The 57,671-nt window shown below is 38.9% G+C and carries 48 protein-coding genes (1 of these 48 cut by a window edge); 26 read left to right on the top strand and 22 right to left on the bottom strand.

Annotated features, from left to right (window positions below; all coding sequences use genetic code 11):
- The 5 genes from pheS to ppsA form a co-directional block, all read right to left on the bottom strand.
- Nucleotides 1-987 carry the 5' portion of a phenylalanine--tRNA ligase subunit alpha gene (gene pheS, locus HRT55_RS03080; protein WP_291618753.1) on the bottom strand. The gene continues 9 nt to the left of window position 1, outside the view, so the window shows 987 of its 996 coding nt (coding positions 1-987); it begins with the start codon at nt 985-987; the stop codon falls past the left edge of the window.
- Between the two features lie 205 nt (nt 988-1,192).
- Nucleotides 1,193-1,447 carry a hypothetical protein gene (locus tag HRT55_RS03075; protein ID WP_291618751.1) on the bottom strand — a complete coding sequence of 85 codons (255 nt, stop codon included), beginning with the start codon at nt 1,445-1,447 and terminating at the stop codon, nt 1,193-1,195.
- A 46-nt stretch (nt 1,448-1,493) separates the two neighbouring features.
- Nucleotides 1,494-2,663, bottom strand: a complete 1,170-nt coding sequence (locus HRT55_RS03070; RefSeq protein ID WP_291618750.1) for a porin — start codon at nt 2,661-2,663, stop codon at nt 1,494-1,496.
- 159 nt (nt 2,664-2,822) lie between these two features.
- Entirely contained in the window at nt 2,823-6,005 is a 3,183-nt protein-coding gene (locus tag HRT55_RS03065; protein ID WP_291618747.1) for an FAD-binding and (Fe-S)-binding domain-containing protein, read from the bottom strand.
- Nucleotides 6,006-6,287: 282 nt separating this feature from the next.
- Nucleotides 6,288-8,681: a phosphoenolpyruvate synthase gene (ppsA, locus tag HRT55_RS03060; protein ID WP_291618745.1), complete on the bottom strand. Its 2,394-nt coding sequence runs from the start codon at nt 8,679-8,681 to the stop codon at nt 6,288-6,290.
- 360 nt (nt 8,682-9,041) lie between these two features.
- Here ppsA and HRT55_RS03055 point away from each other — a divergent pair, with 360 nt between their 5' ends.
- Complete coding sequence (locus HRT55_RS03055) at nt 9,042-9,851, top strand: pyruvate, water dikinase regulatory protein (protein WP_291618743.1); 810 nt, start codon at nt 9,042-9,044, stop codon at nt 9,849-9,851.
- Nucleotides 9,852-10,052: 201 nt separating this feature from the next.
- Entirely contained in the window at nt 10,053-11,105 is a 1,053-nt protein-coding gene (locus tag HRT55_RS03050) for a 3-deoxy-7-phosphoheptulonate synthase (RefSeq protein WP_291618741.1), read from the top strand.
- Nucleotides 11,106-11,226: 121 nt separating this feature from the next.
- Here HRT55_RS03050 and HRT55_RS03045 read toward each other — a convergent pair whose 3' ends face one another.
- From HRT55_RS03045 to HRT55_RS03030, 4 genes are all read right to left on the bottom strand, one after another.
- Entirely contained in the window at nt 11,227-11,712 is a 486-nt protein-coding gene (locus HRT55_RS03045) for a low molecular weight protein-tyrosine-phosphatase (RefSeq protein WP_291618740.1), read from the bottom strand.
- A 440-nt stretch (nt 11,713-12,152) separates the two neighbouring features.
- Nucleotides 12,153-13,262, bottom strand: a complete 1,110-nt coding sequence (locus HRT55_RS03040) for a hypothetical protein (protein WP_291618737.1) — start codon at nt 13,260-13,262, stop codon at nt 12,153-12,155.
- A gap of 435 nt (nt 13,263-13,697) precedes the next feature.
- Nucleotides 13,698-14,741 carry a hypothetical protein gene (locus HRT55_RS03035; RefSeq protein WP_287205964.1) on the bottom strand — a complete coding sequence of 348 codons (1,044 nt, stop codon included), beginning with the start codon at nt 14,739-14,741 and terminating at the stop codon, nt 13,698-13,700.
- Nucleotides 14,742-14,745: 4 nt separating this feature from the next.
- Nucleotides 14,746-17,064: a peptidase gene (locus HRT55_RS03030; protein ID WP_287205967.1), complete on the bottom strand. Its 2,319-nt coding sequence runs from the start codon at nt 17,062-17,064 to the stop codon at nt 14,746-14,748.
- A gap of 722 nt (nt 17,065-17,786) precedes the next feature.
- Between HRT55_RS03030 and HRT55_RS03025 the strand changes: the two genes are divergently transcribed.
- The gene (locus tag HRT55_RS03025) at nt 17,787-17,999 is read left to right on the top strand and encodes a hypothetical protein (protein WP_287205970.1); all 213 of its coding nucleotides are present in this window, start codon (nt 17,787-17,789) and stop codon (nt 17,997-17,999) included.
- Nucleotides 18,000-18,519: 520 nt separating this feature from the next.
- Nucleotides 18,520-18,987: a Cys-tRNA(Pro) deacylase gene (ybaK, locus tag HRT55_RS03020; RefSeq protein ID WP_291618733.1), complete on the top strand. Its 468-nt coding sequence runs from the start codon at nt 18,520-18,522 to the stop codon at nt 18,985-18,987.
- A 118-nt stretch (nt 18,988-19,105) separates the two neighbouring features.
- On the opposite strand, the gene HRT55_RS03015 is transcribed toward ybaK, so the two are convergent.
- Together HRT55_RS03015 and HRT55_RS03010 are read right to left on the bottom strand one after the other, a co-directional pair.
- Nucleotides 19,106-20,095 carry an HlyD family efflux transporter periplasmic adaptor subunit gene (locus HRT55_RS03015; RefSeq protein WP_291618731.1) on the bottom strand — a complete coding sequence of 330 codons (990 nt, stop codon included), beginning with the start codon at nt 20,093-20,095 and terminating at the stop codon, nt 19,106-19,108.
- The gene (locus HRT55_RS03010; RefSeq protein ID WP_291618728.1) at nt 20,092-20,613 is read right to left on the bottom strand and encodes a magnesium transporter; all 522 of its coding nucleotides are present in this window, start codon (nt 20,611-20,613) and stop codon (nt 20,092-20,094) included. The genes HRT55_RS03015 and HRT55_RS03010 overlap by 4 nt, the downstream gene beginning before the upstream one ends.
- Nucleotides 20,614-20,820: 207 nt before the next feature.
- Here HRT55_RS03010 and HRT55_RS03005 point away from each other — a divergent pair, with 207 nt between their 5' ends.
- Entirely contained in the window at nt 20,821-21,738 is a 918-nt protein-coding gene (locus tag HRT55_RS03005) for a LysR family transcriptional regulator (protein ID WP_291618726.1), read from the top strand.
- Between the two features lie 135 nt (nt 21,739-21,873).
- On the opposite strand, the gene HRT55_RS03000 is transcribed toward HRT55_RS03005, so the two are convergent.
- Entirely contained in the window at nt 21,874-23,517 is a 1,644-nt protein-coding gene (locus HRT55_RS03000; protein ID WP_291618724.1) for a M28 family metallopeptidase, read from the bottom strand.
- Nucleotides 23,518-23,760: 243 nt separating this feature from the next.
- Here HRT55_RS03000 and HRT55_RS02995 point away from each other — a divergent pair, with 243 nt between their 5' ends.
- The 10 genes from HRT55_RS02995 (at nt 23,761) to HRT55_RS02950 (ending at nt 29,337) form a co-directional block, all read left to right on the top strand.
- Nucleotides 23,761-24,084 (top strand): hypothetical protein, encoded by a 324-nt coding sequence (locus HRT55_RS02995; protein ID WP_291618722.1) that lies wholly within the window; start codon nt 23,761-23,763, stop codon nt 24,082-24,084.
- 154 nt (nt 24,085-24,238) lie between these two features.
- Entirely contained in the window at nt 24,239-24,454 is a 216-nt protein-coding gene (locus HRT55_RS02990; RefSeq protein WP_291618720.1) for a hypothetical protein, read from the top strand.
- Between the two features lie 73 nt (nt 24,455-24,527).
- Nucleotides 24,528-25,508, top strand: a complete 981-nt coding sequence (locus tag HRT55_RS02985; RefSeq protein WP_291618718.1) for an alpha/beta hydrolase — start codon at nt 24,528-24,530, stop codon at nt 25,506-25,508.
- A 91-nt stretch (nt 25,509-25,599) separates the two neighbouring features.
- Nucleotides 25,600-25,806, top strand: a complete 207-nt coding sequence (locus HRT55_RS02980) for a hypothetical protein (protein WP_291618716.1) — start codon at nt 25,600-25,602, stop codon at nt 25,804-25,806.
- A 292-nt stretch (nt 25,807-26,098) separates the two neighbouring features.
- Nucleotides 26,099-26,611, top strand: a complete 513-nt coding sequence (locus HRT55_RS02975) for a GNAT family N-acetyltransferase (RefSeq protein ID WP_291618714.1) — start codon at nt 26,099-26,101, stop codon at nt 26,609-26,611.
- Between the two features lie 110 nt (nt 26,612-26,721).
- Entirely contained in the window at nt 26,722-26,937 is a 216-nt protein-coding gene (locus tag HRT55_RS02970) for a hypothetical protein (RefSeq protein WP_291618712.1), read from the top strand.
- Between the two features lie 110 nt (nt 26,938-27,047).
- Entirely contained in the window at nt 27,048-27,593 is a 546-nt protein-coding gene (locus HRT55_RS02965; protein WP_291618710.1) for a manganese efflux pump MntP family protein, read from the top strand.
- A gap of 186 nt (nt 27,594-27,779) precedes the next feature.
- A complete protein-coding gene (locus tag HRT55_RS02960; protein WP_291618708.1) occupies nt 27,780-28,496 on the top strand; it encodes a hypothetical protein in 717 nt (238 codons plus the stop codon).
- Between the two features lie 37 nt (nt 28,497-28,533).
- Nucleotides 28,534-28,911, top strand: coding sequence for a hypothetical protein (locus tag HRT55_RS02955; protein WP_291618706.1), 378 nt, complete (start codon nt 28,534-28,536; stop codon nt 28,909-28,911).
- Between the two features lie 57 nt (nt 28,912-28,968).
- Complete coding sequence (locus HRT55_RS02950) at nt 28,969-29,337, top strand: VOC family protein (protein WP_291618704.1); 369 nt, start codon at nt 28,969-28,971, stop codon at nt 29,335-29,337.
- A gap of 87 nt (nt 29,338-29,424) precedes the next feature.
- On the opposite strand, the gene HRT55_RS02945 is transcribed toward HRT55_RS02950, so the two are convergent.
- From HRT55_RS02945 to prmB, 4 genes are all read right to left on the bottom strand, one after another.
- On the bottom strand, nt 29,425-29,826 hold the full coding sequence (locus HRT55_RS02945) for a rhodanese-like domain-containing protein (RefSeq protein ID WP_291618702.1): 402 nt from the start codon (nt 29,824-29,826) through the stop codon (nt 29,425-29,427).
- Nucleotides 29,827-29,907: 81 nt separating this feature from the next.
- Nucleotides 29,908-31,083 (bottom strand): MFS transporter, encoded by a 1,176-nt coding sequence (locus HRT55_RS02940; RefSeq protein WP_291618700.1) that lies wholly within the window; start codon nt 31,081-31,083, stop codon nt 29,908-29,910.
- 551 nt (nt 31,084-31,634) lie between these two features.
- Nucleotides 31,635-32,756, bottom strand: a complete 1,122-nt coding sequence (gene aroC / locus HRT55_RS02935; RefSeq protein WP_291618698.1) for a chorismate synthase — start codon at nt 32,754-32,756, stop codon at nt 31,635-31,637.
- A gap of 138 nt (nt 32,757-32,894) precedes the next feature.
- The gene (prmB, locus tag HRT55_RS02930; RefSeq protein WP_291618695.1) at nt 32,895-33,836 is read right to left on the bottom strand and encodes a 50S ribosomal protein L3 N(5)-glutamine methyltransferase; all 942 of its coding nucleotides are present in this window, start codon (nt 33,834-33,836) and stop codon (nt 32,895-32,897) included.
- A gap of 190 nt (nt 33,837-34,026) precedes the next feature.
- On the opposite strand from prmB, the gene smrB reads away from it, so the two are divergent.
- The gene (smrB, locus tag HRT55_RS02925) at nt 34,027-34,698 is read left to right on the top strand and encodes an endonuclease SmrB (protein ID WP_291618694.1); all 672 of its coding nucleotides are present in this window, start codon (nt 34,027-34,029) and stop codon (nt 34,696-34,698) included.
- Nucleotides 34,699-34,873: 175 nt separating this feature from the next.
- On the opposite strand, the gene sixA is transcribed toward smrB, so the two are convergent.
- Nucleotides 34,874-35,386, bottom strand: a complete 513-nt coding sequence (sixA, locus tag HRT55_RS02920) for a phosphohistidine phosphatase SixA (RefSeq protein WP_291618692.1) — start codon at nt 35,384-35,386, stop codon at nt 34,874-34,876.
- A gap of 285 nt (nt 35,387-35,671) precedes the next feature.
- Between sixA and HRT55_RS02915 the strand changes: the two genes are divergently transcribed.
- Nucleotides 35,672-38,482 (top strand): insulinase family protein, encoded by a 2,811-nt coding sequence (locus tag HRT55_RS02915; RefSeq protein ID WP_291618690.1) that lies wholly within the window; start codon nt 35,672-35,674, stop codon nt 38,480-38,482.
- Between the two features lie 151 nt (nt 38,483-38,633).
- Here HRT55_RS02915 and fadJ read toward each other — a convergent pair whose 3' ends face one another.
- Both fadJ and fadI read right to left on the bottom strand, forming a co-directional pair.
- Nucleotides 38,634-40,934 (bottom strand): fatty acid oxidation complex subunit alpha FadJ, encoded by a 2,301-nt coding sequence (gene fadJ, locus HRT55_RS02910; protein WP_291618688.1) that lies wholly within the window; start codon nt 40,932-40,934, stop codon nt 38,634-38,636.
- Nucleotides 40,934-42,241 (bottom strand): acetyl-CoA C-acyltransferase FadI, encoded by a 1,308-nt coding sequence (gene fadI / locus HRT55_RS02905; RefSeq protein ID WP_291618686.1) that lies wholly within the window; start codon nt 42,239-42,241, stop codon nt 40,934-40,936. The genes fadJ and fadI overlap by 1 nt, the downstream gene beginning before the upstream one ends.
- A 392-nt stretch (nt 42,242-42,633) precedes the next feature.
- On the opposite strand from fadI, the gene HRT55_RS02900 reads away from it, so the two are divergent.
- The 8 genes from HRT55_RS02900 (at nt 42,634) to HRT55_RS02865 (ending at nt 51,938) form a co-directional block, all read left to right on the top strand.
- A complete protein-coding gene (locus tag HRT55_RS02900) occupies nt 42,634-43,638 on the top strand; it encodes an AAA family ATPase (protein ID WP_367240930.1) in 1,005 nt (334 codons plus the stop codon).
- 203 nt (nt 43,639-43,841) lie between these two features.
- On the top strand, nt 43,842-44,972 hold the full coding sequence (locus HRT55_RS02895; protein ID WP_291618683.1) for a DUF58 domain-containing protein: 1,131 nt from the start codon (nt 43,842-43,844) through the stop codon (nt 44,970-44,972).
- Nucleotides 44,972-45,538, top strand: a complete 567-nt coding sequence (locus tag HRT55_RS02890) for a DUF4381 domain-containing protein (protein WP_291618681.1) — start codon at nt 44,972-44,974, stop codon at nt 45,536-45,538. The genes HRT55_RS02895 and HRT55_RS02890 overlap by 1 nt, the downstream gene beginning before the upstream one ends.
- Nucleotides 45,535-46,620: a VWA domain-containing protein gene (locus HRT55_RS02885; RefSeq protein ID WP_291618679.1), complete on the top strand. Its 1,086-nt coding sequence runs from the start codon at nt 45,535-45,537 to the stop codon at nt 46,618-46,620. The genes HRT55_RS02890 and HRT55_RS02885 overlap by 4 nt, the downstream gene beginning before the upstream one ends.
- A gap of 1 nt (nt 46,621) precedes the next feature.
- Complete coding sequence (locus tag HRT55_RS02880) at nt 46,622-48,721, top strand: VWA domain-containing protein (RefSeq protein WP_291618678.1); 2,100 nt, start codon at nt 46,622-46,624, stop codon at nt 48,719-48,721.
- Entirely contained in the window at nt 48,715-50,532 is a 1,818-nt protein-coding gene (locus HRT55_RS02875; RefSeq protein WP_291618676.1) for a BatD family protein, read from the top strand. Before HRT55_RS02880 ends, HRT55_RS02875 begins: the two co-directional genes overlap by 7 nt.
- A 184-nt stretch (nt 50,533-50,716) precedes the next feature.
- The gene (locus tag HRT55_RS02870) at nt 50,717-51,232 is read left to right on the top strand and encodes a sigma-70 family RNA polymerase sigma factor (RefSeq protein ID WP_291618674.1); all 516 of its coding nucleotides are present in this window, start codon (nt 50,717-50,719) and stop codon (nt 51,230-51,232) included.
- Nucleotides 51,225-51,938, top strand: coding sequence for a DUF3379 family protein (locus HRT55_RS02865; protein ID WP_291618672.1), 714 nt, complete (start codon nt 51,225-51,227; stop codon nt 51,936-51,938). Before HRT55_RS02870 ends, HRT55_RS02865 begins: the two co-directional genes overlap by 8 nt.
- 181 nt (nt 51,939-52,119) lie before the next feature.
- Here HRT55_RS02865 and HRT55_RS02860 read toward each other — a convergent pair whose 3' ends face one another.
- The gene (locus HRT55_RS02860; RefSeq protein WP_291618670.1) at nt 52,120-54,588 is read right to left on the bottom strand and encodes a prolyl oligopeptidase family serine peptidase; all 2,469 of its coding nucleotides are present in this window, start codon (nt 54,586-54,588) and stop codon (nt 52,120-52,122) included.
- A 271-nt stretch (nt 54,589-54,859) separates the two neighbouring features.
- Between HRT55_RS02860 and HRT55_RS02855 the strand changes: the two genes are divergently transcribed.
- Complete coding sequence (locus HRT55_RS02855; protein ID WP_291618668.1) at nt 54,860-55,339, top strand: YchJ family metal-binding protein; 480 nt, start codon at nt 54,860-54,862, stop codon at nt 55,337-55,339.
- A gap of 83 nt (nt 55,340-55,422) precedes the next feature.
- Here HRT55_RS02855 and HRT55_RS02850 read toward each other — a convergent pair whose 3' ends face one another.
- Together HRT55_RS02850 and HRT55_RS02845 are read right to left on the bottom strand one after the other, a co-directional pair.
- Nucleotides 55,423-56,073 (bottom strand): VC2046/SO_2500 family protein, encoded by a 651-nt coding sequence (locus HRT55_RS02850; RefSeq protein WP_291618666.1) that lies wholly within the window; start codon nt 56,071-56,073, stop codon nt 55,423-55,425.
- 195 nt (nt 56,074-56,268) lie between these two features.
- On the bottom strand, nt 56,269-57,558 hold the full coding sequence (locus HRT55_RS02845) for an ATP-binding protein (protein WP_291618664.1): 1,290 nt from the start codon (nt 57,556-57,558) through the stop codon (nt 56,269-56,271).
- Between the last annotated feature and the right edge of the window lie 113 nt (nt 57,559-57,671).

The raw sequence follows: 57,671 nt of genomic DNA, 5'->3' as shown, positions 1-57,671 counted from the left end.
CTGTTTTAAGAAGCGAAGATCATTTTCAAAGAATGCACGTAAATCATTTACGCCATAACGCAACATAGTTAAACGCTCAACACCCATACCAAAGGCAAAACCTGTGTAAACTTCTGGATCGATACCAACACTACGTAAAACATTTGGATGTACCATGCCGCAACCTAACACTTCTAACCATTTACCATTTTTACCCATGATATCTACTTCAGCAGAAGGTTCAGTGAAAGGGAAATATGAAGGACGGAAACGTATTTCTACTTCTTCTTCAAAGAAGTGATGCAAGAAGTCATGCAAAATGCCTTTAAGGTGAGTAAAGCTAACGTCTTTATCAACCATCAAGCCTTCGACTTGGTGAAACATTGGTGTATGTGTTTGGTCATAATCGTTACGGTACACTTTACCTGGCGAGATAATGCGTAGTGGCGGCTTTTCAACTTCCATAGTACGGATTTGCACGCCTGAGGTTTGTGTACGTAATACTAATTTTGGATTGAAATAGAAAGTATCATGATCTTGACGTGCTGGGTGATGCTCAGGAATATTTAAAGCATCAAAGTTGTGATAATCATCTTCAACTTCTGGTCCGGCTTTAACTTCAAAACCTAAATCACCAAAGAAACTTTCAATACGAGCAATGGTACGAGTTACTGGGTGTAAACCACCGATTTGTGTACCACGACCAGGCAAAGTAACATCAATAGACTCTGCCGCTAGTTTTTCTTTAATTTCTTGGGCACGTAATAGTTCACCACGGTCGTTCAGTAATTTCTGTACTGCTTGTTTAGCAATATTAATTACTTGTCCCATTTTAGGCTTTTCTTCTTTTGGTAATTTACTCAAGCCTTTCATTTGCTCGGTAAATAAACCTTTCTTCCCTAAAAAGTTAACGCGCACTTGATCAAGTGCAGTTGAATCTGACGCTTCTGCAATGGCAACTTCTGCCTGCGCAACAATAGCATCTATAGTGGTGGTGTCTAAGCTCATGATTTCCTCTAATAGGGGGTTAATAAACAAATTGACTCGACTGGGCCGATGAAAACAAGCGCCGATGAGTAAGTCATTTATTATTAGACTAAGTGAAATAGTAAAAATGGGACTGATTTTACACGAAAACTCATACTTAGGTAGCTTTCGGTAGCAGAAATAGTGGCTTTTTTATCAATAAATACGATATAAGGGTTGCCAGTAGTTAATCTTGAGGTTTTTTAGATTTTTTGGCTCGTTGCTCGGCTTCTCGTTTCATTAAAAGAAAGGTCAAATACAGTTTAGTGGGTAAAGAAAAAACCATACCAAAGGCAAAACACGTGGCGCTAATGAGAATGCCGGTGACACCTAGTGATGCCATATAATCACTGTGAAGATGAAAATAAATCCCTAGCAGTAATAGACATAGTCCAATACCGATAGAGATTTTAAGTAATAGCATTATGCGTTTATCAGACAAATCTACTTATCTTTTTAATACATAGTGCAGACAATTAGCAGCCATATTAGAACACAAACATCATGCCAACGCCGGTAGCATTTTCAGCTGCGCTGCTATTTTGGGCAACCAAGGTTGAATCATCAATCTTGCTTTCAATATAAAGGTAAAAGTCATCATCCCAATGATATTTAGCACTTAAAATAAAATACTTTAGGTGATAATCACTTGCTGAAGCAACTAAGGTATTTGAATTATCTTTTAACGAGTTATAACCGACGATCAAAGAAATATCATTATCAAAACGATAAGCACTAAATAGCTCGATTCCGCTTGATTTCGCCATCACTTTACCGATGTCATTGATTTCATGGTTTTTCATCTCGGTAAAAACGAGTGCAGCATGTAAGCCTTGGCTACCATAAGGACGATAAGTTATATGGGCGGTAATAATTTCATCGTCTATTTTAGGCGATTGAATAACACCTTTTGAATCATCAACATCTACAATTAAGCTTATTTTAGCTTTGTTATAAGCGATACCTAGGCCAATATCGTATGGCGCCTGGTAAACAACCGACATGCCATATGAATCATTAAATTTAACACCAAAATTTTGTTTATTATTTGGGGTTTCTGGTGCTATATCGGTGTGAATGAGATCATCAGATACTAAGTATTGCGCGCCAAAACTAAAGTTTTGATAATTAACCTTATACTGCAGTGCTTGCTCTGCTCGACCTGTGCCTGAGAAACCACCATCGGTACCGTAGTTATAAGTACCTTGGGCTTCAGCGCCAAACACTTCAAAATAATCAGTAACACCGGCAACATCATAGCTTACGCCCCACTGCTTACCCATGGTAAAGCGACCGTAAGTTTCGTGCTCAACCCCGACATAACCTAACCTCAACCAAGTGGTATCTTCTGCTGGCCCGGTACTGGTTAAGTTGTTATTACCAATATAAAGTTGATCACCCGTTTTAGATATTTGTATGCCCCATTCCAATAACGCTAGCGCTTGCCAATCATCTTTCATTTGATGTTTTACATCGAAGGTATAACGAGAAAAGCCATCATTTATTTCCGCGGTTTCACCACTCTTTAGATAATAAACCGACAAGTTGCCGTTAAAGTCAAAGCTGGTTTCGTCGTTATTATAAATCTCGACGCCTTGTGCTACGGGTAAATAGCAGCTTAATAAGCCAGCGGTGCTAATTGATAGCAATTTTTTCATCTTGGTATCCCTTTTTTACGTAATATCCAACTGCATGTAATTATATATAACTAGACATAACTACATGTAATTGAATGTTATTCCATTTGACTTTGTATTACTACTTTATCTGCCTTAGCACTTTTTGCTATAACTGGCTGCATTGCTATGGCGACTAGGTTAGCTCAACGACGCCAATAGCGCTGTTGCCGGATGCCTCGCTTTTAAATCACTAAAGCGCTTCACCTGCGATCGACAAGAAAAACCGGTGGCTAATATTTGTTCACTTGCTAAAACGTCTAACTTCGGTTGCCAGCTGAGTTCAAACAAACCTTTAGAGTTCTCTAGGTTGACTTTTTCATGACCGTAAGTCCCTGCCATACCACAACAACCAACAGTCACTTTTTCTAAGGGTAAACCAAAATGAGCAAATATTTTTTGCCATTCATTTTCACTGTGTACTAACGCCGTTTTCTCGGTGCAATGGGAAAAAAGTTTAAATGGCTTATCTTTGGAGAGCTCTGCTGTAACAGACTTAGCCTTAAAGCTAGAGTCTTGCTCAATAAAGCTTAATAACCATTCATGGGCAAGTAACACGGTGAAATCACCGCGTTTTTCTTGCAAGGTTTTAGCGTATTCATCGCGATAACACAGCACCATGGACGCATCCATGCCCAGCATAGGAATATCAAGGGCGGCCAGTTGATTTAAAAACTCACTGCTTGATTTAGCCGTTTTAGCGAAACGCGCTAAAAAGCCTTTAACATGTTGCGCTTTACCATTGGGTTTAAAGGGTAACAATATTGGCTCTAAACCCAACTTTTTAATTAAGCTCATCATGCTTTGTACGGTATTAGCATCGTAAAATGAAGTAAAAGGATCTTGTACTATCAGTACGTAGCCTTTACGTTGCTCTGTAGTTAGCCCCTGTAACTTGCTTAAATTAAAGCCGGAAAAACCCGATTTTTTCACTTGTTTTTTCAAGGTTGGCACTGATAATAAAGGCGTATTTACATAACCAATGGTTTTCGCTGATAACTTTTCATAGAGCTTAGTATTAAGTACTGCATTAACAATTTTTGGCGCTTTAGCCATTAATGGCGCCAGTATCTCAACGTTAGCCACCAGGTGATCTTTTAATGGTCTGGCATAACGAGAATAATAGATATTGATAAAACGCGATCTAAAATCTGGAACATCCACTTTGATAGGACATTGACTAGCACAGGCTTTACAGGCTAAACAGCCCTGCATCGCGTCCATGACTTCATGGGAAAAATCGCCATTACCATTGTCATCTTGCTGTGGTTTACTAATAAAGTTAATACGTAGTTTTTCTGCGGCACTGCTCAGTATTTCTTTTATCGACCAAAAACTTTTTGAGCTATTGATATTGTCTTCTAGTTTAAGAATATCAACACCCTGCTTTTCTAATAAGCGTAACCATTCACGCATCAAACCAGCACGGCCTTTAGGCGAATGGCGTCTGTCACCGGTAATTTTGCTTGATGGGCACATTGGGCTATCAGCATCGTAGTTAAAACATAAGCCGTTACCATTACAGTCCATGGCGGCGGTAAATGACTCTTTCACCGTCACTGGAATTTGTCTATCAAAGAAACCACGTTTGGTATCATCAACACTGACTAATTGTTCATTAGAATCAAACGGCGTACAAATTTTACCCGGGTTCATTCTATTAAGCGGATCAAAAGCTGCTTTAATTTTTCTCAGTTCAGTAAATAATTGTTCACCAAAAAAAGCTGGGCCATATTCAGAGCGATAGCCTTTACCGTGTTCACCCCACATCAAGCCACCATATTTGGCGGTTAGCTTAACCACTTCATCAGATAAAATTCGCAGTAACTTTTCTTGCTCAGGATCACACATATCCAGTGCTGGACGGACATGCAAAACCCCAGCATCGACATGACCAAACATGCCATAATTTAATTGATGACCATCAAGGAGCGCGCGAAATTCAACAATGTAATCGGCAAGGTTTTCTGGTGGTACCGCAGTATCTTCAGCAAAGGCAAGCGGTTTTTGACTGCCAGCTGTTTTACCTAGCAAGCCCACAGCCTTTTTACGCATGGCATAAATTTTGTTAATACTGCCAAGATCAGATGTCACTTGATAACCAATAACGCCACGACTCCCAGAGGAGCCATCCGAGTTATCTGTTCTATCTGAGTCTGAGCTGTCTTTACAAATCAACTCATCTAATATCGAGGTAAGCTCGCTGACCTGCTCAGCTAAATCGGCAATGCTATCGCCGTTATATTCAACGATATTAATGCCATCCATGATCTTTCCGGGCACGTCAGTGATTAAATCACTAACGCTATGCCAAACAATATCTTGCTTAGCAAGATTCAATACCCGTGAATCGATGGTCTCTACTGAAGTCGCTTTCGCTGCAACCAAAGCTGGCGAGTGACGTAGCGCTGAATCAAAGCTGTTGTATTTGATATTAATCAGTGTTTTAGCAACACGAATAGGATTAATGTTTAACTTGGCTTCACAAACAAAGGCTAATGAGCCTTCAGAGCCAGTGATCAAACGTGATAAATCAACGCCAGTAATCTCTCCTGCTTCGTTTGCCGTTAAGACGTTTTCTAAATCATAACCGGTTAAAAAACGATTTAAACGGGGAAACTTCTCTAATACCAAAGCACGATTGTTAATACAAGAATCAAGCACCTGCGCCATTATTTTACTATAAGTATGGCCATAAGTACTTTCTTGCTTAGCTAAGTCCTGTGCTTGCGCTAAATCCATCGGTTCAGTATTAAATACCTCGCCATTGGCAAGTACCGAGTCCAGAGCTAAGACATGGTTTGAGGTTTTACCGTAAACTAATGAGCCTTGTCCTGATGCATCGGTATTAATCATACCGCCAACAGTCGCGCGATTTGAAGTAGATAAGTCTGGCGCAAAGAAAAAACCATGCGGACGTAAATAATCATTGAGTTGATCTTTAATCACACCGGCTTCAACGCGGACCCACTTTTCCTCTACATTGATCTCTAATACCTTATTCATGTATTTAGATAAATCAACCACCACACCCGGCGTTAAACTCTGGCCGTTAGTACCGGTACCACCGCCACGCGCGCTGAACTTAATGCTTAGAAACTGCTCATTACTGGCTGTTTTAGCCAATAAAATAATATCGGTTTTAGTGCGCGGATGAATAACTAATTGCGGTAACTGTTGGTAAATACTGTTATCGGTGGCGACAGCCAACCTAGCGCTATAACTGGCGTTAATATCACCAGTGAAATGATTAACTTTTAATGAACTGATAAAATCGTCATATAAAGGCGGAAGGTGATTTTGATGACTAATATGGGGAAGCATAACGACTTAACTTTTTTGTGTTAAACAGGACAGTGGTTCGAGTATATCATGGAAGAAATTGAATTTTACGCAATTAGTGTCCCTATATTCAATATTATGGCAACTAAAATGAATAACTCTGTATATTTTATGCAATCAGGTTTTCTATGCTAATTTAGCTTATTGACAGAGATAACAGTTGCCAAAACAAGCATAAAAAAGCGACTTAGCCAGATAAACTGGGTAAGCCGCTTCGTTTTACTTATGTTAGCTATATTTTAGCTTGCTTTCACTGAGCGAATACTAGCTTTTAGCTTTCTTTGCTAGTTGTTCCGCAAGATATAACCAAGTTGGTAATACCGTATCAGGGTTTAACGAGACACTATCAATGCCCTGTTCTACTAACCAAGCAGCAAAGTCTTCATGATCTGAAGGTCCTTGACCACAAATACCGACGTATTTACCACGCTTTTTACAGGCTTTAATTGCCATTGCCAGTAATATTTTAATTGCAGGATCACGTTCATCAAATAAATGGGCGATTAAACCAGAATCTCTGTCTAAACCAAGCGTTAACTGAGTTAAATCGTTTGAACCAATAGAGAAGCCATCAAAGTAATCAAGGAATTGATCCGCTAATAAAGCATTTGACGGTAATTCACACATCATAATAATACGTAAACCATTCTCGCCACGTTTCAAACCATGCTCAGCTAAAATGTCAATAACCGCAGCCGCTTCTCCCAAAGTACGCACGAACGGGATCATCACTTCAACATTGGTTAAATCCATGTCGTTACGAACACGTTTTATCGCTTCACATTCTAAGGCAAAACAATCTCTGAAATCTTTAGAGATATAACGTGCAGCACCGCGATAACCTATCATAGGGTTTTCTTCGTGCGGCTCATACGCTTCACCACCAACCAGGTTAGCGTATTCATTTGATTTGAAATCAGACATACGAACAATGACTTTCTCTGGTGAGTATGCCGCTGCTAAGGTTGAGATACCTTCAGTTAGTTTGGCAATATAAAACTCAACCGGGCTTTCGTAACCGGCGATAATATCGTTAATTTCATCTTGTAATTCAGCTGACTGCTTATCAAAATTAAGTAACGCTTTTGGGTGAATACCAATCATTTTATTGATAATAAACTCTAAACGCGCCAAACCAATACCTGCATGTGGTAAACGAGCAAAAGCAAAAGCTCGGTCTGGATTACCAACATTCATCATGATTTTAAGCGGTAACTCTGGCATATCATTAATTTCAGAAGTCTTCACCTGATAATCTAGCTTGCCGCGGTAAATAAAACCGGTATCACCTTCAGCACAAGATACAGTTACCATATCGCCGGTTTTAATCAGCTCAGTGGCATTACCACAACCAACAACCGCTGGAATGCCCATTTCGCGAGCAATAATAGCGGCGTGACAAGTTCTGCCACCACGATTAGTAACAATCGCTGAGGCGCGCTTCATGATAGGTTCCCAATCTGGGTCGGTCATATCGGTAACTAAAACATCACCTGGTAGGATTTTATCCATTTCAGCGAGTGACGATAATACTTTCACTTCACCACTACCAATTTTATGACCAATTGAGCGTCCTTCACAAACAATCTCTAGCGTATCATCTGTTTGTAAGTGGAACTGTTCCATTACATTGGCATTTTCACGACTCTTAACCGTTTCAGGACGTGCTTGTACAATGTACAGCTTGCCATCTAAGCCATCTTTTGCCCATTCGATATCCATGGCTCGGCCGTAATGCTTTTCAATGATTACCGCTTGTTTAGCCAGCTCTTCAACTTCGCTATCGGTTAATGAAAAACGGTTAGAATCGACTGGATCGATATCAACAATTTCAACTTGTTTTGAATGCTCTTGGCTATCTGAGTACACCATCTTAATAGCTTTGCTACCAATATTACGACGTATTACCGCTGGTTTACCTTTAGCTAGGGTTGGTTTATGAACATAAAATTCATCAGGGTTTACTGCCCCTTGTACTACCATTTCACCTAAACCAAAGCTTGAAGTGATAAAGACTACTTGGTCAAAACCAGATTCAGTATCTATAGAGAACATTACACCCGAAGAAGAAATATCACTACGCACCATTTGCTGAATACCAGCAGATAGCGCAACGCCACGGTGGTCATAGCCTTGATGTACACGGTATGAAATAGCTCTATCATTAAACAAAGAAGCAAATACATGTTTAATGGCAATCATTACCGCATCAAAACCGCGAACATTTAAAAAGGTTTCTTGTTGACCAGCAAAAGAAGCATCTGGCATGTCTTCCGCTGTTGCCGAAGAACGTACCGCAAAAGAAGCATCGTCAGAGAAGTCACCGGCAAGTTGTGCATAAGCAGCTTCGATATCCTGCTGCATTTGTGGACGAAATGGTGTATCGATAACCCATTGGCGAATAGTTGCACCACATTTGGCTAGCGCATTAACATCGTCAACATCTAAACCATCAAGAAGTTGATAAATTTTTTCATTAATACCGCTTTGCTCTAAAAACTCATTAAAGGCAAATGAGGTAGTTGCAAAACCCGTAGGCACTTGCACACCAACATTAGCCAAGTTAGAAATCATTTCACCAAGTGATGCATTTTTACCGCCGACGCGATCTACATCATTCATGCCTAAGCTTTGATACCAAAGAACATTTTCTTGCACGACACTTCTCCAATTAAAAAATAAATTTGTTTAATCATACTAACTCTATTAAGTTAATGCTCAACTCAGCGCTTCATGAGTGAGTTTAAAAGCATTACAATACGGCGCTATTGATTTTGATAAAGGCGTAACCCTTATATTCAATCAATGCATTACCTCAAAGGCTTTTAATTATCACTGAGTGTGAAGCCACTTGATAGACTTAGTATTTTTTGTAGTTAAGTACATTCTACACTGCCAGTTATAGTAAATTAAAGACATAATAAAATATAACTTAAAAGTTTTCATACTAGCTTTCACGATAAATTCATTACAGATAAATAACTATTCAATTCACTTTTCAATTAAGACGATTCAATTATGCGTTCAGCTTTTTATATCTCTGATGGCACTGCCATCACTTCTGAAGTTTTTGGTCATGCACTGCTGTCGCTTTTCCCCACTGAATTTGAGCACCACACCATATCCTTTGTAGAAACCGTCGAAAAGGCTGAAGAGGCCAAAGAAAAAATAAACAGAGCGACCAACCGCAGCGGTGAATCAGCGTTGGTATTTCATACCTTCGTTAATAATGATATTCGTGAAATAATTGATAGTTGTGACGCGGTAATTTATAACTTTTTAGAGCCCTATGTTGCTCCCCTAGAAAAAGAACTGGCAGTAAAAGCCAAACCTATCGCCCATAGAACCCATAGTATTCATGAAAAAACTTACGATTACCGCATTGAAGCCGTGAATTATGCGCTAGCCAATGATGATGGCTCTAACGTAACCAACTATGAAGAAGCTGATGTTATTTTAGTTGGTGTATCACGCTCAGGTAAAACGCCAAGCGCGCTATATCTAGCACTGCAATATGGCATTAAAGCGGCCAATTACCCTTTTACCGATGATGATATGGAAGAGTTAAACATCCCCATTTTTTTAAAGCCCTTCAAAAAGAAACTCTTTGGCCTAACCATAGATGCAAAAAGGCTGATGGATATAAGAGAAGGCCGTATGTCTAATAGTAAGTATGCTTCAGCCAGACAGTGTCGCATGGAGGTTCGAGAAGTAGAAAAACTCTATAAAAATGAGAAGATACCTTTCATCAATACCACCAAGTTTTCAGTTGAAGAAATTACCGCTAAAATACTGTCTGAAACCGGCTTGCAGCGTTACAAATATTAATTTGTCATAATTAAGACCTTCTTGATATCAAATGATCGGCGTTTTATCGCTTTTTATTAGTAATAACAGTTCACATTAGCGGCTAATTTAGCTATGTTAGCGCCCATAAATTAGTTTATGTGCTGCGAAATATTTGTTGATGAAAAGGCAGAACTAAAAACAAACTAAATCAAATTAAAACCAAAAAAGTATTAGAATTTCATGACCATTAAAACTGATGAATTACGCACGACGCTAATTGAAAATTTAGCCTCTCCCGCTGAGCTTGCTGAGCTAATTCCCTTAAGTGCTGCCACCGCAGATTTTATAATGCAAAGCCGCAAAGAAATTGAAGCGGTTATTCGTGGTGACGATAAGCGTTTACTGGTAATTATCGGCCCTTGCTCTATTCACGATACAGCTGCAGCCATTGATTACGCGAAAAAGCTGACGGTATTGCGTGACAAGTATAAAAGTGAATTACTTATTGTTATGCGTGTTTACTTCGAAAAGCCACGTACCACCGTAGGTTGGAAGGGTTTAATTAGTGACCCTGACTTAGATAAATCATTTCACGTTGCTAAAGGTTTAAAATTAGCACGTAGCTTATTAGTCGAAATTAATGACCTAGGACTCGCTGCTGGTACTGAGTTTTTAGATATGGTTACCGGTCAGTACATTTCCGACCTGATCAGTTGGGGCGCTATCGGCGCACGTACTACTGAAAGCCAAGTTCACCGCGAATTAGCGTCTGCCTTGTCATGCCCTGTTGGCTTTAAAAATGGCACTGACGGCAATGTTAAAATTGCCCTTGATGCGATTCAGGCTTCAAGTGTACCTCATGTATTATATTCGCCCGATAAAAGTGGCCAAATGTGTATTTACCAAACTCATGGCAACCCGTTTGCCCATGTGATTTTACGTGGTGGCAAGGTTCCTAACTATCATGTTGCTGATATTAAAGAGACTCGCCAGAAACTTGAAAAAGCGTCACTATCACAAAGTATTATGATTGATTGCAGCCATGGTAATAGCTGTAAAGATCACAATAAACAAATAGATGTCGCTCGCTCAATCGCGGAGCAAATCAGCCAGGGTGAAGAGAGTATTTTTGGTGTAATGATTGAAAGCTTCATCGTCGAAGGCAATCAAGCGGTTAAAAAAGATACGCCATTAACTTATGGACAAAGTATTACCGATGCCTGTGTTGATTTAACGGTAAGTGATGACATATTAGCCTTACTGGCTGATTCAGTAAAAACGCGTTTCGCTTAAATAAAGCGATAAGGTTTTACTTATTTTGTTAAAAGAGCAAAAAGTATAACTATGCAAATAAAAAAACCTTAGCTTTGGCTAAGGTTTTTTTATTATCTTGAGATAAAGTAAATATGCCGATTTATATTTTATCTAATAAACCATCACTGGCCGCTTCAACTAAATCCAGTACATAATCAAAACCTTTAGCGCCGCCATAATACGGATCTGGCACCTGCTCTTCTTCATGGTCGACAGCAAAATCTAACAATAAATGTATTTTATCTAGCGCAGCTGCTGGTGCTACTTTCTTTAGCTCTTCAACATTGTCGTGGTCCATGGCTAGAATAAGGTCAAAGTCGGTAAAGTCTTGCACTGTCACCTTACGCGCTTTAATGCCATCAAAAGAATAACCACGGGCAACACCAGCTTTTTGCGCACGATGATCTGGCTTTTCTTTGGCATGAGCACCTAACGTACCCGCAGAATCAACTTTCAGAGTTAGGCCTTGAGCGTTCATTTTATGTCTAAACACCGCCTCGGCACTGGGCGAACGGCAAATATTGCCCATACAGACAAACAATACAGATTTCACGCCTTTTATGTCTTTCAAAACTTTTTCTTCCATTATAATCAATCACTTATATTAATCTGTATTGTCATTCAAGCATCAAACAACAACTTAATAGGTATCAATAGGTTACATTTTTTTTAGGGAAAAATATAGACTGTTTTAGGATATTCCTAGGATATTTTTTGGGAGGTTTAATAACTTATTTCCAAAAGAAGCTAAACGCTTTCATAGAATTATTTTTTCATTACTATGTCGCGTAGCGACATGCGATTTTGAACCCTTTACTAAAATATTCCACTCTCAAAGATATGCATATTAGCCATACTAACTATTTTAGGCTAATACCATTTTGCCTGTCTTATCTCATGTTTTTCTATCAATTTGCTAAAACTGCTAACTTATCTTGTCTTTTTATTTAACTTTTGAGCAGCATCATAGGCAGACTGTAAATGTCATGATTTGAAATGTTACTTGATTGTATCTGCCTTCTTGATTTAACTTGCTAACCAAGAGTAACTATATCCCTTCCCTAACAAGTCAATCCTTAGCTCTTTCTGGATCTGTTTACTACAGCGCATATAGACTGAACGAAGCTCGTTATCGTAGCTATCAGGTTTAAAACCTCGCTCCTTCGCTTTTTGATACCACTCATACCCTTCACTAACATTGCCAAGCAATATGTTAGATGCGCCAATCAAGGTACAGGGGCGAAAATCAGAGGGCGTTAGTGTGTTGGCTTCACTTCCTAGCTTCAAAGACTCAGCATATTGGTTTAGGTCACGATAGACACCACCAGAGGTTGTGAGTAAGGCTGAGTTCAACTTTTTATTCCCTCTAGAGAACTTAAAGGGGTAGTTTGATTTAACAACACCAAGCACTTCCTGAGATGACTTAGCCTTTCTGTAGTCAGCTATAGCATTAACCAAGTTCCAAGGTTTATTACTAATTTTCCATTGTGCTAAGTGGCTTTTAGCTCTATTTATATAAAATGCTTTAGTGACACTTTCATTATTAAAGCCCTTCTCATCCAGCCAGATAAAGTCTTGTTCATTAATAACACCACCTTGGAGGCGCTTTAAAATTTTGGCGGCGTGGGAGCCTATTTTTATTCTATTTATGCCAAATTCAGGGAAATCACAAAAGGTCTTTAAATACTTAGCTTCTTGCAGCCTAAAGTTTTCCTGAACTCTCTTAGCTAATTCAGCTCTCTCAACAGATTTTAGCCTTTCAGCTTCTTGTAGTAATGCTAGTTTCTCTTGCTCAAAAGCTACTGAATAAATTTCTATAGCTTCAGTTATCTTGGGTAACTCATCTGTTATAAGCTCCGCACCATTCGTCGCCTTGAGCTTTTTTGCATTAACTTTCATTTTTAAACAAAGACTAAAAAACTCATTAGAGTTATCATTTTCATCTAGGTGTTCAACAAGATATAGCAAGCATATAAACTCTTTACCCATTAACAGTGAAAGCTTTCCAATATCCGAAGAACTTACATCAGTCGTATCTGTAGAGTAATACCTAAACAACACTTCCATAAAAGTATGGTGAATTGGAAAGTTTGATTTAGGAAATAATATTTTGGATTTTTTAACTATTGGGTTCAATTTAATACCTTCCTTGTACTATTGTTTTATCGTTTAGGTTGAATAGGTAAAGCTAAAGGCTTTATTGGTTTTCTTCGTTTAATAAAGTTTACCTCTTTTAGCTTCTTTCATTCGAAATGTGATTCTCATTCAGTAAGGCCGCTCGCATCCTTTGGGAATAAACCTTCATCTCTAGTGTCTCATATACTATCTGGATTTTTATTGTTTAATATTCATCCAGATACATCTAATCAATGCTAAGTATCGGTAGATCCAAGTTTGAGTTTTACCGGAATCAAATAAATAAACAGCCTTTGTTGAGATAGGCTATAGAACGCTTTGATACTCCACACTGTATATATTTAAATAAGGTGACGGAGAGGGAATTATGGCTTTCTCTAGCAGCTTATTGGCTATAAAAAGACCAACAAGCCTAGACTCTTAAGTTTATAATGACTAATTTACCCCCTCATTAGACATCTTAATAATTAACTCTTTTACGTTTTCGTTAGCAAATTCTTGAGAGTTTATTTCTTTCTCAATTGCTCTCTTAGCTGACGGACTCCTACTTAAAGCAATATTAAATAGCTTTTCAACTTGCTTTATAGAACCTTTAGGTTGTTGTGAACTCCATGTTATTAATGCCGATGCAGCTTCATATTGCCCCATATTAGCCAATGAACTGAGCGCTGTACTTTGAACGGCTTCTGTTGAGCTATCGGAGATATAACTGGAGATATGTGGGACTAAAGACTCTTTATGAATGCTATTCATTGCTTGGGTTGCGGCTTTACCTTTATGTTCTAATGAGCTATCAACATAGCTAATTAGGTAATCTACTTGCTCCGCTTGAGCATTAAGAGCAATAGCTGTTGCTAACTCAGCTACAAAGGGGTTGTCATCCAAAGTTTGTGTAAATGTTTGTTGAAACAAATCAGTGTAGTCACTATTTCGTGCTAATTTTGAAATAGATTTATTGACGATGTAAATAGCATCCGAACCTTGCCACTTTTCTTTTCCAATAAAGTTAAAGAACAGCTCACTTGCTCTACGAGAATTAACAGCAGCTAGCAGACTTAAGCTATATTCAACTAATCTATCGTCGCTTTCATTACCCACATCAGCAGCTTGTAACTTTTTGACGATAAGCTGATAAACGCCTTCATCATTAGTTGCTTTGAGGTATTTTAAAAGGTCTTTTTCATCAGAGACATTTATTTTTTCATGATTATAAATATTGCTTAAAAGCGTATTAGCTATTTGCAATGCCTTAGTTGCATCTAGCATAGTATGAATAATATTACTTTTAACATCTTTTTCTTTGCCTTCCCGTTTAGATTCTAAAATTTTAGCTTTGTCATTTGCTAATACAGCAGGTTTGGCTGATTCGACTCTTTGCACTGACTCTGTTTCTGTTGAAGGGAAAGAAGACATACTTAGACACCCAATGGCTCCCGTGGCAACTACAACTACAAAAATAATAATAGTAAGTTTTTTCATAGTATTATTTCCAACCTAAGTTTGGGTATAACCTTTCAAAAATCCAGTTAATATCACTGACTTTAGAGGTTTCTTCTATGTGTAATATATTCACAGATTTTTGACTTCTTTGTACCGTAATTTCAATCCCTTCTTTATCAAGTAATAAACTCAGTTTTTGGCTATACGATGGTACGATTCCATCACCTTTCAGTGACGATCTTGTTTGACCATTTTCAATATACCTTAATGTATCAGGGTGAGGATGGTCACCAGAAAACCATGTTCCATATGCGTATAGATCATACGTATCTGATAATCCTGCATCCTTACCTAATATACCAAATGAAGTTCCTTCATAAGTTAACTGGCCCATGATTAAGCCATTAAGATCATATACACTTTCGTTTAGGCTTTTAATAGATGATGATTCAGGAGATAAGAAATCAATACTTGGCGCCTGTAAATCCATTTGGTATTTATTTGAATAATTGTAACCAAAAAACTTTCTAATACCTTGCAGCATTTCAATCACTTCCCAGTTATCTTCACACTTACTGTTATCTTGGCGATAAGTGCTTTTAGGAATACAATTGTTGTGCATATATTGATAAAAACGGCCAAGTGGAGACCCTTGATGTGGAGTACCTGTGGTGGCAAAACCTTTTACTAGTGATCGGTTTGTTAATTGGTCATTTTGTAAATAGGAGCGTGCAGCCAAACCTCCGCGACTATGCCCAAACATAAAGACTTCTATATCCTGTCCTAATGTTTCAATAATACGGCTAATTCCGGCATTGACCTCAGAACCTAAACCTTCAAAGGTAGTGTAATCCCCATTACAGCCTAAAGCGCTACCACAAGTTTTATTATCAAGACCTGTTGCCGAAAACTCAGAATCTCGATCAAAAGATCCAAATTCCAAATTAAAGCAACTAATACCATTATTATTAGTATCTACGTCTAATAAAGTATCATTATCTATAGTTAGAGTTTGGCAATTTCCATTAAAGAAACTGTCATCATTGACCATAGCATCCCATGTTCCTGGATCTGACGCTAACCCATGCAGTAATAACATCACTTTCTGATAAACAATAGCCTCAGACTCAACTATTAATTCAAAGTTAGCATTTTGTCTTGCCAAAATTCCAATATGGTAAGTAGTCACTTCTTTAGCGCGCATTACACATTTTTCTGCCTCACTATTGCTTAAGTTAGAGCGACAGTGGTAATCAAATTTAGTTGGTGACTCGCCTTGTTTAACATATAAATCTACATCGTCAGACAAATTTTCGAGTGAAAAATTAAGCATTACATCTTCAGGTGATTTAACGGTAAAGTATTGCCATTGACCTTGAGTAATATTACCCGTTATTAGCTCTGATACTTTAAGTTCACCAGGGTTTTTGATGGTATTGAATTCTGCCAATAGAGGATTATCATCCTCATCATTGAGAATACCGTCACCATCGATGTCCGTATCACTGTTGTTACCAATCCCATCATTATCAAGATCTTTCCACTCTTTATAATTATAAATAAAAGCATCATCTTCATTTAAAATACTATCACCATCAATATCTGGATCGTCGGTATCCGCTATATCATCAAGATCAGTATCTCTCGCTAATGCACCACCGAGATCTCTAATTACTCTTATTTTATTATCATCTCTAACACTCAGTGTTAGATACTCATTAATATTTTCAAACAGCACGTTAGAATCAGAAAGTAAATTTGTAAATTCGTCTTCCGATTCAGCCATTAAAGACAATCGAACAATATCAGCTGCAATAGTTTCCTGCTCGGTATCGCTTGAGGCAATAAAATCAGAAAACAGACGCTGAGGCGTCAAATTAAATTGCTCACCTATAAGTGATTTAGCACTTTCTATATTCCCTAGTTCTCTATTCTTTAAGTAAACGAGAGTAGTTAATGGGGTGATAATGCTTTCACCTTGGGGTGAAGCCAAAATAAAGTCTTTTTCAACTAGCTGATTTAAGCTTTCATCAAAAGTAATACCTGCTTGTGCAAGCACCATAACGCTGTAATTTTGAGGGTTAATATCAGAAGGTAAAGTAAGCGTCCCTTTACCACCACTTTGGGTGATTGTAGTGGGTTCATCCGTATCTTGAGAGCCATTGTTATTTAAATCTAACCAAACTGTTGCTGAGCGTAAATAACCATCAATGACTGTGACTGAGTATGATTGTGTTGTCGGCTGAGGTGGCTGTTGTAATTCTACTGTTGTTTCTGGCGATTCTTCTCCCCCCCCACAAGCAATCACTGTGCTTAATGAAAGTACGCAAAAAATAGAACGGAAAGTGTTTTTACCCGTCATCCCTGACTCCTGAATTAAATTAATTTGAGTATCTCTAAAGACACTTATGTAAGGTTTTTTATTATAGAAAAGTAGTTATGAACGTTTAACTATTTGAATATACTCTGATTGTCTGATAATCAATTAGAGTTATCAACTATAATTAAAGGTTATATGTGGTAAGTTTTACTTTTGATCAATAAATATTTATTGCCCACTATTATTAGTGGTTTAAATGACCTATTCGATCACATATCATTCGATTTTTATATTAACTAAGTCACAAGAAAACGGGAGCAGAAGCTCCCGTTAGTTTTTATGAAATCAAATCAGCCCAACTATCAAAAGTCGATTCTGCAAAATATGCAGTTTTGGGTAAACCAAATATATCTAAAAAATCATCTTCTGTAACCGACAAATCATCGAGAATGTAGTTCGTTATTTCACTAAGAAAAGCGATAAATAACAACCCTCTTTCTCCTGCCCCAAAATAACGCTTTTTAATCTCCTCAGGTAGTTGCTCACTTAGCCCTGCACTGATAGAAAAACCATTGAATCAGTTTCTAATAATCAATGTATGATTGCCGAGGGAGAAAACGCCATTTTCAGCAGAGAACAGTTCCTTTAAAACGTTAGTAACACAAGGTGAGAGAGCTTTTCCAAGTAAACATGGTTGTTTATTTGTAGACAATTTATCCGGCTCCATCGTTAATTAGAAACGTGAAAAAGTAGCAAAGCCAATTATGAAAAAGCAATTATTTGAACATCAGGGTAAAATTTTTCACTGGCATAGTGTTGATGATCAAACACATATTGTGGGTATAGAAACGGGTGAATTAATAGCTAAAACTAAGGATCGTGCATTATACAAAAGAATAATATCTTACGAGGATGATATTCTCTACCTTGGTCAGGCTGACGTTCATACCTCTATAGTTAAGCTGAAACATCAATAGAGCATAGTATTTTTCAACGGTAGCAGCAAGACAGTTGCAGCAGTATTAGGTTCAGTCAATGTGCCGCCTTTAAGTACTTCTTTATGAATAGAGTTTCTGTGCCGGAATACACTCGCTTGAAAATTGTTAAGTTGACGACAATTTCCTAGTCTGTCAATGTAAAATACAGCTAACATGTTAATTTAGATATAAGAAGTTCAAGTAATATCAGGTTTAGGGAAAAGGTAGAGTACAACTTAGGGACTGCTCTACAGCCCATTAAAAATAAAGGGGTTGCTTAATGGCTTCTTATACCCATGCAAACAAATAAAACTGAGTTAATTCCTTTTATATTTACGTTGTTAGACATTTTTCACACCACTTAGTTTGCTGAATCACCTTGCCCATTAACAGGATTAACAACTTGTATTTTCCTGCTAGGGAGTTTATTTTATGTTTTTTATTGTCTATTTTTTTTAACAATAAATAAAGATAAATTTCAAAGAAAATCACAAGTTTAATCAAAAGATAAGAGACTTCCATGACTCCCGCAATAAATACCGCCAAACAAAACAAAGTGATTTATAAAGTGCATGAATACCAACATGATGCTACCGCTGAGTCTTATGGTGATGAAGCTGCACAAAAGCTTGGCATTGCCACCGATAGAGTTTTTAAGACCTTAGTGGTAAGTATTGATAGGAAAGCCTTGGTTGTAGCTGTGCTGCCTGTGTCAGCAATGTTAAGTATGAAGTTAATTGCCAAAGCATGTAGTGCGAAAAAGGCCACTATGGCAGATAAAGCTGATGTTGAGCGCTCAACCGGCTATGTGCTTGGTGGTGTTAGCCCACTTGGACAAAAAAAGCGCCTAAAAACATTTATTGATGCATCGGCACAGCAATTCCCGACGATTTATATCAGCGCGGGTAAAAGAGGTTTAGAAATAGAGTTAAGTCCACAAGATCTACAGAAATTGACCCAAGCCAATATGGCAGGCATTTGTCAATAAGCCTACCCTGCTAAAACAGCAATAAAAAAGCAGTAGTGCTTACTACCACTTATCATAAAAAACACATTCTTTTCAAATCATTGAACTTAGCTTAACTTAACACCTGTGTATGACACTTTTACATCGCATTTAAGTATGACTTGTAAGAATTAAGTCGCACGGTAGCGGCACCAATCACATCAATAAAGCCAAAGAATGCATGAGGCTTTTTAGCAGAAATCCATGCCGAGCCCGTTGCGCCAATGGGAATGATTTTTCCTTCTGGCTCAATAATTTCGAGTATTACGGTACGGCCATGGCTACTGGTATTTGAACCGACATGCTGTCTAACACTCTGTGGTCCTTGCATTGGTGATATTGAAGCTTCCCCTGTACCCGTAGTAAAACTATGCACCTTAGCGCGAAATATTTCCCCCGGATAGGCATCAACATAAAACTCAGCAAATTGACCTGGTTTTACATACCGATACGTTTGATCAGGAATGCGCATTTCTAAAAACTTACGCGAGGTATCATAAATGTGCATGTTGCCCATACGGCTACCGTTGGCAACATTCACTACGGATATTTGGCCATCGAAAGGTGCTCGAATTGTTTTTCTTTCTTGTTCAAACTCAACTCTTTTGAAATCTGCATGCAGCGAAGTTAAGTTTGATTTTGCAATTCTTAACTGTGAATGGTAATTCTCAACATCACGTTCATTAAATATATCTGGAGAAATCTTCGCACGTTTTATATCACGTAACATCTGCGCAATAGACTCCTCTTGTGTGACAATTGAAGCACGAATATTTTCTAAGTCTGCACTTGAATTGGTGTCAACCAAGGTATAGATAACCTCACCTTTGTGAACAAACTGATTATGCTCAACATATATTTGCTTTATTTCTTCACCCAATAAAGGCGATAACACCGCATGTGGTGCCTTGATGGTAGATGAGGAAGTCAAATCAACAGGTGCCCATAAACGTGAGAGCACACCTAATACCACTAAAATAAAGACGCCGCCGGAAATCATCCAAAAAGCACTTTTTAGTGACCACCTAATTGCCCCTGTTGAGACTAAAATCCACATCAACAAAATATAAGGGATCATGACTTCTTTCATGATTTAATCTCCGTTTTAATGGGATTATTGCCCGTAGCTTCAACTTCCTTAGTTGGCTTCGTATTTGAGCGGCTATTCCGTAGAATATTACTTATCGAGGCACCTAGCTGTTCCCAGTTAGCAAAAGCAATAATTATCGCTAATACCCACCAAACTTTGTGTATGAAAAGACCACAAAGAGATAGTGCAAAGACTAATTGAATATGAGAACTCTTTTTCTCTTTCGCTTTATGCAGGGCAATTTCATGTAAGTCCCATAATATGTAAGCAATAAAGACAACCAGGGCGATGGTTACTGAGAATAAGTAGCCGCTGAAGTACTCTGAGTTAAACAGCAACATCATAGTGTCATTAGGCGTGTTGCTGAAGCTGCTTAAATCAATATTTTTAGAGTTAATGATACCCATAGGTGCAAATAAATATGCGCCAGCTAACATCACTGACATAAAGCAGCTAAATTTGAATAAAATTTTAGCTATAATCCCAATTACTCGAAACATAGCCTTTAATAAATTCATGTTATTTCCTCTGCCGATGTTGTGCCCGTATGAGGAGTTACCATCGATATCAATATCGATAAAGTCATGATAGATTTTTTTATAATTACCTCTGTTGGTATATCCAATATTCAAGATCGCCATGATAAATAAAAAAACCAGAAGTTAGCTGATATATGATATAAGTTAATTTATATCACTAGGTACTTACTGGGTTGGTTAGAAGAGATGAAGCATTCAGATTACAGTTTAATTCCCACATTTGTCGCTGTAGTTGAAGAAAAAAATTACACCAAAGCAGCAAAACGTTTAGGCATCAGTCAGTCAGCCGTCAGCCAAGGGGTGATTCGGCTAAAAGAAGTATTTAAAGATGCGTTGTTTATTCGTGGTAGTCATGGGGTTGAACCAACACAGTTCGCCTTAGATATTTATCCGACATTAGCAAGTGCGGTTGAAAACATCGCTTATATGACCCCTGAATTCAAAAAATTTGAGCCATTAAAATGTAATAAACAATTTGTAATTTCGGCGATCAATGTCCTTGGTTCCACCATATTATCTGAGTTGTCAGCAATTATGAGTCGTGAAGCGCCCTTGGCAAGTGTGAAGGTTGAACCGCTGAATAATCAAGATCAAACCGATATGCTTCGCTCTCAACATTACGATTTGATTATCGAGGCGTATTCGGATCAAACATCACACCTTAACTGCAAAATTATCATGGCAGATACTTTATGTGTAATGTGCCGCAAAGATCACCCAAGACTCATTGGTGATACTATTTCAGCTGATGAATTTTTACATGAACGCCATGTGACTCTCGCTCAACTTGATAAAAAAGTTGGCTACCTAGAAGGGATAAATCTTAAAGATAAAGAGTTACTGAGTAAACGGCAAGTGGCGTGGCAAGTCAGTAGTATTATGGAAATGTGGCCAGTGGTTGAACTAAACGATTACCTTGCGCTCTTGCCGAAAACATTAGTTGAACAATGTATTAATTCACATAAACTCAAACAGCTTAAAGCCAACTTTTTACAAGAGCCGGTAAAGGTTGCCATTTATTGGCACCCTTCACGCAGCAATGATCCTAGCCATAAATGGTTTAGAGAGCTCTTTAATCAAATAGCAAAAAAGTACAGTGAATAATAACCTTAGTCTGTTAATAGAATGACAAGCATAAAAAAGCCTTTGATAAACAAAGGCTTTATATCTAGCTCTAGTTATCTATAGATAGACAACTAGCAAATAACATCGCTTTTAACGAGACTACTTTCGCTATTATTAACGTGAAAATTCAGAGGTTTTGCTCCACTGTGGCCAAACGTTAGCCTCAGATAACTCAACACCAATTTCAAAGAATAATTGCATATCTTCAACAGCGCCTGTTAAGTCCCAATCGTCACTGTATTGGTCACAAAGACCGTGGTAACACTTGGCTAGAATTGGATCTAATTTAGCACGTAAATCAGCTGTCGCTTGGTCGGCTGGCACAGCACCACCTTTTGCGTATAACGCTGGAATACCTACGTTAGCAAAAGCAAAGTGATCAGAGCGGTAGTAAATACCTGCTGCAGGTCTAGGATCACCAGAAATTACGCGATTTTGCTTTGCTGCTGCTTTTGTCAAAAAGTTATCAAGCTCTGATTGGCCTAAACCATAAACAGCAACATCTGCACTTCTACCATTTACGTTCAATGCATCCATATTAATATTAGCAACAGTTTTAGCTGCTGGGATAATAGGGTTTGCGGCATAGAATTTTGAGCCAAGTAAACCCTGCTCTTCTGCCGTTACCGCTAAAAAGGTAACAGAGCGGTCAAGAGGATTCGGTAACTTAGCAAATGCTTCAGCAACTTCAATTAACGCAGCAGTACCCGTAGCATTGTCACGAGCGCCATTATAAATTTGGTCGCCTTCTTTAGTTAAATCAGTACCTAAGTGATCCCAATGAGCAGAATATAAAATATGTTCATCCGCTTTTATAGTACCTGGTAAGGTAGCGATAAAGTTATATGATATTGAATTTTTGATGGTGTTTTTAACCGTAATAGAGGCATCTAAGTCACCCATATCAACATTGAAACTACCTTGTGCAGCAAGTTCTTTCATTTCAGCAAAGTCTAAACCCGCTTTAGCAAATAACTCAGTAGCAACATCGCTGTTAATCCAACCTTCAACGGCAACACGACCTTTATTTAAGTCTTCACGTTGAAAGCTAAATTGTGGCCCTGTCCAAGAGTTTTTAACTACTGACCAACCGTAAGATGCGGGTGCAGTTTCATGAATGATAATTGCCCCTTCAGCGCCTTGACGACTTGCTTCTTCATACTTGTATGTCCAACGACCATAATAGGTCATGGCATTACCAGTAAATAATTCAGGATCTTGCGTAGCAAAACCAGGGTCGTTCACTAAGATAACAACCGTTTTACCCTTAACATCAAGATCTTTATAATCATTCCAGTTATATTCCGGTGCATTAATACCATAACCAACAAAAACAAGCTCAGAATTTTTAAGTTGTTCTAATTCACTGATGCGAGCACTGCCCATAACCATGTCAGTGCCTTGTTGGTAGCTTTTACCACCAATGACTAAGCTCATATCAGTTGAGGCTTCAATTGACACTAATGGTACTTCTTGTAAGAAGCTATCACCATTGCCAGGTTGAAAGCCTAAAGCTTTAAACTGCTCAGTTAAATAGGCAAGAGTAAGCTTTTCACCTTCACTAGATGGCGCACGACCACCAAATTCATCTGAAGATAACACTTTTACATGTTCAATTAATTGCGCGGTATTAATACTGTCGTAGCTTGCGCTAATGTCTTGTGAGGAGCTAACTGGTGAAGAGTCGTCAGAGGTAGTTGCCACACAACCTACCAGCACTGCGGCTGAAAGAAGTGATAATGCAATTTTTTTTATCATAATAATTATACTTATACAGTGAAAAAGATGGCCGAAGTATAAATGTTCTCAAAACAACTAACCAGCTTCGATATGTAAATCAACGTACAGCAAGGTACAGCAAGGTACAGCAAGGTAAATGAACTGTCATGCTCAGTTGCCACCAAGGTCAATGACACATAACTTGTAGATAGATTTTACCTGTACTCTAGTTTACAGTAGCCAAATTACTGCCCGTTCAACCACCCTACTAATAAGAATAAAATGAAAGAATCCTTAAAAAAACTCGCTGATATAGTAGCCCAAGCCAATGATTTATTTTATGACCGTAACAAACATGTAGATACCTTGATGGGCATAATGGATAAAACATTACGTAAACAAGGCATGAACGCCGATGCGATAACGATTGATTGCATCACAATGGATAAGAAAATGGTATTGGTGCTGCATGATAGTAAGCCTGATACGGTTGACATTGCCTTAGGTGATAAAGCAGGTGTAGTCCACTCTTCAACCGAACATGCCTTAAAAGACATTAGCATCAACCAAATAGTCGATATGATGGAAGTGAATTTCCTCGCTTAATTAGTAATTAATTACCTCTTAATGACCTAGAATAAGGTCATTAAATAACTTACAGGCAACAGTTGCCACGTTAGCAATAATCATTATGTTTAGTGCCTTGCAAATTTTTAGGTTAATATCAAGGTAAGTGTTTATCTACCATTAAAGGAATATTATGAATAACGATATTAAAGGGATGTGTCTTTTCTTAGGTTTAATTGGCGTAAGCTATGCAGCTTTATTAATACTCTTCGCTTTATTCACCGGCGCTAAAATTATCAAAAGTATTATATTTATCTCGGTATTTTCATCTGGCCTGATAAGTTTAGGTTTAACATCTCGAGTTAAAAATCGCTTAGTTAGTCACGCTAAATCTTTTATATCAAAATAGTTAGTGCTCGGTATTGCTTACAAGCAAATGCAGCAATTATATACGGTGATGATTTCAACCAAAAGGACACTTTGTGCGTATAGTAATTATTTGCTTAGTGGTGTCAGCTTTAATCTATTTGTTAATGGCCTTTACTTTTGTCTTTCTTCCGATAAAACGTGTACAGCCTGAGGGAGGATTGGACTTTGATGCTATCGCACAAAACGATTTTTCGGTTACGTCAATAAACGAACAGTACTATAAGGCAAGAGACAATAGCAAGTTGTTTTACCGGTATATTCGAGGTAGCTCTGCTGAAACTATTGTTTTACTACATGGCTCAGGGACAGAGGGAAGATATTTAATCCCCTTAGCTAAAAAACTAAATACTGAATTAAATATTACCGTTATCATCCCCGATCTACGTGGCCATGGTTATTCACGAGGCTCTACCCCGGGCGATATTAATTACCTTGGCCAGCTTGAACATGATCTCGAAGATTTAATTAGCCATATAAAGTCATCCTATGCCAACGCGAAAGTCATATTAGCTGGGCATTCTTCTGGCGGTGGGCTTGCGGTTAAGTATGGCGGTAATAATCTAAATCAATTTGATGGCGCTATTCTTTTAGCCCCTTATTTAGGTTATCAAGCACCCACTGTTAGGAAAAACTCAGGCGGCTGGGTACAAGTGGCCAAGCTTCGTTACGCTGGATTAGCCATGCTTAATAACATAGGCATCACTTTTTTAAATCACTATCAGGTACTCTTCTTTAACCGTCCAACGAAAGTCGCAGGTGAACTGCAATTAGAAAGTTATAGTTATCAGTTAAATGAGTCTTTTTCGCCACAATCATATGCTACTGATTTATCAAACTACAAAAGTCCAATGCTGCTGCTAGTGGGTGAATTAGATGAGGCCTTTTATCCAAATGAGTTTAAAAAAGTACTAGAAATTAATGCCCCGCATGCTGACTTTCACCTTGTGAAAAACACTAAACATCTAAATTTGCCATTGAGTGAAGAAGCGGCCAAATTAATGCAACTATGGATTATAAAGTCCTATGACAATTAAAATAAATTAAATTAAGCGGCACCATTTATTCAAGAAAAATTTTACCAATTTAACACTAACTTACTGAACACTCTTTTAATAAGGCCATATTATGGAAGTTAAAATATTTACTAAAATTTTGCGGGCAAAGATAGGTTTTCTGCCTAAATCCGATGTCGCAACCGATCAAGGTTTAGAAGGCGAAATTAATCTTTGGCTAGCCACACAACCAAATATCAAAATTCATAATATCACCCAATCTCAAAGTGCTGGTTCCTTTCAACCATCAACAATTGTGGTAAGTATTTGGTATAAATAATGCTCTTGGGGTTATGGAAACAGATGCACAGGGCAAGATTGTAATGACGAAGTCACCCTAAGGCCCCAGGCTATTTTTAGTCGTGATAAAGAACCAAGTGTGACGCAACTTGAAAAATGCACCATCAAGCGCATGAACAGTGCTTTTCGCCAATTCAGTAAAAACCCAAATTGTTACAGAGTTCATTTGCTGATCTGGCAATATAGTCAGTAAAATCTTAATTACTTGTATAAACGAGCTAATAGCTAAGTTATGTTTTTGTGTTTGTTCTAAATTTTTATGGTATTTATCAATGATAGTATGTGAAAGTGAACGGTTGATTATCAGGCAATTCACCCTAGCGGATGCTGCATTTATGCTGCGACTTCTGAACGAAGAAAGCTTTATCCTTAATATTACCGATAAGAATGTTCGTAATATTACTCAAGCCGAAAAACACCTACAAGAAGGACCTATGGCAAGCTATGAAAAGCTCGGCTTTGGGCTGTGCTTGGTTGAGCTGAAAACAACAAAATGTCCTATTGGTATATGTGGCTTACTTAAACGTGAAGAGTTAGCTCATCCGGATTTAGGTTATGCTTTTTTACCCGAATATTGTGGTAAAGGTTATGCCTTAGAAGCTGCAAATAATATGCTAAAACAACAATTACCTAAACACTCTTTAACGACTGTTTTAGCTATAACCAGCCCAGATAATCACTCTTCAAATAGGTTATTACAAAAAGTGGGCTTCAAGCAAACCGGTATGATGGAATTATATAACAGCCAAAACAACCTCTATGAATACATAAGTAACATTAGATAACATCTATTTTGTTATTATAAAGCGATAATATCGGAGTCAAAGCCGATTAGCTCTGATTAACTCGCATTAAAAATTATTATCCTAGGGATTTCAATCATTCCGATATTCCCTTGTTACTTACTTATTTAAATGACCAACAACAAACACAATACGTTAACACCGCTATTCATCAGCCTTACAATATTGATGATGCCAAGTGGTGGGTAAACCGTGCTAGCCAAGCTGACACGATCAAAGCTAGTAAACTTGATGGTTTTCTAGTTGGTTGTATTTCAGCTACTAAAGGTTACTTTGAATATAGCCGAAGTGCCGAGCTAGGTTATTGACTTGATCAGGGGTATTTGAATCAAGGTATAGCCACACAAGCAGTAGTCAAAGATAAGTCCGTCGCTGAATTAATTGACGGCTTGCAGTTTTTTGAATTAAGGTATTTTCAATGATAGAAGTATTTATTTTAGCAATCGCATTAAGTATGGACGCTTTTGCCGTTGCCATTGGCTTAGGTGCAACCAAACAGCGCGGTAAAGTCGCTCATTTAGGCATCATAGTTGCCCTTTATTTTGGCCTGTTTCAAGGCGTCATGCCGATAATTGGCTATCTGGGCGGTAAAGGCCTGTTAAGTTGGGCTGAGTCCTATACCCCCTGGATTGCCTTTTTATTGCTCTTCCTAATCGGGGCGAAAATGATTTATGAATCTTTCGCAGAAGGCATAGAAGAAGATATCAGCAAAATTACCCATAGAGTTTTATTAATCCTTGCGATTGCTACCAGTATTGATGCTATGGCAGCAGGTTTTAGCTTAACTCTTCTCCCGGTAAACCCTTTCATTGCTTGTCTTATTATTGGTTCGATCACCTTTTGTTTTAGTTGGCTTGGGGTGTTAGTGGGTACTAAAGGAGGTACTTGGCTAGAGAGTAAAGCCGAACTCCTTGGCGGTATCACCTTGATTTTAATGTCAATAAAAATCCTGATAACAGCATAAGTCAGTAAAACTCAATACATCAGTAACCTGAGCTCTGGATAAGCAATATCGCCATGGCGAATTGTTAATTGGCTCGTTTTTCATCCTGAGATAAATAACTTTTAACTCAGCTTGAAAAAGGCTACCTTGATACTTAGAAGAACAATCTTTAATAGTATAAGTTTGAGCCATAAATAGGGATATATTGTGCTAGAAAATATTTCAGAAAATTCCAAAGCTTTATTTTTACGTGATTTAATGCAAAGTTATGTCGGTCAACAAGGTTTAGGCTCTATGCCAAAGGCTGACCTTGATGCACTCATTATTCATTTATACCTTAAATATTCGGGCACAAAAAAAGTCGATGTTTTTGCGCTATCGGAAACCTTTAAAATTAAAGAAAGTCGAGTAAAGTCTTTAGTGGAAACCGGCTGGATTAAGTTCTCAGGTAAAGATGAAGTAGAGGTTTGGTTAGATATTATTGCCTCTTTATCACGAGTGTCTATCGAGCTTGAGAGCTTAGAAAAGGGTCAAGTTCGCTTTAAGTTAGAAAACCCCGCACATTTTCGCTATTTTCAAAAACAAGTACGTTTACTTGAAAGTACTGCCAGTTACTCCCCTTCTTCTGAACAAGTTGTCACCCAGTTTGATGTCTTTAATAAGGTGATCAATCGTGTCTATCTATCTGTGCTTACAGATTCACAAGCGCAAGCCAATGATGCCATCAAGGCTATTTATAAAAGAATCCGTAATGATATTATTGGTCCCGAACGATTCGAAGCTTATCGCACTGGCGATAAACAAAAGTCCCCGCTAGGACAATCCATAAGTAAAGCCGCAGAATTAGCCGGCATAGCTTCGTTAGTGATCAGTGTCTTTGGTAGTAATCCCGTTAGTGCTGCGGCGATAAAAGCAATTAAATAGTTTAAAGTAATGCTAAAGGTATGAGTGAGTAACGACTATGCAAAAGAAATTTAGAGAAAATAAATACCTGAATGAGTCTGGCTCTAAAACCGGCTCTTGGTATATCAATCGTATCGATTATTTTCAATTTCATGCTTACCCTAAAACGAAGCAGCATAAGGTATTATCATTTATTGTCGGTATTGGTGCTTTTATGCTGTCTTTCAAATTTCTCACCTCAAGCCTAATCATATCGGCTGTGCTTTTATATGTTACTTACGCAGCCTTATTAACCTTTATTTTATTAAGAACTAAAATTTGCCGCTATAAGGGCTACTTTCTCTATCCAAAACGGATAATTAAGTACTTTAGAGCATTAGAAGTCATGGTTGATATAAATGACTTCGACTCTATTGCCACTATCAATAAAAAGTAAGGCCTGCGCTTTTCATATAAGCACTGGTCTATAGTAATAGAAGTTAGGAGGTATGTTATGACACAGCGAGAAATGATTAACTACGTAGAGTTGCCCGCAAAAAACATCCCCGCTACAAAAGCGTTCTTTGAACAGGCCTTCGCTTGGTCTTTTATTGATTATGGCGACGAGTATACTGCCTTTAGCAATTCCGGCATTGAAGGTGGCTTCTTTTTATCTGAATTAGTATCAAGCACTGCAAATGGGGCTTGTTTATTGGTGATACTTAGTGATGATTTAGAAATCACCGAGCAACGCGTTAAAAAAGCTGGAGGCATTATCAGCCAGGGTATTTTTTCTTTCCCTGGCGGGCGACGTTTTCATTTTACTGAGCCTAGTGGTAACGAATTAGCTGTTTGGTCACCCGTTAAAGCATATATTGCTTAGCTTCATTTAAAATCTGAAAAGCCACTTAGCTTCTTACCTAGAAGTAGATAAAGTGGCTCTTAAGTTATCTAGTTTTTCTGTAAACGTTTAGTTTCCAGTACTGATAGGTAAGCCACTACTGGTCCATTCATTGAAATCACCAGTTAAATGATCTAGCTGAGCAAAGCCATTTATTACTAATACTTGCTTAGCCACTTCGGCTCTTCTGCCTGAACGACAATAAATAACTATTTGGCTATTTTTAGCCCCTGAGAGCTCGGCTAAGCGTGCTGCAAGTTCTTTATGAGGAATGTTTACTGCATTGGGTATATGTCCTGCTACAAATTCATCTACCGTTCTAACATCAAGTAATATCACTTGCTGCTCACTTTGCATAATTTGCTGTAATTGCGCTTGGCTAATATCTTTTGCTGTTACTTGTGCAGGAACTATTAATGCCAGAGCCAGTAACATCACAGCAACCGTTTTGCTCACAAATGAATTTTTCATATAATTTCCTTCTCTTATTATTAGCTATGTCTTTAGTTATGTTTAAAATAATATGATAACAACACTATACTGAAAATATACTTAGCTAAAGATCGAACTCGATTTTTTCTTACTGAATATCATAATGATAGCACCCAACAAAGCACTAAGCCCAGCCATAACAAAAGTATTACTCGTCCCTAAGCCATCTAACCATAATATCCCGGTAACATAAGCGCCCACTGCGCCGCCAATGCCATAAACACCACCTAAATAAAAGCCTTGCCCTCGGCTTTGTTGTGTTTTGCTAAAGTGCGTCGAAATAAATTGCATGCTGGCACTGTGGTATATCGCAAAACTCGCCGCGTGACTTAATTGAATGATGCATAGCCATAATACTGAGTCAGCAACTTCGGGTATCAATATCCAGCGTACGCCCGTTATCGCTAAACTAAAGACCAGTAAACTGTTTAGAGCAAAACGTTTGAACAGTGATCCCATATAGATAAAAGCAACAACTTCAGCAACGACGCCAAGAGCTATAATTAAACCTATGGTTAAACCTGAATAGTGTAAGTCACGTAGGAATAAGGCGAAAAAACCATAATAAGGAGCAAAACTTACTTGCAGCAATAACCCCGCAATGAAAAAGCTGATAAAACGCCGATCTGTTAGTCTGGATAAAATGGCATCGTTCTCATTAAGCTTTTTCTTGGTGGAGCTTGCTTCCTTACCCAACGTTAGCATCAAGGTAGAGCAGAATAAGCCCACTAATATAACCATACCAATATGGGTAAAGGTTTGATAACCAAACGCACTCATCACTTCACCAGCAATAATTGCTAAAGCAATAAAACCGAGGCTGCCCCATAATCGCACCCGAGCATATATTTTATTACTGTGGCGTATTGAGTTGAGCGTGTGTACTTCTAATTGCGGTAATATCGCCGTCCAAAATAAAGTAAATAGCGCTAAAGAAAAAATAATTGGCCAGTAATGATTTACCCAAAAAAGCACACTGAAACTCAATAATGCTAAAAAGGCCCCAAGGCGAATGATGAGTAGTGGTTTGCCCGTTTTATCGGCAAGGATTGCCCACACACTAGGTGCAATAATTTTAGTTGCGGTAATGATGGCAAGAATTTCACCTACTTGGCGTGAGTTAAAGCCTTTACCGTCGAGAAATATTGCTAAAAAAGGTGAAATTAAACCAAGTAGCGCGAAATAAAAAAAGTAACTTGATGATAATCGTACAAACACCATATTAAGATGTGCCAAAAGTGAGAGCCTTATGATGAGTGATAATTAGGTTTTCAATATTTTATCAATTAGCTATCGATAAATGCTAGTTAATTATCTCAATTAGTAATATATACCCGTTACCATTCAAGATGCATGTTTCAGAGTGCTTGAGCAATTTCAATTCAAGGCATGTCAATGTAGCCATGGTTATTCAGGAGAATATGCTCCTGCATTCTCTAATAGGCTACATCCATGTAGCGTCATTTCAAATTGATGTAACGATGAAGTGATGTTGCTCAAGCGCTTCTGCGATGGGTTTTAAATGACTTTATGCGGTGTTAAAGAACAAAAATATAGAATAACTATGTTTACCTTCTTCTCCTTGCCTAAAGTCATTTGAATTCCCACTGAAATCGAGAACTTTGAATGGTAACGGGTATAGGTATCCTGTCTTTCAGTGCCTTACTTTTTTCAACACTAATACAAATAAGGCAGAGTCAATGCTATTACATTGACTCTGCCTTAAAATTGCTACTGTCGTAAAGCTAACGCTTTTCAGTTAACTTTACCAATACACAGAATACGCTTTATGCTTCAATGTTAGGTGTACTACATTGCACATCAGCATTTTGTCCGCGATGACGTAAAAAATGATCCATTAGCGTTAGTGCTAACATTGCTTCAGCAATGGGCACTGCACGAATTCCGACACAAGGATCATGACGACCTTTAGTAATGATATCAGTCGCTTCGCCAGTTAAATCAACGGTCTTACCACTAACGCCAATACTTGACGTTGGTTTAAGTGCTAAATGCGCGATGATCTGCTGTCCTGAAGAAATCCCCCCAAGAATACCACCAGCATGATTGCTTGAAAAACCTTCTGGAGTAAGCTCATCTCTGTGCTCTGAGCCTTTTTGATTTACTACGGCAAAGCCATCACCTACTTCAACACCTTTTACCGCATTAATGCTCATTAAACCATGGGCAATCTCAGCATCTAATCGGTCAAAAATTGGCTCGCCAAGACCAACTGGAACATTAGTTGCAACAACCGTCACTTTAGCGCCAATAGAGTCTTTCGCTTTGATGATAGCCCTAAGGTGCTCATCAAGTTGCTCAAGTTTAGTGTTATCAGGGAAGAAAAATGGGTTTTCTTCAACGCTTTGCCAATCAACCGCATTAACATCAAACGGCGTGCCATTTGGACCACCAGCAACAATATCACCAATTTGGGTAACACAAGCTTGAATGGTCATACCAAATTTTTCGGCTAAATATTTTTTTGCCACTGCGCCAGCAGCAACACGCATAGCGGTTTCACGGGCAGAAGAGCGACCACCACCACGATAATCACGTAAACCGTACTTTTGCCAATAGGTATAGTCTGCATGACCTGGGCGGAAGCTTTGGGCAATATTGCCATAATCTTTTGAGCGTTGGTCGGTATTTTCAATCATTAAACCAATGGGCGTGCCGGTAGTTTTTCCTTCAAATACACCAGACAGAATTTTCACAACATCGGCTTCTCTTCGCGCCGTGGTGTAACGCGAGGTACCTGGACGACGTCTGTCTAAATCAATTTGTAAATCAGCTTCAGATAACTCAAGCCCAGGTGGGCAACCATCGATAATTGCGCCTAGACCTAAACCATGACTTTCGCCAAATGATGTCACTGTGAATAATTTTCCGAAGGTATTACCTGACATTTAACATTACCGCCTATTAATTTGTTGGAGAGATTTGACTATTTCTCTCTAGTTTATTCTTACTATTATATTATTTAATAAATAGTTTTCAGTTTGGCATAGGGCTGCTTCATCGCTGAATTTACTACTGCCATATTGCTAATTGATGACAGCGGCAATAAATAATTCCGCATGTTTTTCTAACTGCGCTTTGTTTAAAGTAAAGACACCGTGACCACCACGTTCAAAGCTTAACCACGTAAAATCTACTTCTGGATAAAGTGCTTCGACATGATATTGTGAGTTACCAACTTCGCAAATTAGTATGCCATCATCATTGAGATGCAGGGCACTCTCGGCCAATATTACTCGCACAATATCTAAACCATCTTCACCACAGCCTAAGCCCATTTCTGGTTCATGGGTAAACTCCGCCGGCAGGCTATCAATATCTTCCTGATCAACATAGGGCGGGTTCGTGACAATTAAATCATATTTTTGGCCAACAACCCCAGAGAAAACATCAGATTGAATTGGAATAACTTGTTCACTTAAACCATGATTTTCAATATTAAGTTGCGCTACATCTAAAGCATCAATGGATAAATCAACGGCATCGACTTCTGCTTCGGGAAAATAACTGGCGCAGGCAATAGCAATACAACCACTACCAGTACACAAATCGAGTATTCTTTGTGGTGACTTTTGCTCACTAAAATAGGGAGCAAAGTGATTTTCAATCAATTCACCAATAGGCGAACGTGGCACTAAAACACGTTCATCCACGTAAAAAGGTAATCGTGCAAAATAAGCAAGATTGGTGATGTAAGCTACCGGTTGTTGTGTGTCAACACGTTGCTGAAAGAGTGCCAGAATGTTTTGCTTCTCTTGCTTGAGTAAGCGGCAGTTCATCACCTCATCACTCATATCCTCAGACAAAGATAGTGCAAACATCACTAAGGTAAATGCTTCACTTAAAGCATTGTCACTGCCATGGCCATAAAACAGCTCGGCTTGATTAAATAAGCTTGCGCCATAACGACAATAGTCCGCAATGGTGTGTAGCTGCTCGGTGATATCTTCAAAATCGGTATTACTCACATTATTTTCCTTATCTGCTATCCCTCCAGAAGTATCTTCATGGAGGATTTATATTTGTGTCATACAGGGCTTTTTAGCTCTTGTTAAAACTTGCTTCATTACCTGCGTTTGAGCGATTATTTAATTTTGTATTGTTGGCTTATTACTTTGCTATTAGTGTCTTGATAACGCTATATCAAGATTAATTGATATGTATTACACTGCGCGGATGAAAAACAAAGCCTTAAAAACCAAACTCTCGACCATAAAAGCTAAGCTGCGTGCGAATAACGAAGCCAGTGCGAAAAGTGTCAATCAGCAAAAATCTGCTGAGCGAATTAAAGAGCCGCAATGCGATGATAAGCAACTTTTTGCTGATGTTGTCAGTCAAGTTAAGCCGTTAGTCAACGACACAGTTCGGTTAATACAAAGTGGCCACAAGTCTAACACTTCCCTAAAAAATGACCAAGGGGATAACAAGGCAAATCAAGCCATTGCGCAATTTCATTTTTCCGATGAATTCGAGCCTAACCTGAACAAACAAGGCCCAATGAAATATGTACGCGAGGGTGTTGATAGTTTTGAAGTGAAAAATTTGCGCCGTGGCCATTATAGGCCCGACTTAATTCTTGATTTACACGGCTTAGATCAGCACCAAGCGAAAAAAGAACTCGCTGCCCTGCTCTATGCTTGCCAAAAGGAACACGCCCAATGTATATGTATAGTTCATGGCATAGGCTCTCATATTTTAAAAAATAAAGTACCACATTGGTTGGTACAACACCCTGATGTTATGGCTTTTCACCAAGCCCCATTAGAATGGGGTGGCAATGGCGCTATATTGGCGTTAATCGAATTAAAAGATAAGTTTAATCGAGGCTAATACACTCTTCAAATAACTAGCTTTAGGGATTACCTTGCCATATTTCCTTTATTAACTTAGCTGCAACGCCAAGTTAATAAAGCAAGCCATCAAAGATAAGCCTGTAAAAGACTGCCTCGCGCGGTTCATTAACGTACGGCAAGGGGTATGGCTCTCATAACCTAATAGCTGACAGTTAACAAAGGTCTAGTGGCGACACCATAGAGAGCAACTGTCCTTGCATGGTATCAATATCATAATCTATATGGGCAATACCTGCGGTGGCAAAAATAGGCGCATGCTCAAATTGGGTTAATTGCGCCACTAAATAGCTCACTAAAGGCATATGAGCAATAATTAATAGGCTCTCTTGCTTTAGCTCTGATTGCTGCACAGTTAATGCTTGCTGCTCACTACACCAACCATCAATAAAGTCATGCACTTGTTTAGCGTCACCTGACGGGGTAATAAAATCCAGCGTAGTAATTGTCGTTTCCATCATTGAGCATGCTATGGCACAAGTTTGTTGGGCTCTAATATAAGGGCTAACAAAGACTTGTTTTGGCTTAATTTTCATTTTTTGCAACCAGTTCGCCATCATTTTCGCTTCTAGCTTACCTTGTGTGGTCAACGCTCTTTGACTGTCATCACGACTTCCCTGCTCAACAAAATTTTGAGCTTCACCATGACGCATTATAAAAAGTTGCATTAATTTTCTCGCCTTACTTCGTAGATTACTTGGCAAATAATGTTCGTGACTAAATTAAATTTTTAGCTTTTTTTACAAATTTTATCAGCTAAAGTATTGAGTCTGAGTTATTTTTGCGGCTATAGTAATAGAAATGAACTCGTTTTAGTAACAACAGTTAAGAATAAATAGGTTTTTTTTATTCCTTTAAGTGATTAAGGGATTGCTTTATCTCCCTGTTAAATTCATAAACTATCCATATTCCCGTCATACGCTTTGCTGTTTAAAGTGTTCTTAGGAGCCTTAGTGTTGAAGCAAAGTCCCAATGATTTAAAACAATATCAAGCAATTACTCTAAACAATGGTTTACGGGTCTTGCTTATCCATAATGATGAAACCGCTAAATCGGCTGCTGCCTTAGCGGTAAATGTTGGTCACTTTAATGATCCAAAAGATAGACAAGGTTTAGCGCATTTTTTAGAGCATATGCTTTTTTTAGGAACAAAGACTTTTCCTGATGGCAGTGAGTATCAAAAATTTATTAGCCAGCATGGTGGTAACCATAATGCGTGGACGGGCACTGAACATACCTGTTTTTTCTTCGATATCACCGCGATACACTTCACCGCGGCACTAGAGCGTTTTAGCGAGTTTTTTATCGCACCTTTATTAGCCGATGATTTTGTTGTTAAAGAGCGTGAAAATATTGATGCCGAATTTACCTTAAAATTAAAAGATGACATCAGACGTTTATACGATGTGCATAAAGATACCGTTAACCCTAGACACCCTTTTTCGCAGTTTTCGGTGGGTAACCTTGATACTTTAGCCGATCGAGACGGACAAAATATTAGCCACGAAGTACAAGCATTTTTCCAGCAATATTATCGTGCTCAGTACATGACTTTAGCGCTCGAAGGGCCGCAAGATTTGAGCGAGCTTAAAAATATTGCTGAGCAACTTTTTGGTGAAATAAAAGCTGCCGATGCGCCACTGGCTAAAATTGAACAGCCGTTATATTTACCTAAGCAGCAAAAGATTAAAATCAATGTTTGTCCCGTTAAAAACGATCATCAACTTATTATCAGTTTTGCCATGGAAAGTATTGACCAATATTATCAAGACAAACCCGAGTCGATACTTGCTTATCTGATAGGACATGAAGGTGAAGGCAGTGCTTTATCATTGCTTAAAAAACATCAGTGGGCACTAGCATTAACTGCCGGCTCAGGTATCAATGGCTCGAACTTTAAAGACTTTAATATCAGCATTGCCTTAACAGAATTAGGTGAAGTCCACCTTAATGAAGTGATCGACATAGTATTGGCTTATATTGCTTTGCTAAAAAATAATGAAATTGCTGAGTATTATTATCAAGAAAAACAAAAAATAACAAACTTAGCCTTTATCTACCATGAAAAAATGCGTCCGCTAGACAGTGTAAGTCAACTAGTCATCAACATGCAGCATTACCCTGAAGACGATTATATTTTTGGTGATTATGTCATGTCTGGTATGTCACAAGAAAACATCAAAAAATTACTGCGCTATTTAAATGTCGATAATATGCGACTGATGCATGTTAGCCAGAAAAATAATTTTTCACAGCATAGCTTTTGGTACCAAGTGCCTTACCATGTCAGCCCTATATCTAAACAACAATTATCAACTTGGCGAGATATTCAAGCGAGCAACGCCCCACATATTCAAGGTTTATACTTACCTAGTGCCAATCCTTACATTGTTGAAGCGCCAGCTATTTATCCCAGTGAGCAACATCTTGATACAGCGGCAGCAAAAGCAAATATTCCTGAGAAAGTAGTCAATAAAAATGGTTTCGTCGCTTGGTATAAACAAGATAGAACCTTCAAAGTACCCAAAGGTTATTTATATATTGGTATCGACTCGCCTTTCGTGGTTGCTAGTGTCGCCAATATTGCTATGACACGTTTATTTGTCGATTTATATACCGATACTGTCATTGAAGAAAATTATGACGCAGAGTTGGCCGGTATTCATTATCATCTGTACGCCCATCAAGGTGGCGTAACGCTGCAATTATCAGGCTATAGTGAAAATCAGCACTTGCTGTTAAGCAAATTATTACAACGATTAAAAAGCCATCAAGTGACGGAAGCACATTTTAATTTATTAAAACAACAGCTGGTAAAATATTGGCAAAACAGTGATAAAAGTAAATCAATTTCACAACTGTTTGCAACCTTAAGCTCAGTTATGCAACCCAATAACCCGGCAAGTAAAGCACTGGGCCAGGCGCTTAGTCAGGTGAGTTTCAGTCAATATCAAGACTTCAGTGCACAATTGTTTGAGCAAGTAACGATAGAGGTGCTTATTCATGGCAATTGGCTAAATTCCCATGCACAACAATTATGCACGACCATTGAACAGGCTTTTCAAGGCAATGTTAATAAAAAACATGCTATTGAATGCCCTGTAACTGATATTAAGGCCAAGCAAACACTGCTGTTACCCATAACCTTACCTGAACACGACCATGCGAGTGTCGTTTATACTGCCTTTGAGCATAAAGACGATAGCACTGTCGCACTGGCGATGATCACCAGCCATATTTTATCACCGTTGTTTTTTCAACAAATGCGCACCGAAAAACAATATGGCTATTTAGTCGGTGTCGGTTATGTGCCTATCAATCGCTACCCAGGTATCGCTTTTTATATCCAATCGCCCCATTGTGATGCATTTACCTTAGCAAAAGCCATGGATGAATTTATCAGTGACAGCATTAACGTGCTCGATGATATTAGCAGCGAGCAATGGCAACATTTGCTTCAAGGTTTATCGAGTCAATTACAAGAAAAAGATCACAATTTACGCATTAAAAGCCAACGCTTTTGGGCAGCAATTTGCAATAAAGATGAAGAGTTTCAACAAAAAGAAAATTTACTGCAGGCCGTATTGGACTTAACCCTAGCGCAAGTTAAAAGCTTTGTGAAAAATAGTTTAGTCAGTGCTTGTCAGCCCGATAGGTTTGTTCTGTATTCACAAAGCGACTTGCTGCAACAAGAAAATAAACCAAAAGGTGAGATAATAACGGATATTGCAGCCTTTATTAAAGCCTGTCCGATCAAGTTCTAAAGGGCAATTAGCTCCTGAGACCAAGGTAGTAACAGCCAAATAAAAAAGGCTGTTGAGCACGGTCGAACTCTTAGGTTCAACAATACTCTACAGCCTTTACTTTTTTCTTCAGTTATAAACCTAAAGCAAGCGAAGCTTATTTAGCTTAACCTTAGCCGTAGTAGCTTTGATCATTTTCAGCCATAGTCACTAACGCCTGACATGGGCTATAACGTTCGCCATGTTGCTCGGCCCACTGACTTAATTGTGCAACAACTGACTTAGCACCAATCTTATCAATATAGCGTAGCGGTCCACCTAAAAATGGTGGAAAGCCTATGCCGAAAATAGCGCCAATATCACCATCTCTAGCATTGCGCACTATGCCTTCATCAACACAGCGTGCTGCTTCATTTAGCATCATATAAGTACAACGTTTGCTAATTTCCGTCGCTGATAAACTTCCCGCCGGCTTAATGTTTAATAAGCCATAGATAGTTTCATCTACCTGCTTTTGTCCAGGCTTAATACCTTTAAGGGTATTTTGTAAGGTTTGTGCGAAGGTTTGCTTTTGATATAAATAAAAGCCTTTCTTCACTTTTTTACCTAAACGACCATCGGCAAGTAATTTATCAAAGGCCGCCGGTGCGGCAAAACGATCACCTAAGTCGGCCTGTAAAATTGGCCCTATTTTAGCGCCAACATCAATACCAACTTCATCAAGTAACTGCATAGGACCAACAGGGAAACCAAATTTTACTAAGGCTTTATCAATTTTATCAACCGGCTCACCATCAAGCAGTAAAATAGCGGCTTCATTCATATAAGGCGCTAAAATACGGTTAACATAAAACCCGGCTTTATCTTTAACAACAATAGGCGTTTTACCCTGTTTTTTGGCAAACGCTACCGTGTTTGAGATAGTTTGATCTGAGGTTTTATCATGAGGAATTATTTCCACCAACGGCATTTTATCAACCGGTGAAAAGTAATGCAGACCGATAACATTTTCAGGACGCTTGGCCTTAGCGGCAATATTGCCTATCGGTAAGCTAGAAGTGTTACTGGCAAAAATAGTTTTCTCATGACTGTGTTTTTCAACTTCAGCTACCATATCTTGCTTTAAGGTTAAGTCTTCAAAAACCGCTTCAACCACAATATCAAGGGCTTTAAAGCCAGTATAATCAACACTACCCGTGATCATAGCTAACTGTTTTTGCATTTCACTGTTAAGTAAAAAGCGACGTTTAACTTTTTTATTTAATAATTGATAGCTGTATTTTAATGCTTGGCTAATACCCTTGTGGTTAATATCTTTAACGCGTACAGGTACATTCGCTTTAGTCGCGGTGACAAAAGCAATACCACCACCCATTAAACCACCACCAAGCACACCCACTTTGTTCATTTTCTCTGACATAACATCAGCAACGCCCTGCTCTTTTTTCATTGCTGTGGTAGCAAAAAACAACTGACGTAGTTGCGCAGATTCATCGCTCATTACCAAATCGGCAAAATGCTCTGCTTCTAATTTATAACCACTTTCAGCGGAATTTTCGATACCGGTACGAATACAGTCAATAATTTTAATCGGTGCAGGATAATTCCCTTGGGTTTTGGCAAGTACCGTTTTTTGTGCTTGTTGATAAACAATATTACGGCCAACGCTATTATTCTCTAACAATTTCTCCATTAAGCCTTGTTTACGCTTAACGCTCTTTTTACCGCGTTGATGTATTGATATAGCCAGTTGCTCAGCAACATGCAGCAAAACACTACTTGGCACAACATCGTCAACTAAGCCCGATTTTAGCGCTTGTTTCGCACGTAATTGTTTACCGGTAAGCATCATATCTAAAGCTTTTTGTAAGCCAACTAACTTAGGTAAACGTTGCGTACCGCCGCTACCAGGTAACAAGCCTAATTGCACTTCAGGTAAACCCAAGGCTGTTTTGATATTATCGCTACAAACCCTAGCATGACACGCCATAGCAAGCTCTAAGCCGCCACCTAAACAGGTACCGTCAATAGCAGCAACAATAGGGATAGGAAATTGCTCTAGCAAAGCAAAGATACGTTGTCCTTGACGAGACAAGGCGACAACTTCTTCACGGCTTTGACAAGCGTCAAGCATATTAATATCAGCGCCGGCAACAAAAGAACCTTTTTTACCGCTACATAGCACGATACCGGTAATGGTTTTATCGGCTTTAATTTCAGCTAATACCGCATCAATTTGCTCTGCAAATTCTGTTTTCAGTGTATTAACACTTTCGCCGATAACATCAATCACCAAATGGGCGATACCATTATCGTGACGCACTAAAGTAAAGGCACTTACCGTTGATTCTGTAGAGGTAGCATTGCCATTACTGGTCGCTTCAGTGTTTACTTCGGTAATTTGTTCACTATTCTTTGCATCTGAACTTGAATCAGAGCTTGAATCTGAGTTTAAATTTGTCTTTTCAGTCATTAATCTGTCTCCACAATCATTGCTGCGCCTAAACCACCGGCTGCACAAGCTGTTGTCAAACCAACTCCACCACCACGGCGATTTAATTCATTAAGTGTTTGGGTAATTAGTCTAGCGCCCGTTGCTGCAAATGGATGACCATAAGCAAGCGAGCCGCCCATAACATTAAACTTATCCATATCAATATCACCAATGGCTTTATCACGGCCAAGGTGTTCTTTAGCAAATTTGGTACTGCCAAACATTTTCATATTCGCTAACGCTTGAGCGGCAAAGGCTTCATGCATTTCAATTAAATCTAGGTCAGCTAAATTCATACCTGCACGCGCCAAAGCGATTGGTGTAGCATAACTTGGTCCCATCAACATGTCTTGCCATACATCGATAGCTGAAAAACCAAAACTACGAATATAACCTAATGGTTTATAACCTAGTTCTTTAGCTCTTCCTTCACGCATTAATAAAATAGCGGCACCACCATCGGTTAACGGCGTACTTGTTGCTGCTGTCACTGTGCCATGTTTACGATCAAATACTGGCTTTAATTTAGCATAACTTTCTAGAACAGAGTTTTCTCGAATACAGTTATCTTTATCAATAAATTTTTTATAAGGCTCCACATGGGTAGCCATTACTTCACCGGCTAACTTACCTTCTTGCCAGCTTTTTGTCGCTAAGGTATGTGATCTATGTGCTAAAGCATCTTGATCTGCACGTGATATATTATAGGTTTTCGCCATTTGTTCTGCGGTTTGTCCCATTGAGATACCAGTAGAGTACTCTGCTACTGCAGGAGATACTGGTAATAAATCTTTTAGGCCAAGGCGGCTAAGCAATGAAAGTTTTTGTCCAAAACTTCTGGCTTTGGTCAAGTCCACTAATGTGCGGGCAAGTCTTTTAGAAACACCTATTGGCGCTACTGAAGAAGAATCGGCGCCGCCAGCAATACCAACATCGACATGGCCAGCCATAATAGACTCAGCAACATTAACCGTTGATTGAAAACTAGTCGCACAGGCGCGAGATACACTATAAGCATCGGTTCTTACGTTCATACCGGTACCCAAAACAATTTCGCGGGCAATGTTTGGCGCTTCCGGCATTTGTACTACTTGACCAAATACCAGTTGGTCAATGATGCCTGGGTCAATGTCGTGTTTTTGCAATAATTCGTTAACAACGATTTTCCCCAAGTCAACTGCTGGTACACCATGAAAAGCCGTTGCCTGTTTAGCAAACGGAGTACGCAAGCCAGCAACAATTGCTATGCGCTCACCGGTCGAGGTTGTTAGTTTTCTTATTGTCATTTATTACTCCACATACACTCTGTTGTAATGTTATTTATACCAATTGAACTAATTTATTGATAACTTAGTCCAATTGGTATTATTAAAACCCAAGAGGTCTGACCTCCTGAAACTCCCTTGATTTTAACTAACTAGCGAAAAAATTCAATCATTACCTGAAATCAACTAAGACAAATAAGCCTTTTTACACTTGGCTGATATTTATAGCCATTAAAATTTTGTTACTTATTACTTGTTTTCTTTCATAAAAACCTTATATAAAATACTAGCTTAATATATATTAATTTTTCCCTTAGTATAACGGCCAACTAAAAATGTACTCTTAAGGAGTTATAAAGCCAAGTTATTACTAAGTTTCTCTTTACCACAGCATATTAAAAGAATTTATCCGTATGGCAATTGAACATTTTTCTACGTTAAAACAACATTTATCTTCACAAATCATTGGTCAAGAAGCGTTAGTTGAAAATTTGCTGATTGCCCTTCTGGCTAATGGCCACTTAATTGTTGAAGGTCCGCCCGGTTTGGCAAAAACTCGCGCAGTAAATGCCTTAGCGCAAGGATTAGAAGCTGACTTTCATCGTATTCAGTTTACGCCTGATTTATTACCAGCAGATTTAACTGGTACCGATATTTATCGACCAGAAGATGGTACTTTTGTCTTTCAGCCCGGTCCTTTGTTTCAAAACTTAGTACTTGCCGATGAAATTAACCGTGCGCCAGCCAAAGTACAATCGGCTTTATTAGAAGCGATGGGCGAGGGACAAATCACCGTAGGTCGTAAAACATATAAATTACCTGATTTATTTTTAGTGATGGCAACACAAAACCCCATTGAGCAAGAAGGTACTTACCCGTTACCGGAAGCGCAATTAGATCGTTTCTTGATGCACATTGAAATTGGTTACCCTGACGCACAAGCCGAGCTAGAAATCCTTAAACTCAATCGTGGTGAAGCGTTAAAATCAAATGCTAATCACGGTAATGATTCATCAAGTGTTGAAGATAGAGCAGAAAAAGAAAAGAGCTTACGGGTATTAAGTCAAAGCGAAATATTTTCAGCGCGCGAACAAGTGCTAAATATACATATGGCGCCTGCTCTAGAGAACTATATCGTTGATTTAATTATCGCTACCCGCCAGCCTAAAAAATATGATGATAAGTTAAGTACTTGGTTAGCGTACGGCGCTAGCCCGCGTGCCACTATTGCCCTTGATCGTTGTTCACGCGCTCGTGCTTGGTTACATAATCGAGATTTTGTTAGCCCTGAAGATATTCAGGCGGTGCTGCACAATGTTCTAAGACATAGAATTATACTTAGCTATCAAGCTGAAGCAGAGGGAATTACCACCAATCAAGTACTTGACCATATTTTAACTTTAGTTGCAGTTGCTTAACTCCACTTTAAACTTGGGTTGCTGTTGCTTCGCAACCCAAATAATCGCAGTTAACGTTAATTGTTAAACTTTAGCTGTTAAACCTTAACGCTTAATCCTAAAAGTTAAATATTAACTGTTAAACCTTAACGCTTAATCCTAAAAGTTAAATATTAACTGTTAAGTCTTAACTTTTAAAAAATAGTATTAAATAGAGTTACCTTATGTGGTTCAATCGGCAAAAAAAATCTTCTGAAAATAACCTCAATCAGAATTCTGAGCAATCGTTACTGGCGAGTTTGTTTACTAACGGTATAGATTTATCTATGCAGGAGCTATTACAGTATCAAAGTAAAAGTCGCTTGATTGACTTGGTGGGTAAAAAGAATATTCACGGTAAACAAGCGGGTAATTACTTGTCGCGCAGTAAAGGCCGCGGCATGGAGTTTGACGAAGTACGTCATTACCAAATCGGTGATGACGTTCGTGCCATTGACTGGCGCGTGACGGCACGAACAGGCAAAACGCACACTAAACTTTTTCGTGAAGAAATTGAAAGACCAGTACTGGTGGCCACAGATTTAAGCCAAAATATGCATTTTGGTAGCAAACTGCTGTTTAAATCGGTACAAGCTGCCCATTTAGCGGCACTCGTTGCTTGGCATGCAAAAAGTCGTGGTGATCGTATAGGTGGCTTAGTGTTTCGTGATGAACAGCATATTGAATTAAAGCCCCGTAGTCGTAAAGCCGGTGTGCTGCATTATTTACATGCTTTAACGACGTTAAATAATCAAAAAAAAGCAACGGCTGTTGAAACTACGGCGAGTAAAGTAAGCGCTGCACAAGACCTGAGCCAAGGCCAAAGTGAAGTCCAGAGTGAAGTCCAGAATCAAGCCGAGAATAAAATAGAAGATAAAGCCGTTAATGACAACCAGAAAAATCATAACTTCGATCAGCACTGTGCTCGATTACGCCACCTTGCTAAACCCGGCTCACTGGTTTATTTGATCACCGATGGTTATGCGCTTAGAGATAAAAAAAATTGCCCACATGCTTTACGACACCTGAGTCAAATTAGTCAGCATTGTGAATTAGTGGTGTGTTTAATTAGTGATCCCCTAGAGCAAGCGCTACCAGAGAGTACTATGAAACTAGCGGTAACGCTGACTGATGGCATTAATCGCCAACAATTAACCTTAGGTGATAGCAACACAGCAGAGCAATACCAGCAGCAGGCCCTTAAACAGGTTGAAGAAATGCAGTTGCTATTACAATCAACAGGAGCCCGGGTAATTCACTTCAGCGCCGGCGCCTCCCTTGAACAGCAATTAAAACACAGTGGGGTTGCTTTATAATGGCTATTGCTAACGCTTCGACGCCAATAGGCCAATCTGCACCTGATCAAGCCGTACAATTACAGTTGCACGATATTCATGTGCCAGAGCAAGTCACTAATTTGCCAATCGCACCGGGTTGGTGGTTATTGCTCGCGCTTATCCTGATCGCGGCCTTTTGGTCTTTTAAAAAATTTAAACAAAAGAAACGTTTAAATGCCAATAAAAATCAAGCACTCGCCGTTCTTGCCAGCAATCAAACACTGAGCTCAAAAGAATGTATTAGCTTATTAAAATGCACAGCTATGCAGTATTTCAGTCGCCAACAATTAGCGAAATTGTATGGTGATAATTTTCAAGGTTTTTTAATGCAGCAATTACCGCAAAAATACCAAGTAAACTTTATCGAGTTAAGCACGCCAGCTTTTCAAGGACAATATCAAGCGCAGCAAGAACCCAACGCAGATATTGACCTAGCTTGTCGACAAGCCACTAAATTATGGCTCACTTATGCACTGCCTATTGATAAAAATCAAGCGGCTAATAAAACTGAGCTGGTAAATAAAACCAAGGAGTTAAGCGCATGATAAGTTTTGCTTGGCCCTGGTTATTTGCCCTACTGCCTCTGCCACTAGTTATCTATTTTTTCCCCGCTAAAAAAAGTGCTAATCAACAAAGCGCACTGATCATGCCGACGCTCATTAATGTCTCAAGCAAAGCGGTGAGCGATCAGCAAAAAGGTAAAGCACCATTAATCGTTTTATCAATCTGCTGGATATTACTAATTATGGCGATTAGTCGCCCACAATGGCTTGGTGAAGCAATTGATATACCGAGCGAAGGCCGTGAAATGATGATTGCCGTTGATCTTTCCGGCAGTATGGAAATAGAGGACATGAATCTTAATGGCCGTAATGTCAATCGTTTACAAATGCTTAAAGTCGTTCTGGGCGATTTTATCGAGCGCCGCGTTAGTGATCGCCTTGGTTTAATCTTATTTGCCGATGATGCCTATATGCAGACGCCGATGACCTTTGATAGAAAAACGGTCAAACAAATGCTCGATGAAAGTGAACTTAACCTCGTTGGCAGAAAAACAGCCATTGGTGACGCCATCGCGCTTGCCGTTAAACGCTTTGATACCAAACAAGAGTCTAACAAAGTTTTATTATTATTAACCGATGGTCAAAATACCGCAGGAAAAATAACTCCAGAGCAAGCATTAGAATTAGCCATTGCTAAAGGCATCACTATTTACACTGTCGGTATTGGCGCCGATAGCATGTTGCAGCAATCACTTTGGGGTACCCAACGTATTAATCCTTCAAGTGATTTAGACGAGCAAAGCTTAGCCAATATCGCTAAAGAAACCGGCGGGCAATATTTTCGTGCCCGTGATAGTCAAGGCATGAGTGAAATATATAGTTTGTTAGATAAGCTAGAGCCTGTTGAGCAAGATCAGCAACAAATGCGGCCCTTAAGCGCTTTATACTATTGGCCGCTCGCCTTAGCAGCACTCGTGTGTTTTGTTTATTTACTCAGCTTACATTTTAGTTTTTTAATACCCCATTCTTTATTTTCTAGCTTTTTATTTACAGGTAAGCGCACAAGTAAAAGCACAGGTGAAAATGATACTAAAGTAAATTCCTACGCTGGGGGAGGTAAATAATATGTCTGCACAAGCAACTAACTTATTAACAGATGTAAGCCAATTAACTAGCGACTTTACCTTAAATAGCCTTAGCTTCGAAGCGATGGTCAATAACTTTCACTTTATTCGACCTTGGTGGTTATTCGCTTTTTTAGCGTTATTTTTAGTGTTATTTCTGCTGAAAAAGATTCGTTATTACCAATCCCCTTGGCAGCACTTTTTACCTGCACATTTAGCTAATGCTTTATTGGAAAATTCACACAGCCAAGCAACTGCCGTGACCCCATCACAAAAACGTTATTGGCTAAAACCGGTAATTATCGGCAGCTGTATTATTTTCGCTTTAGCTGGGCCTGCTTGGCAAAAATTGCCCCAGCCGGTTTATCAACTAGAGCGTGGCGCTGTGCTTATCATGGATATGTCTTACTCTATGTACGCTACAGATGTGAAACCCAATAGACTAACCCGTGCTCGCTATAAAGCTTTCGATTTACTAAAAGAAATTAGCGAAGGGGATATTGGTTTAATCGCTTATGCCGGTGATGCCTTTATTATCAGTCCATTAACGCAAGATATTAAAAACATCGAGTTATTGTTACCCTCACTGTCACCTGACATTATGCCGGTACATGGCGCCAATGCTTTAGCAGCATTAATCTTAGCCGATCAAACCCTGAAAAATGCGGGTCATATTAGTGGTGATATTTATTGGTTCACCGATGATATTGATAATGAGGAAATGTCAGATATTTATGATTGGGCCAATGACAACAACCATAAAGTGAATATTTTAGGTGTCGGTAGTAAAAATGGCGCGCCAATAAAACTGAGCAGTGGTAAGTTACTCAAAGATCATAAAGGCGCTATCGTAATTCCCAAATTACCCGAAGGCAGATTGGCGGCGATTTCTCAGCGTAGCCGAGGGGTTTATCATACGATGACCAATGATGACACGGATATTAAAGCACTGACGGCTCATTTAAGTACTAGCCTAGAAGATAATATTAACTCACAAAATTCAAGCGAACAGCAAAATTCTGACAAAAGTAAACAAGCATTGCTAGGTGACCAATACCAAGAACAAGGCCCTTGGTTACTCATCATCATACTGCCACTGCTATTAAGCTATTTTCGCCGCGGCAGCAGTATCCTAGCTATTAGCTGGCTTATGCCACTGACCTTAGTATTTAGCTTAACAAGCTTCAGCCCGACCAGTTATGCTGCTGAGGCCACACTAAACCAAGACCCTACAAGTTCAAGCTCTGAGACATCGACTAACGCCAAAGCAGCTACAGCTACCAGTGGAGCGGGTCAATTTTGGCGAGACTTATGGCAAACCTCAGACCAACAAGGTCAACAACATTACCAACAAAAAGACTATCAACAAGCCGCTGGACAATTTGAAGATAGTCAATGGCAAGGCAGTGCGCATTATAAAGCCGGTGACTATGAACAAGCACTACAAGCCTTTAAACAAAGTGATAACGCGCAAGCCTTTTATAACCAGGGGAATTCACTAGCACAGTTGCAAAAAATTGATGAGGCCATTGACGCTTATAAAAAGGCATTGGCAAAAGATCCTAACTTAACTGATGCCAAAGATAACTTAGCGCAACTCGAAGCGCTGAAAAAGCAGCAAGAACAGCAGTCTCAAGATGGTCAGGACTCTGAAGAGCAATCTGAGGGTGATCAGCAAGAGCAGAAAGATAATCAAGAAAACCAGCAAAGTCAGGATGGTCAAAAACAATCTCAAGATCAGTCCCAAAGTGATCAAAAACCAGATGAGCAACAACAAAACAATCAACAAGACAAAGAAGGCGAACAGCAAGATAAACAGTCTCAAGATGCCAAGCAGCAAGAGCAAAAAGAACAAGAAGCCCGAGAAGAGCAGGCTAAACAAGCTAAGGCCGAAGCCGATGAGCAGGACAAACCCGGCGATGAAAAATCGCTAGCGCAGCAAGCCAGCGATAACAAAGCACAAGAAACTGAACAAAAACATCAACAATTATTAAATAAGGTCACTGACGACCCTTATTTATTATTACGAAATAAAATGCGCCTAGAATATCAAAAGCGCCGACATGAGGGTTCGCCTCAAGGAGTAACTAAAAAGTGGTAAAAAATTATTCAAGGCATTTAACAGCTAAGCAGCCCTCTGCTATTTTACCGAGCCTAATGCTCGCGCTATTGTTTATGGCAACATTCTTGTTAAGTAATAATGCTTACGCATTATCAAAAGTTACCGCCACCATTGATAAAAATCCCGCGATGATCAATGAATCAATATTATTAACAGTTATTGCTGATGACGATGTCGGTCGTAATGCTTTAGATACCAGTCCCTTGCTTAACGACTTTATTGTCGGTCAAACATCAGTTAGTTCACAAACCAGTATGCTAAATTTTAAAACCAGCCGTATAACCAAGTGGCAAATAATTTTGATTGCTCGTCGTGCAGGTGAATTTATTATCCCTGCCCTTAGGGTTGAAAATAGACAAAGTGAGCCCGTTGAGTTGACAGTTATCGCAGCTAATGATGCTAGTAACGACAAACAAGCTGATATTTTTGTCACCAGTAAGTTATCTAGCGACGAAGTTTATGTACAGCAGTTATTAACCCTATCCATAAAGCTACATTTTGCGGTTGATCTTAAAAGTGGCAACTTAACTGAGCCAAGTTTAACCGGTGCAACTATTGAGAAAATAGGCCAAGACAAGCAGTCTGATAGCATTATCAACGGTAAACGTTACCGGGTAATAGAGCAAAATTATGCCATTACTCCTGAGCAAAGTGGTGAATTTACTTTAACAGCACCGTTATTTTCCGGTGACATATTACAAGCCTCTAAGCGCCGTTCGAGTTTCTTAAGCTTCGCTCAAACCAAACCGGTCAGTATTGTAGGCGATGAACTTACCTTAACTGTGTTACCTATACCTGCCAACTACCCAACTAACACACCATGGTTACCTACTGACATACTGACTCTGCATCAAGAATGGCAAACAGGTAATGACTCATTTACTGTTGGTGAGCCGATTACCCGCACCATTACCCTAACAGCTGCTGGACTTTCCAAAGCACAACTACCAAAGCTTGAAATGCAAAGTAGTCGTGGTATGAAGGTTTATCCTGATCAAGCTGAGCTTCATGCCAACCTCAGCAATAACCGCTTAGTCAGTCAAAAAGTACAAAATTTTGCCTTAGTGCCAAGTTCGGCGGGAGACTTTCTTTTACCGGCTATGAGCATTACTTGGTTTAACACTATTACCAATAAAATAGAGCAAGCTACCCTGCCAACACAAACTATTTCGGTACAAGCCGCGGAAGGCAGTTTTGCTGCCAATCAGTACAATGAGCTGAGTAATAGCAACCGCGAAACTGTTGGCATGGCCGAAAGCTCAACCCTACCCACTAAAGCGCTAGTTGGACAGACTCCTACTGCGAGTGTGGTCGCTATTCAAGATAAGCGCTGGCAATGGCTCTTTCTTAGTTTATGGCTATTAACGAGCTTGGCATGGCTTATTCATATTATTTATTTGAAGAAAAACAGTAAAAAGAATAACCAAGCTGGATCGAGTAATGTCAGCCATTTAAATACTTCTGCTAGCCACTACCTTGCCCTACTGGCAGCCTGTAAGAAAAACAATGCTGAGCAAACGTTAACGTTGATCTTACCCTGGCTAAGACAATTACTCGCCAGTGACAGACCTGGATTGAAAATCAATAATATTGCTCAGGCGCAAGCATTTGTGCAAGAACAAAGTTTTGCAACAGCACTGAATGATTTACAGCAGCACCTTTATGGTAAAAGCGCAATAACTGGTGCGCCTTCTTGGCAGGGACTGGCTTTACTAACCGCCATTCAAACGGTACATAAACAGCAAAGTGCTAAAGGCAATAACAAGCAGTTATTAGCGCTTAATCCTTAAATTTATACCTATAAAAAAGCTATAATAATTACCTTTAACACTTAGCGGTTAAAGTTCTGCATTAACTATAATTTATCCAGTGAGCTATTAAATTTTCCTTAACTCACTGGATATTTATTAACTTCATTGTTAAATAATTACTCACCGTTGAAATAAACTTCCCCCTGCTAGGGTCTATAACCATATGATGACAAAACAAGTTAGATATGAGGCGCTGGTAAAGGCGCTACACGGTGATTTATACCGCTATGCCTATTGGCTCTGCCACGAAAAACAAGTGGCTGAAGATTTGGTGCAAGAAACCTTTTTACGTGCTTGGCGAGCCCTTGATTCGTTAAAAGATGAAAAAGCCGCCAAACCATGGTTGATCACTATATTACGACGAGAAAATGCCCGACGTTTCGAACGAAAGCGTTTTGATATGAGTGAGTATGAAGAGGCAAACATAACCGATACTAAATCAGTTACCACAGAGCAAGAGCTTGAAAATTACTGGTTAAGAGAAAAAATAGCACAACTGCCGCCAGAATATTCTGAACCGTTAATTTTACAAGTACTAGGTGGTTTTAGCGGTGAAGATATTGCCACCATGTTAAATCTAAATAAGAACACTGTGATGACACGTTTATTTAGAGCCAGAAACCAATTAAAAGAAGCTTTAGAAGCTGAGCCAGTCAAGCGAGGTATATACAATGGATGATTTGCAATTTAGACGCGCTATATATGCCGATCCCAAGAATCAAGATGCTGACACTATCGCCGCGCAGCAAAACGATGCCAGTAAAAGACAATTTGCCCAAGATATTTGTCAATTAGATGAAAAAATCATGCGGGCGTTACAAGTACCTGTGCCAGAGGGTTTATCCGAGAAACTGATCTTACGTCAAACCCTAGCAAGCCATCAGGTACAAAAACGCAAAACCCGTGTGCATCTAGCGCTAGCGGCGTCTGTTGCCATTGTTGGTGGCTTAATGCTTAACTTTATGCAGTTTTCTAGTGCTTATACTAATTTAGGCGACTATGCCCTCGCCCATGTTTATCACGAGCAAGGCAGCTTTGCTAACAATGCCACTAACCAAGTGAGCTTAACAGCCTTAAACCAAAAAATGGCCACCTTTGATGGTAACTTCAGCCGAACATTGGGTAAGTTGATATTTGCTGATTACTGTCGATTTGATGGCATGAAAAGTTTGCATTTGGTTTACCAAGGTAAAACCAGTCCAGTTACTGTCTTTATTGTACCTAAAAATGAACAATTAAGCTTTAGCGCTGACTTTAATGACAAAAAACTGTTTGGCAGCTCGATGGAGTTTAATCACAGTAATATTATTGTCGTTGCCGATAAGAATGAGTCGTTAGGACAATGGCAGCAAAACATTAGTTCGACTGTATCTTGGTCTATTTAATTAGCTAGCCGGTACATTTACTCAAAGCATTAATTCAAATGATATCCCATAAACATTGATGCAAAAAAAAGCCCTGACATACTCTTTATATAGAGTATGTCAGGGCTTTTTTGTTTAAATTGCCTGGTCCTCAAATGTGCTTCCACATTGAGGACTTAAGAGCAACAACACCAATAAAAGTCTATAAGGTGTTTTCAAATAACTTATAAATACGGCGGTATTCATCTAACCAAGAGCTAGGCTGAACAAAACCATGTGGTTCAACTGGGTAAATAGCCGTTTCAAAATTTTCTTTCTCAAGTTCAATCAAGCGCTGTACTAAACGTACAGTATCTTCAAAAAAGACATTATCATCAACCATAGGCGCATTGATTAGTAATGGCTTATTAAGGCCTTCAGCAAAGTATATCGGTGAACTACGTTCATAGGCGATAGCATCATCTTCTGGCGTATTTAAAATATTCGAAGTATAACCATGATTATAATAAGCCCAGTCAGACACTAAGCGAATTGCAGCCCCTGAAGCAAATAAGTCAGGGTCGGTAAATAGCGACATTAGCGTTAAGAAACCACCGTAAGAGCCACCATAAGTGCCAATTCGGTCGGCATCAACATTGGCATTTTCAATAAGCCAATTAACGCCGTCTCGCATATCTTCTACTTCAGGTTTTCCCATATGACGGTATATCGCGGTACGCCAATCTCTGCCGTAACCTGCTGAGGCACGGTAATCCATATCAATGACCACATAACCTTGTTGAACTAACATGGAATGGAACATATATTCACGGAAATAGCCTGACCAACCTAAGTGAGAATTTTGTAAATATCCTGCACCGTGAGTAAACATAACGGCACGATTTTTAGTTGCAGTTTTATCAAAGTTTTTAGGTAAATATACTTTTGAGTAAATTGGCTCTTTTTGCTTACTTGAAGGAATAGCAACAACCGTAGGTGCAGCCCAAGGCATAGCTAAAAACGCTTTTGACACAGTATGAGTAATTCTTTTCGCTGCATCAGTACCCTTTATACTCTCTAAGGTTTTTACATACAGCTCTGGCGGCATAGTTACCGTTGAATGCTCAATTAACAGTTTTGATTCATCGGGGCTGATTGCGTAAGAATTTTTACCACCTAAATCAGTCAATGCCGTTAACTTTTTAGCTAAATCCACTTGGTATATTTCATAGATACCTGGGTGTTTTTTATTGGCTTTAAAGATGAAACGTTGGTTATCTTTAGTAGGTGTAACATTACTTACTTCAAACTTACCCGCGGTTAACTTAACAGCCTTAGTGTTTAAACCTTTAAGGTATAAATGAGAATAGCCCGTCTCTTCTGATAAGTAATAAAGACTGGCTTTATCATCAATATTTACCCAACCAAACTCATTAAAGCTCCAGTTAATCCAAGCTTCGTCACCTAGTTTATGCTGTGTCATCAACTTGTTATCATCAAAATCAACCGTGGTTAACCAACGCGTTTTGTTGTCCCACGCTTCTAACATAACAGCTAAATATTGACCGTCGTTGCTCCACTTAATTGGGTTGTACATTTGCAGCACATGAATGTTACGGGCATTTTTCTCTGACTGGTATTTTTTACCTTCACGAGCATAATTTTCCGCTTTAACACTTGCTAAAACATCTTCATCAAAACCCGGTAAGCTGCTATAGCTTAAAGCTTGTTGAGTACCTGTGACTAAATCAAGTATAAAAAGTTGCTCTTGATATTGTCTGTTGTTAGCTACGCGAGCACGTACTTTTTCAGCCGCAATAACACCATCTTTAGTGATGTAATTTGGCATTATATCGGTTTTATCACGGCTCGACTTTGCCGAGGTAATGCTTACTAATAACTTATCACCCGCTGGTGAAAGGCTAGTATGAGCTATTCGATTATCTTTACCAAAATAAAATTTACTGTCATTAACCGAAGCATTTTCAGCAGCTAAGCGCTGTTGTTTCGATTGTTCTAATTTACTGTTGCGGTGCCCTAAAGCAATATAGTCAATTAACTTATGCTGCTCTTTAGCTAAATAGCTTTTTGGCTCTGTTACGCCAGCAGGTTTAGCTGACATTTTCAGACTGGCCAATTCTTTAATTTGACCTGTTTGTAAATTATGGGCATAAAAAACGTTACCAACTTGGTAAGCAATATCGCCATTAGTCAAAAAGAGTGCCTTACGTTCAGTACTTGAGGTAAACGTAAGCTGTTTTACCGTGCTAGTAGCAAGAGTTTTTACAAAAACATCACCGTTAAAAGTATAAACTTTATGTGTGCGCGCTTGATTGAACAAGGCACTTTTATCGGCAACTTTATGTTTATTCGCCAAAGCTACCTGGGCAGTTTCGTTACTATTAGACAGATCCAGGGAATACAAATCACGTAATGGATTACCTAATTGCTTTTGCTGATAATAAACAGTATTACTATCATCGCCCCAATACCATGACTCTGGTGCACGACCAAACCAATCTGGGTCTGCCATAACTTGTTCTAGAGTAATGATGTCTGTTGCTTGGGCATTGGTGGCAACAGCGCCTTGAACTTTCTCTGGCGCACTGGTGTTAACTTGCTCATTAAGCTGCGTATTGGTACAAGCGGCTAATGACAAACTAAGTGCTGCGGCAATGAGTTGTATTTTCATAAAATAAATTCTTTTGTTAAGTTCTTTTGTTAAAGAATGAATGGATAGTGCCAAGTTAACGCTCACCTTGACTGCTCTGCTCTTATATTAAAATAAATTAAATTAAATTAAGTGAAGTAAGGTGATGTTAAATTAAGTTTGCTATAACCCGCTATCCTAATCGAAAAGCTATAAAAATGGTAAAATAAAACGACCAATACCGCTTTATCTGCGTTAAAAACACGGTAAAATAAAGCGGTTTACATATACTCTCATCAATGGACACTTTGTTATGCTTTGCCCTTGCGGTTCAACCTTATTATTTAAGACATGTTGCCAACTTTTTATTACCCAGAAACAACAAGCCAACACACCTGAGCAATTGATGCGCTCTCGCTTTAGTGCCTACGCAATAAAAGACGGTCAATTTATTTTTGACACCTATGGTGCAGCTCAACGGATAAAGCAGTCGGTGACTGAGATTCAAGCTTGGGCCGATGAATGTTTGTGGCTAGCACTGGTAATACATGAAAGTGGTGCAAACACAGTAGAGTTTTCAGCCTATTCTGTCGTTGATAATACCTTATGTGAATTACGAGAAAAGTCTAACTTTGCCTTGGAAGAAAACAAGTGGCGCTATATTGATGGTGAAATCACTGTGCATAATGAGATTGCCAATATTAAACGTAATGAAATATGCCCATGTAATCGCTATCCAACCGCTTGGTCGGCAAAAAAAGGCAAGAAGTTTAAACACTGCTGTGGGAAGTAATTGGCTAGGTGCTGATAATGGTGAGGTATTAGTTAGCTGCTAAGTAAATGCTAACTTACAGCAAGTTAAGTTCTAGTTAGCTTCTAGTTAAGCAGAGGTGCTTTAACTAAAGACTGCTGAATGCTATCTAACCATGCCTTAGCATTAAAGGTCAGTGGCTTGCTAAGGGGTTTATCCGCATCGCTAATCGAGCCTGGCTGACCTTGGCTTGCCGCCGCGGTAATTTGCTTGTGTTTAAGCTGAGTAAACAAACTGGTATTTTGCAGCACTTGAGATTCAATATGATTTTTGTCATCACGAAAAGCTAAAGGTTTAGCTTTCATCGCGTTAGATAAATGTATATTTGCTAAATCGTTATCAACAATAGATTGCCCTTGGTTAAATTGCTTAACATCATCTGGTTTTGACAGTGCTAAAGGGGCTTGCTCTGCTAGGTTAAATTGTTTTCTCAAAGCTATATTAGTAACGTCTACAGTTGCCGGCTCTGTTGCTTGTGGCAATAAAAATTGGCTTTGCTCACGGACATCATCGGTTAACATAGCCAACATCAAAGTAAAATCAGCACGACGAGTTTCACCAACGCTTTCATTAAGCTGCTCACCTAGTTGTAACTCATGCAGTAAGACATTAGCGGATGAAAAGTCAGTGGCTAATTGCTCAGCACTACTCTTGCTCGCTTCAGTACCTACTGCGAAGTTATTTGTTGGTAACTGTGATGATAGCTCTACGGCCAATGCACTATTCTCTTATTTATCTATATACTGATAAATAAGTTATCGGCTAAAAGTAAAAAACATTTAGCCGATAAGGCAATAAATTTTACAATTATTTATTACCTAACTTTATTAACCATAATTTTGATTAATAATAATCATCACGCTTGATGCTCCCTTGATTAGCTATTTTACTTTCTGCTTATTAAAACTCAGTTAACGCATGGGCTTGATTGGCCAAGAAAGGGTAAATGACGCTCCTCCTAGCTCACTATCGCCGATAGTCGCTTGACCTTGATGCCACTCCATAATACGGGCAACAATCGCTAAACCTAAACCAAAACCACCAGTTTCTCGGTTTCTTGACTGATCGCCACGTGAAAATGCATCAAAAATGACTTTCTTGAATTCATCAGAAACACCATCACCATTATCTTCAACACAAATTTTGCATTGCTCATTTTCTAATGACAAAGTAACTCTCACTTTATCGTTACCATATTTAATGGCATTACTGACAAAATTATTAACTGCTCTATCGATAAAATGGCCATCACAACAAACAAGGTTATCCGGCAGTTTATTAATAAATTCTATTGAGCTAACAAACTGATCATGACTAGCTATTTGTAACTTCACTAATTCATTCAGGTCAATACGAGTAAAGTTCAGATCAGGTTTGTCGTTATCAAAAGCCGCATAAATAAGCATTTCATTGATAAGCTCTTCCAATTCACAGACATCATTACTAATTTGTTGCTGGTACTTCGCTCTTTTTTCATCATCTTTAATTGTATCAAGCATCTGTAGGGCAAATTTAGTTCGCGCTAAAGGCGTTCTTAATTCATGGGATACGGCATTGGTTAATTCCTTATGGGCTTCAATTAGCCGCCGAATACGAGCTGCCATCATATTAAACGAGGAAATCATCGGTGCTATCATGGTTGATTTTGCCGCAGGTGCCTTACTATCAAAATTACCTTGACCAAAGGCACGGGTCGCCTTTTTAAGCTGCTCTAAATCACGTGACATTGGCCACAACCAAATAAAGATAACCACACCAAAGGTAGCAAGTATCAAAACCCTGTAAGTTGCTTTTAATCTTGGCCTAGTGGGCATTTTTGCCCGTTCTAAAGTAATAACAGAGTCAGACCCTTTAATTAAGTAGTGTAGGGTAACACTGCCACCCGAATAATAAATATGAGTATTGGAGTGTTTTAAGGCATTATGGTCGGTATGATCAATAGCTTCTACTTCTGCCAATGTCATTAATTTCAATGGTAATTCCCAACGTTTTCCAGCGCCCGAAATAATCTCTTCCCACTCATCTTTATCATGCTTTTGCGTATAATCACCTAACGCCATCAACATGGTTTTATAACCGGTATAAGACTCAATATCTTGCTCAAGATAGGAAGTCCAAGCCTCATCAAGGGCCCAAGAAAAAATAATGAAAGTAGAAATAATAAAAAAATAGAGATTGAAAAATGAACGTCCGAGTTTCATCAAAGTACCTTTTTAACAAATGAAGAATATATACCCGTTACCATTCAAGATGCATGTTTCAGAGTACTTGAGCAATTTCAATTCAAGGCATATCAATGTAGCCATGGTTATTC

This window comes from Colwellia sp. (assembly GCF_013214175.1).
GTDB lineage: Bacteria > Pseudomonadota > Gammaproteobacteria > Enterobacterales > Alteromonadaceae > Colwellia.
Note: the sequence above shows the minus strand (reverse complement) of the source record. Positions and strands in the feature narration are given on the sequence as shown.

Bases quoted from the DNA above. Each gene is read 5' to 3' on its own strand.
- HRT55_RS03070 (WP_291618750.1), bottom strand. From the start codon at position 2,663: ATGAAAAAATTGCTATCAATTAGCACCGCTGGCTTATTAAGCTGCTAT.
- HRT55_RS03000 (WP_291618724.1), bottom strand. From the start codon at position 23,517: ATGATAAAAAAAATTGCATTATCACTTCTTTCAGCCGCAGTGCTGGTA.
- HRT55_RS03010 (WP_291618728.1), bottom strand. From the start codon at position 20,613: ATGAATTTATTAAAGGCTATGTTTCGAGTAATTGGGATTATAGCTAAA.
- HRT55_RS03030 (WP_287205967.1), bottom strand. From the start codon at position 17,064: ATGACGGGTAAAAACACTTTCCGTTCTATTTTTTGCGTACTTTCATTA.
- HRT55_RS02860 (WP_291618670.1), bottom strand. From the start codon at position 54,588: ATGAAAATACAACTCATTGCCGCAGCACTTAGTTTGTCATTAGCCGCT.
- HRT55_RS02900 (WP_367240930.1), top strand. From the start codon at position 42,634: ATGGCAATTGAACATTTTTCTACGTTAAAACAACATTTATCTTCACAA.
- HRT55_RS02865 (WP_291618672.1), top strand. From the start codon at position 51,225: ATGGATGATTTGCAATTTAGACGCGCTATATATGCCGATCCCAAGAAT.
- HRT55_RS03045 (WP_291618740.1), bottom strand. From the start codon at position 11,712: ATGGAAGAAAAAGTTTTGAAAGACATAAAAGGCGTGAAATCTGTATTG.
- HRT55_RS03065 (WP_291618747.1), bottom strand. From the start codon at position 6,005: ATGCTTCCCCATATTAGTCATCAAAATCACCTTCCGCCTTTATATGAC.
- HRT55_RS02890 (WP_291618681.1), top strand. From the start codon at position 44,972: ATGGCTATTGCTAACGCTTCGACGCCAATAGGCCAATCTGCACCTGAT.
- HRT55_RS02885 (WP_291618679.1), top strand. From the start codon at position 45,535: ATGATAAGTTTTGCTTGGCCCTGGTTATTTGCCCTACTGCCTCTGCCA.
- HRT55_RS02965 (WP_291618710.1), top strand. From the start codon at position 27,048: ATGATAGAAGTATTTATTTTAGCAATCGCATTAAGTATGGACGCTTTT.
- HRT55_RS02955 (WP_291618706.1), top strand. From the start codon at position 28,534: ATGCAAAAGAAATTTAGAGAAAATAAATACCTGAATGAGTCTGGCTCT.
- HRT55_RS02880 (WP_291618678.1), top strand. From the start codon at position 46,622: ATGTCTGCACAAGCAACTAACTTATTAACAGATGTAAGCCAATTAACT.
- ybaK (WP_291618733.1), top strand. From the start codon at position 18,520: ATGACTCCCGCAATAAATACCGCCAAACAAAACAAAGTGATTTATAAA.
- sixA (WP_291618692.1), bottom strand. From the start codon at position 35,386: ATGCAACTTTTTATAATGCGTCATGGTGAAGCTCAAAATTTTGTTGAG.
- HRT55_RS02845 (WP_291618664.1), bottom strand. From the start codon at position 57,558: ATGAAACTCGGACGTTCATTTTTCAATCTCTATTTTTTTATTATTTCT.
- HRT55_RS02855 (WP_291618668.1), top strand. From the start codon at position 54,860: ATGCTTTGCCCTTGCGGTTCAACCTTATTATTTAAGACATGTTGCCAA.
- aroC (WP_291618698.1), bottom strand. From the start codon at position 32,756: ATGTCAGGTAATACCTTCGGAAAATTATTCACAGTGACATCATTTGGC.
- HRT55_RS02945 (WP_291618702.1), bottom strand. From the start codon at position 29,826: ATGAAAAATTCATTTGTGAGCAAAACGGTTGCTGTGATGTTACTGGCT.
- HRT55_RS03005 (WP_291618726.1), top strand. From the start codon at position 20,821: ATGAAGCATTCAGATTACAGTTTAATTCCCACATTTGTCGCTGTAGTT.
- HRT55_RS02980 (WP_291618716.1), top strand. From the start codon at position 25,600: ATGGAAGTTAAAATATTTACTAAAATTTTGCGGGCAAAGATAGGTTTT.
- HRT55_RS02990 (WP_291618720.1), top strand. From the start codon at position 24,239: ATGAATAACGATATTAAAGGGATGTGTCTTTTCTTAGGTTTAATTGGC.
- fadI (WP_291618686.1), bottom strand. From the start codon at position 42,241: ATGACAATAAGAAAACTAACAACCTCGACCGGTGAGCGCATAGCAATT.
- fadJ (WP_291618688.1), bottom strand. From the start codon at position 40,934: ATGACTGAAAAGACAAATTTAAACTCAGATTCAAGCTCTGATTCAAGT.
- HRT55_RS02870 (WP_291618674.1), top strand. From the start codon at position 50,717: ATGATGACAAAACAAGTTAGATATGAGGCGCTGGTAAAGGCGCTACAC.
- HRT55_RS02995 (WP_291618722.1), top strand. From the start codon at position 23,761: ATGAAAGAATCCTTAAAAAAACTCGCTGATATAGTAGCCCAAGCCAAT.
- HRT55_RS02975 (WP_291618714.1), top strand. From the start codon at position 26,099: ATGATAGTATGTGAAAGTGAACGGTTGATTATCAGGCAATTCACCCTA.
- HRT55_RS02950 (WP_291618704.1), top strand. From the start codon at position 28,969: ATGACACAGCGAGAAATGATTAACTACGTAGAGTTGCCCGCAAAAAAC.
- HRT55_RS03050 (WP_291618741.1), top strand. From the start codon at position 10,053: ATGACCATTAAAACTGATGAATTACGCACGACGCTAATTGAAAATTTA.
- HRT55_RS03015 (WP_291618731.1), bottom strand. From the start codon at position 20,095: ATGAAAGAAGTCATGATCCCTTATATTTTGTTGATGTGGATTTTAGTC.
- HRT55_RS02895 (WP_291618683.1), top strand. From the start codon at position 43,842: ATGTGGTTCAATCGGCAAAAAAAATCTTCTGAAAATAACCTCAATCAG.
- smrB (WP_291618694.1), top strand. From the start codon at position 34,027: ATGTATTACACTGCGCGGATGAAAAACAAAGCCTTAAAAACCAAACTC.
- HRT55_RS03025 (WP_287205970.1), top strand. From the start codon at position 17,787: ATGAAAAAGCAATTATTTGAACATCAGGGTAAAATTTTTCACTGGCAT.
- HRT55_RS03035 (WP_287205964.1), bottom strand. From the start codon at position 14,741: ATGAAAAAACTTACTATTATTATTTTTGTAGTTGTAGTTGCCACGGGA.
- HRT55_RS03055 (WP_291618743.1), top strand. From the start codon at position 9,042: ATGCGTTCAGCTTTTTATATCTCTGATGGCACTGCCATCACTTCTGAA.